At 54.3% G+C, this 54298-nt stretch carries 50 protein-coding genes and 2 pseudogenes; 33 read left to right on the top strand and 19 right to left on the bottom strand.

The features are described 5' to 3' along the window. The first annotated feature begins 354 nt into the window (after nucleotides 1-354). The 5 genes from ACODSV_RS03175 to ACODSV_RS03195 all read left to right on the top strand — a co-directional run bounded on the left by ACODSV_RS03175 (nucleotide 355) and on the right by ACODSV_RS03195 (nucleotide 6508). Nucleotides 355-1317, top strand: coding sequence for a LysR family transcriptional regulator (locus tag ACODSV_RS03175; RefSeq protein ID WP_489044892.1), 963 nt, complete (start codon nucleotides 355-357; stop codon nucleotides 1315-1317). A 401-nt stretch (nucleotides 1318-1718) separates the two neighbouring features. After that, nucleotides 1719-3344 (top strand): methyl-accepting chemotaxis protein, encoded by a 1626-nt coding sequence (locus tag ACODSV_RS03180; RefSeq protein ID WP_489044894.1) that lies wholly within the window; start codon nucleotides 1719-1721, stop codon nucleotides 3342-3344. Between the two features lie 1006 nt (nucleotides 3345-4350). Further along, the gene (locus ACODSV_RS03185) at nucleotides 4351-5133 is read left to right on the top strand and encodes a MarR family transcriptional regulator (protein ID WP_010466173.1); all 783 of its coding nucleotides are present in this window, start codon (nucleotides 4351-4353) and stop codon (nucleotides 5131-5133) included. Further along, a complete protein-coding gene (locus ACODSV_RS03190; protein ID WP_010466175.1) occupies nucleotides 5130-5834 on the top strand; it encodes a hypothetical protein in 705 nt (234 codons plus the stop codon). Before ACODSV_RS03185 ends, ACODSV_RS03190 begins: the two co-directional genes overlap by 4 nt. After that, nucleotides 5831-6508: a serine/threonine protein phosphatase gene (locus ACODSV_RS03195; RefSeq protein ID WP_137807237.1), complete on the top strand. Its 678-nt coding sequence runs from the start codon at nucleotides 5831-5833 to the stop codon at nucleotides 6506-6508. The genes ACODSV_RS03190 and ACODSV_RS03195 overlap by 4 nt, the downstream gene beginning before the upstream one ends. Before the next feature lie 377 nt (nucleotides 6509-6885). Here the strand turns inward: ACODSV_RS03195 and ACODSV_RS03200 are convergent, their stop codons facing one another. Further along, nucleotides 6886-7113 carry a hypothetical protein gene (locus ACODSV_RS03200; RefSeq protein WP_137807238.1) on the bottom strand — a complete coding sequence of 76 codons (228 nt, stop codon included), beginning with the start codon at nucleotides 7111-7113 and terminating at the stop codon, nucleotides 6886-6888. Nucleotides 7114-7584: 471 nt separating this feature from the next. After that, a complete protein-coding gene (locus tag ACODSV_RS03205; RefSeq protein WP_454838505.1) occupies nucleotides 7585-8232 on the bottom strand; it encodes a hypothetical protein in 648 nt (215 codons plus the stop codon). A 1527-nt stretch (nucleotides 8233-9759) separates the two neighbouring features. On the opposite strand from ACODSV_RS03205, the gene ACODSV_RS03210 reads away from it, so the two are divergent. Together ACODSV_RS03210 and ACODSV_RS03215 are read left to right on the top strand one after the other, a co-directional pair. Beyond that, nucleotides 9760-10662 (top strand): P-loop NTPase family protein, encoded by a 903-nt coding sequence (locus tag ACODSV_RS03210; protein WP_454838506.1) that lies wholly within the window; start codon nucleotides 9760-9762, stop codon nucleotides 10660-10662. A gap of 447 nt (nucleotides 10663-11109) precedes the next feature. After that, nucleotides 11110-11808, top strand: a complete 699-nt coding sequence (locus ACODSV_RS03215; protein ID WP_489044897.1) for a hypothetical protein — start codon at nucleotides 11110-11112, stop codon at nucleotides 11806-11808. 117 nt (nucleotides 11809-11925) lie between these two features. Here the strand turns inward: ACODSV_RS03215 and ACODSV_RS03220 are convergent, their stop codons facing one another. Further along, nucleotides 11926-12336, bottom strand: coding sequence for a hypothetical protein (locus tag ACODSV_RS03220; RefSeq protein ID WP_137807242.1), 411 nt, complete (start codon nucleotides 12334-12336; stop codon nucleotides 11926-11928). Between the two features lie 819 nt (nucleotides 12337-13155). On the opposite strand from ACODSV_RS03220, the gene ACODSV_RS03225 reads away from it, so the two are divergent. Further along, complete coding sequence (locus ACODSV_RS03225) at nucleotides 13156-13776, top strand: recombinase family protein (RefSeq protein WP_175389889.1); 621 nt, start codon at nucleotides 13156-13158, stop codon at nucleotides 13774-13776. A 600-nt stretch (nucleotides 13777-14376) separates the two neighbouring features. Then, nucleotides 14377-15921 (top strand): PucR family transcriptional regulator, encoded by a 1545-nt coding sequence (locus tag ACODSV_RS03230; protein ID WP_256669012.1) that lies wholly within the window; start codon nucleotides 14377-14379, stop codon nucleotides 15919-15921. Nucleotides 15922-15961: 40 nt separating this feature from the next. Here the strand turns inward: ACODSV_RS03230 and ACODSV_RS03235 are convergent, their stop codons facing one another. Next, the gene (locus ACODSV_RS03235) at nucleotides 15962-16306 is read right to left on the bottom strand and encodes a cupin domain-containing protein (protein WP_175389890.1); all 345 of its coding nucleotides are present in this window, start codon (nucleotides 16304-16306) and stop codon (nucleotides 15962-15964) included. A 9-nt stretch (nucleotides 16307-16315) separates the two neighbouring features. Beyond that, complete coding sequence (locus ACODSV_RS03240; protein WP_489044901.1) at nucleotides 16316-17722, bottom strand: FAD-dependent oxidoreductase; 1407 nt, start codon at nucleotides 17720-17722, stop codon at nucleotides 16316-16318. A gap of 363 nt (nucleotides 17723-18085) precedes the next feature. Here ACODSV_RS03240 and ACODSV_RS03245 point away from each other — a divergent pair, with 363 nt between their 5' ends. The 6 genes from ACODSV_RS03245 to ACODSV_RS03270 all read left to right on the top strand — a co-directional run bounded on the left by ACODSV_RS03245 (nucleotide 18086) and on the right by ACODSV_RS03270 (nucleotide 27022). Next, nucleotides 18086-20116 carry a hydantoinase/oxoprolinase family protein gene (locus tag ACODSV_RS03245; RefSeq protein ID WP_175389892.1) on the top strand — a complete coding sequence of 677 codons (2031 nt, stop codon included), beginning with the start codon at nucleotides 18086-18088 and terminating at the stop codon, nucleotides 20114-20116. Between the two features lie 12 nt (nucleotides 20117-20128). Then, entirely contained in the window at nucleotides 20129-21907 is a 1779-nt protein-coding gene (locus tag ACODSV_RS03250) for a hydantoinase B/oxoprolinase family protein (RefSeq protein WP_175389893.1), read from the top strand. A gap of 267 nt (nucleotides 21908-22174) precedes the next feature. Next, nucleotides 22175-23356 carry a porin gene (locus tag ACODSV_RS03255; protein ID WP_175389894.1) on the top strand — a complete coding sequence of 394 codons (1182 nt, stop codon included), beginning with the start codon at nucleotides 22175-22177 and terminating at the stop codon, nucleotides 23354-23356. Nucleotides 23357-23843: 487 nt separating this feature from the next. Beyond that, nucleotides 23844-24419, top strand: coding sequence for a recombinase family protein (locus ACODSV_RS03260; RefSeq protein WP_175389895.1), 576 nt, complete (start codon nucleotides 23844-23846; stop codon nucleotides 24417-24419). Nucleotides 24420-24423: 4 nt separating this feature from the next. Further along, complete coding sequence (locus tag ACODSV_RS03265) at nucleotides 24424-26061, top strand: IS481 family transposase (protein ID WP_294281967.1); 1638 nt, start codon at nucleotides 24424-24426, stop codon at nucleotides 26059-26061. Then, on the top strand, nucleotides 26051-27022 hold the full coding sequence (locus ACODSV_RS03270) for an ExeA family protein (protein ID WP_175389897.1): 972 nt from the start codon (nucleotides 26051-26053) through the stop codon (nucleotides 27020-27022). The genes ACODSV_RS03265 and ACODSV_RS03270 overlap by 11 nt, the downstream gene beginning before the upstream one ends. A gap of 169 nt (nucleotides 27023-27191) precedes the next feature. On the opposite strand, the gene ACODSV_RS03275 is transcribed toward ACODSV_RS03270, so the two are convergent. Then, nucleotides 27192-27677, bottom strand: coding sequence for a hypothetical protein (locus ACODSV_RS03275; RefSeq protein WP_489044904.1), 486 nt, complete (start codon nucleotides 27675-27677; stop codon nucleotides 27192-27194). A 24-nt stretch (nucleotides 27678-27701) separates the two neighbouring features. Further along, nucleotides 27702-28166, bottom strand: a complete 465-nt coding sequence (locus ACODSV_RS03280) for a hypothetical protein (protein WP_010466297.1) — start codon at nucleotides 28164-28166, stop codon at nucleotides 27702-27704. A gap of 393 nt (nucleotides 28167-28559) precedes the next feature. Between ACODSV_RS03280 and ACODSV_RS03285 the strand changes: the two genes are divergently transcribed. From ACODSV_RS03285 to ACODSV_RS03295, 3 genes are all read left to right on the top strand, one after another. Continuing rightward, complete coding sequence (locus ACODSV_RS03285) at nucleotides 28560-28829, top strand: hypothetical protein (protein ID WP_010466298.1); 270 nt, start codon at nucleotides 28560-28562, stop codon at nucleotides 28827-28829. Between the two features lie 44 nt (nucleotides 28830-28873). Further along, nucleotides 28874-29041 carry a hypothetical protein gene (locus ACODSV_RS03290; protein WP_158491255.1) on the top strand — a complete coding sequence of 56 codons (168 nt, stop codon included), beginning with the start codon at nucleotides 28874-28876 and terminating at the stop codon, nucleotides 29039-29041. Nucleotides 29042-29224: 183 nt separating this feature from the next. Continuing rightward, nucleotides 29225-30169: a GIY-YIG nuclease family protein gene (locus tag ACODSV_RS03295; RefSeq protein ID WP_010466300.1), complete on the top strand. Its 945-nt coding sequence runs from the start codon at nucleotides 29225-29227 to the stop codon at nucleotides 30167-30169. 50 nt (nucleotides 30170-30219) lie between these two features. On the opposite strand, the gene ACODSV_RS03300 is transcribed toward ACODSV_RS03295, so the two are convergent. The 5 genes from ACODSV_RS03300 to ACODSV_RS03320 form a co-directional block, all read right to left on the bottom strand. Then, nucleotides 30220-30783, bottom strand: coding sequence for a hypothetical protein (locus ACODSV_RS03300; RefSeq protein ID WP_080967010.1), 564 nt, complete (start codon nucleotides 30781-30783; stop codon nucleotides 30220-30222). A gap of 177 nt (nucleotides 30784-30960) precedes the next feature. Then, entirely contained in the window at nucleotides 30961-31239 is a 279-nt protein-coding gene (locus tag ACODSV_RS03305; protein ID WP_010466302.1) for a hypothetical protein, read from the bottom strand. 97 nt (nucleotides 31240-31336) lie between these two features. Next, nucleotides 31337-31843 (bottom strand): hypothetical protein, encoded by a 507-nt coding sequence (locus ACODSV_RS03310; RefSeq protein ID WP_489044908.1) that lies wholly within the window; start codon nucleotides 31841-31843, stop codon nucleotides 31337-31339. A 15-nt stretch (nucleotides 31844-31858) separates the two neighbouring features. After that, nucleotides 31859-32608, bottom strand: a complete 750-nt coding sequence (locus ACODSV_RS03315) for a GIY-YIG nuclease family protein (RefSeq protein WP_489044910.1) — start codon at nucleotides 32606-32608, stop codon at nucleotides 31859-31861. A 1160-nt stretch (nucleotides 32609-33768) separates the two neighbouring features. Further along, the gene (locus ACODSV_RS03320; RefSeq protein ID WP_489044912.1) at nucleotides 33769-34701 is read right to left on the bottom strand and encodes a restriction endonuclease; all 933 of its coding nucleotides are present in this window, start codon (nucleotides 34699-34701) and stop codon (nucleotides 33769-33771) included. Between the two features lie 627 nt (nucleotides 34702-35328). On the opposite strand from ACODSV_RS03320, the gene ACODSV_RS03325 reads away from it, so the two are divergent. The 5 genes and pseudogenes from ACODSV_RS03325 (at nucleotide 35329) to ACODSV_RS03345 (ending at nucleotide 37833) form a co-directional block, all read left to right on the top strand. Beyond that, nucleotides 35329-35589, top strand: coding sequence for a hypothetical protein (locus ACODSV_RS03325; protein ID WP_218538259.1), 261 nt, complete (start codon nucleotides 35329-35331; stop codon nucleotides 35587-35589). A gap of 17 nt (nucleotides 35590-35606) precedes the next feature. Next, a complete protein-coding gene (locus ACODSV_RS03330; protein WP_010466309.1) occupies nucleotides 35607-35927 on the top strand; it encodes a hypothetical protein in 321 nt (106 codons plus the stop codon). Nucleotides 35928-35945: 18 nt separating this feature from the next. Beyond that, entirely contained in the window at nucleotides 35946-36182 is a 237-nt protein-coding gene (locus ACODSV_RS03335) for a hypothetical protein (protein ID WP_010466311.1), read from the top strand. Nucleotides 36183-36236: 54 nt separating this feature from the next. Beyond that, nucleotides 36237-36362: pseudogene (locus ACODSV_RS03340) on the top strand (antirestriction protein ArdR); the annotation flags it as partial. 199 nt (nucleotides 36363-36561) lie between these two features. After that, nucleotides 36562-37833, top strand: a complete 1272-nt coding sequence (locus ACODSV_RS03345) for a hypothetical protein (protein ID WP_010466314.1) — start codon at nucleotides 36562-36564, stop codon at nucleotides 37831-37833. A 385-nt stretch (nucleotides 37834-38218) separates the two neighbouring features. Here ACODSV_RS03345 and ACODSV_RS03350 read toward each other — a convergent pair whose 3' ends face one another. Both ACODSV_RS03350 and ACODSV_RS03355 read right to left on the bottom strand, forming a co-directional pair. Beyond that, nucleotides 38219-38866, bottom strand: coding sequence for an SOS response-associated peptidase (locus ACODSV_RS03350; protein ID WP_010466315.1), 648 nt, complete (start codon nucleotides 38864-38866; stop codon nucleotides 38219-38221). A gap of 124 nt (nucleotides 38867-38990) precedes the next feature. Then, nucleotides 38991-39632, bottom strand: a complete 642-nt coding sequence (locus ACODSV_RS03355) for a hypothetical protein (protein WP_010466316.1) — start codon at nucleotides 39630-39632, stop codon at nucleotides 38991-38993. Nucleotides 39633-40141: 509 nt separating this feature from the next. Between ACODSV_RS03355 and ACODSV_RS03360 the strand changes: the two genes are divergently transcribed. Then, entirely contained in the window at nucleotides 40142-40420 is a 279-nt protein-coding gene (locus ACODSV_RS03360; RefSeq protein WP_042933226.1) for a hypothetical protein, read from the top strand. A gap of 346 nt (nucleotides 40421-40766) precedes the next feature. Here ACODSV_RS03360 and ACODSV_RS03365 read toward each other — a convergent pair whose 3' ends face one another. Further along, nucleotides 40767-41660 (bottom strand): eCIS core domain-containing protein, encoded by an 894-nt coding sequence (locus tag ACODSV_RS03365; RefSeq protein WP_489044917.1) that lies wholly within the window; start codon nucleotides 41658-41660, stop codon nucleotides 40767-40769. 398 nt (nucleotides 41661-42058) lie between these two features. Continuing rightward, complete coding sequence (locus ACODSV_RS03370) at nucleotides 42059-43096, bottom strand: hypothetical protein (protein ID WP_489044919.1); 1038 nt, start codon at nucleotides 43094-43096, stop codon at nucleotides 42059-42061. A 440-nt stretch (nucleotides 43097-43536) separates the two neighbouring features. Here ACODSV_RS03370 and ACODSV_RS03375 point away from each other — a divergent pair, with 440 nt between their 5' ends. From ACODSV_RS03375 to ACODSV_RS03385, 3 genes and pseudogenes are all read left to right on the top strand, one after another. Then, nucleotides 43537-43977 (top strand): LexA family protein, encoded by a 441-nt coding sequence (locus tag ACODSV_RS03375; RefSeq protein ID WP_198718861.1) that lies wholly within the window; start codon nucleotides 43537-43539, stop codon nucleotides 43975-43977. Further along, a pseudogene (locus ACODSV_RS03380) lies at nucleotides 43974-44420 on the top strand (Y-family DNA polymerase); the annotation flags it as partial. The gene ACODSV_RS03375 and the pseudogene ACODSV_RS03380, both read left to right, overlap by 4 nt. A 291-nt stretch (nucleotides 44421-44711) precedes the next feature. Then, on the top strand, nucleotides 44712-45242 hold the full coding sequence (locus ACODSV_RS03385; protein WP_238547550.1) for a DinB/UmuC family translesion DNA polymerase: 531 nt from the start codon (nucleotides 44712-44714) through the stop codon (nucleotides 45240-45242). 71 nt (nucleotides 45243-45313) lie between these two features. Here the strand turns inward: ACODSV_RS03385 and ACODSV_RS03390 are convergent, their stop codons facing one another. Together ACODSV_RS03390 and mobI are read right to left on the bottom strand one after the other, a co-directional pair. Next, nucleotides 45314-45619 carry a hypothetical protein gene (locus ACODSV_RS03390; RefSeq protein ID WP_010466333.1) on the bottom strand — a complete coding sequence of 102 codons (306 nt, stop codon included), beginning with the start codon at nucleotides 45617-45619 and terminating at the stop codon, nucleotides 45314-45316. A 58-nt stretch (nucleotides 45620-45677) separates the two neighbouring features. Further along, nucleotides 45678-46142 (bottom strand): conjugative transfer protein MobI(A/C), encoded by a 465-nt coding sequence (gene mobI / locus ACODSV_RS03395; RefSeq protein ID WP_010466334.1) that lies wholly within the window; start codon nucleotides 46140-46142, stop codon nucleotides 45678-45680. A gap of 508 nt (nucleotides 46143-46650) precedes the next feature. Between mobI and ACODSV_RS03400 the strand changes: the two genes are divergently transcribed. Further along, nucleotides 46651-47670 carry a ParM/StbA family protein gene (locus ACODSV_RS03400; protein ID WP_010466336.1) on the top strand — a complete coding sequence of 340 codons (1020 nt, stop codon included), beginning with the start codon at nucleotides 46651-46653 and terminating at the stop codon, nucleotides 47668-47670. A 583-nt stretch (nucleotides 47671-48253) separates the two neighbouring features. Here ACODSV_RS03400 and ACODSV_RS03405 read toward each other — a convergent pair. Beyond that, nucleotides 48254-48949, bottom strand: coding sequence for a LexA family transcriptional regulator (locus tag ACODSV_RS03405; RefSeq protein WP_148306051.1), 696 nt, complete (start codon nucleotides 48947-48949; stop codon nucleotides 48254-48256). Between the two features lie 453 nt (nucleotides 48950-49402). On the opposite strand from ACODSV_RS03405, the gene ACODSV_RS03410 reads away from it, so the two are divergent. From ACODSV_RS03410 to ACODSV_RS03430, 5 genes are read left to right on the top strand one after another with little or no spacing between them, the layout of a single operon-like run. Beyond that, nucleotides 49403-49963, top strand: coding sequence for a transglycosylase SLT domain-containing protein (locus ACODSV_RS03410; protein WP_010466339.1), 561 nt, complete (start codon nucleotides 49403-49405; stop codon nucleotides 49961-49963). Beyond that, nucleotides 49960-50466: a hypothetical protein gene (locus ACODSV_RS03415; RefSeq protein ID WP_010466342.1), complete on the top strand. Its 507-nt coding sequence runs from the start codon at nucleotides 49960-49962 to the stop codon at nucleotides 50464-50466. Before ACODSV_RS03410 ends, ACODSV_RS03415 begins: the two co-directional genes overlap by 4 nt. Further along, complete coding sequence (locus ACODSV_RS03420) at nucleotides 50459-50896, top strand: hypothetical protein (protein ID WP_489044924.1); 438 nt, start codon at nucleotides 50459-50461, stop codon at nucleotides 50894-50896. The genes ACODSV_RS03415 and ACODSV_RS03420 overlap by 8 nt, the downstream gene beginning before the upstream one ends. A 1-nt stretch (nucleotide 50897) precedes the next feature. Then, on the top strand, nucleotides 50898-51671 hold the full coding sequence (locus ACODSV_RS03425; RefSeq protein ID WP_489044926.1) for a FlhC family transcriptional regulator: 774 nt from the start codon (nucleotides 50898-50900) through the stop codon (nucleotides 51669-51671). A 4-nt stretch (nucleotides 51672-51675) separates the two neighbouring features. Beyond that, nucleotides 51676-53106 carry a 3'-5' exonuclease gene (locus tag ACODSV_RS03430; RefSeq protein WP_489044928.1) on the top strand — a complete coding sequence of 477 codons (1431 nt, stop codon included), beginning with the start codon at nucleotides 51676-51678 and terminating at the stop codon, nucleotides 53104-53106. The last annotated feature ends 1192 nt before the right edge of the window (nucleotides 53107-54298 follow it).

Consider the following 54298-nt stretch of genomic DNA (forward strand, 5'->3'; position numbering starts at 1 on the left):
GATAGGGTGATCACCTCAGGATATAACCGAAAAACTAACTACTTGCCCCTAACCTGCGCTAGGTAGCTCGCCCCCATAAAAGGTCCCATCTCCACCTTCTGCTGCCTGCAATGAATCTATTTCTAGGCTCTGACATAACCACTGGCTATCACCATATTTATTTTTTTGACTAGACGCTTGATGCATAGCCCCACACACTTACTAGCTGCAAGACGCAGTACTACCTTGCAAGTGCAATAGGATTTTTCGGTGCCATTCAATTTTGATGATGGAACGATGGCTGCCTGAAGCAACTACTGGCAGCGCCGGAGATTTCTTTCACACTTTCCGCCTCCTCATTGCCGAGACGAACTCATGACCCAAATCCCCGATGCCAGCGTGATCCACAGCCGTTTACGCCTGCGCCAATTGCGGTTGATGCTCGCCTTGGAGGAGTTTGGTTCTCTACGCCGTGCTGCCGAAAATATCGGCATGACCCAACCAGCAGCGACCAAAATGTTGCATGAGGCCGAGGGAGTACTCGGTATCGAACTGTTCGAGCGCTTATCTCGTGGCATGCGCCCCACACCGTTCGGAGAAACAGTTACGTACTACGCTCGTATGATTTTCGCGGAGCTCAGTGGCATGCGTGAAGAGTTGGTTGCGCTGGAGTCCGGCAATCTGGGTCGTGTCACCGTCGGGGCCATTCCAGCCTTGGCCTCGGGCTTGCTGACGCGGACTATTGCAACCTTAAAGAAAAGCCATCCACGACTGTCCATGAGCATTCAGGTCGACACCAGCGACATACTGGTGAACGCATTGCTTCAGGATCAGCTGGACCTGGTTCTAGGAAGGATTCCACCGGGAGCGCGGGCCGAAGAGTTGCTCTTCGAAAGCCTTGGCGAAGAGCAACTATGCGTCATTGCAGGCGCGCAAAACCCCTTGGCACAAGCCACTCAATTGACTTGGGGGGAACTGCAGAACATGACCTGGGTTTTGCAACAACAACCCAGCCCAATGCGCACTATTATTAACCAGGTCTTTCACAACGCGCGGGTTGATGTCCCCTGCAGCATCGTCGAAACCACGTCGATCATGACCCTACTGTCGCTGATCCAAAAGACCGACATGCTCGGCGTAACACCGCTCTCCGTGGTCGAAGACTACCCGGGGCGCCACTTGCTGGCGATACTGCCGATCAATTTCGAACCGCGCCTGCCGCCATTCGGTCTGATCACTCGTCGGCATCGAATTATGTCCTCAGCAATGCAAGCCTTCATCAACACCGTAAAAGCTGAACATCAGCTGAAAATATCCACAATCGGATCAGACACATAACCAAGCCATCACGCCATTAAAAACATCACAAAAGTCATTATAAAAAATTAAAAGCACTCCACCGCAGTACACCGTTAGTTATAGCGCACTGGAACACCCAGTAGTAACAGCTGTATTTCATACACACCAGAAAGTTAGAGAAACTCGCATGAAGCTTTTGTTTTAATAACTCTGTGGGCGTTCAACAGCAAGCCTCGATGACGGACGAGAGAGTCTAATTAACAGCGACCGCACACCTGCCAGAAACCGCCAACCTCGAAAACCTAGCAATGCAAAAAAATAACATCGATGCACCACAAATTTTTTAAACGCACACAAAAAAAATAGTCATTCGACCTGAGTAGCTTTATTCTCCGTCGATATATATTGGGCAACCAAATACCCTTAGAGTATCTCTAAACATGCGTTCTCTTAATTTAGCTTGCCGTGCATTCATCTGCTTCGGATTTCTAGCGACTATAATTATTGCACTTGGGCTTTTCTGCTTAGCTCAAAGCAAAGAACAGAAGATCAGCCATGAGCAAGTCGTCGAGCATGTCGTTCCCAGCATAAGAACTATGGGCCTCATTAGAACTGACATTGTAAATATTCGTCTCAACAACCTAGCTTTGCGCACCGCGAAATCACCTAGCGATGTGCAACAGGCGAATCTAAAGATAATCGATTCTAGAGAAAACCTTAAAAAACATGTTGACGAAATGCGTGAGTTTATCTCTGGCGAAAGTCTTACGTCGTCTTACGCAATAATCCAGTCTGACCTGAAAGAATATCTGGATGTTCATGCAGAGTTTGTTGAAGCAGTCTTGAAACAACACGATGATACCGTCACTCATCTTGCTGCACCCGGGAGCCCACTCATTGTTGCGGTAACAAAGTTCTCTAGCCAGGTAGATGATCTCAACCTGAAGATCGATCTTATGGCACAGAAGATATCCAAAGGAGGTGTTGATGCATATGTGAAAAACCGAGTCACTGCTACTGCGATAATCGCGATGGCAATTGTAGCGACGTTAATTTTAGCCTGGACATTTACCCGTAGCCTGACAAAGCCTTTGAACAAGGTCTTAGCAGTGGCGGAACGTATCGCCAACAATGATCTTCGCGAGCCTGTGATTGCCGATGGACGCGACGAACTCGGCCGCTTGCTTTCGGCAATGGCTCGCATGCAGAACAACTTGCGTATCACGCTTGGTCGCTTGTCTGAATCTTCCACTCAGCTTGCTTCGACTTCCGAACATATGAGAGTCGTTACTGAAGTATCTTTACAGGGAATCCAGCGTCAGAACGATGAAATCGAGCAAGCTGCTACGGCAGTGAATCAGATGAGTGCAGCTGTAGAGGAGGTGGCGCGGAATGCTGAACATGCGAGTGTTGCGGCAAAAGAGTCGAGTCGATCTGCCGAGCGCGGAAAGCAACGGGTCGAAGAGACCATTAGTGTCATGGGGCAGTTGCACGCTGCCGTTTCCGATACCACATCAGAAATAAATGGTTTGGCTGAGCAGGTGCAAAGCATCAGTGGTGTACTAAGCGTCATTCGTAGCATTGCCGAGCAGACAAACCTGTTAGCACTTAATGCTGCAATTGAAGCGGCCCGAGCAGGGGAAGCTGGACGCGGCTTCGCGGTTGTCGCTGATGAGGTACGCGCATTAGCACATAGGACGCAACACTCCACTAGCGAAATTGAACAGATTGTCACCGCTATCCAAATGGGTACTGGTAAGGCGGTAGCGTCTATGGATGTCAGTAATCGGTACGCACAGGATAGCCTTGAAGTCGCTACTGCCTGTGGTGGGGCCCTTTCGACGATAAGCCATTCTGTTACCCAGATTACTGAACGGAATATGAACATTTCAACGGCGACAGAAGAGCAGGCTCAGGTCGCGCGCGAGGTCGACCGAAACCTAGTTGGGATTCGTGATCTTTCTGCCAAAAATGCTGCGGCCGCTAATCAGACCGCTACAGCCACGAATGAATTGGCTCAACTCGCGGTGGACCTTAATCGAGCTGTACAACAGTTCAATCTATGAGCGGGGCAAGTCCAAATATCATCTGAGAGGACTTTGTTTCTTTCCAGGTGCAACCGTAAGCGCCCATGAAATAGGCCTTCATGTCGATCGAGGTGAAGCCAATAGGGTTTTTTCCAAATACTTGTGGATGTTGGTGCTGGTGCTGTTTTGACCCAAGTTGCTGACTTCAGCTAACCCTTAGGCGGTCTGTGAAGACATACATAAGACCATCGATTACCAAGTATTCGGGTAGGTCATTGATTTCCGGTAGCCTGGGTCAAAACTGCATCAGCGCCAACAGCTGCATCAATTTTGCTAATCACTGGCTGTCGTTCCAGTACTCAGAACGCGGCTGTGTTCGATTATGGAAACTCATATAACCCAACCTATACGGCGGAAGGTGTGACGAATCCCCTAACAGGTGCACGAGAGCCGCCTTGCTCAGAATTCTCGTCCAGTTACGCAATGAAATGCATGGAGCGATATGAGGAGGTCCATGGAAAGGCCGCTTTCGAGAAGGCTTTTGGAATACCTGAAAAGGTTAGTCAGCAAGCTGCACTGTTACGAAACCCCGCGGGCTGTGAAAAGCAATTAACGGCAGCAGAAGTGCGCTCAATAATGGTGGAGGTTATCCAGCAGTACGGAGTTCAACAGTGCGGTGCGATTCAAGTCGACAGTCGTCGTGCAGATGGTGCTCCAAGCCCTAAACCCAGTCCGACACCAGATAATTCAGGCGTAAGGCGTGCCGAAGGTCATAGGGCCGGATGGGATGCGTTACAGGGTTTTGAGACAACACCACCGAGGCCGCCGACGGATGGTGGCCGAGCAGGCGGGGGTGGCCCAGGCGAATCGCTTAGACATGACTAAGCCCTAATTATAACAAGGAGATCACAGAATACCGACGCCTGAGCCCACAAGCTAAGACCGCTGACAGGTGTGAGCCTCGCTGAGCTTTCTACCCTTTCGCGCTGGAAATAAATTTGACACCCGCAAAAACGGCGTGCGACATTTGTCCACGTTTTATGGAATGTGGACAAATAAGGGTCGGGTTATTTTGAAAGGTCAAGACATTTTACTGTTGTACAAGATGGCGAGCCTTCACGCGCAGGAAGAGGTGTCACCGACAGGTCGCCAAACTGTGGCATGGGGTGGCCTTTCCTTGATTGACCTACTGCCCGATGATTATAGCGCCGAACCGAAATTCATCACTTCCCCTTCGTCTGACGAATCCACCCTCGACATAGGAGTGGTCGTCTCGCGTTTCTTCGACGCGGATTCGTTTAAGTGGCAGGGTTGGGACGACGATGAAGACATTCGCCAAAATAGGACTTTAGCGAAATGGGACGACCGTTACACGCTAAGGGCACTCGCTGAATCCTTGGGCCTGAGCAAAAGTGAAATCTCAAATTCAATCGTCCGGTGTCGAGAGGCTGGGCTTGTAACAAACGACTATGAAACCTCCCTACCCAAGGTGAATCGCCCTGCTCTTTTGAAGATCACTGAGCACGCCCTGAAGTACTTCTTCCCAGTAAAGCCTGGCGCCCTTGTGAGGGGGATTCCAACCGGGTTCGCATCTCCTGTGCTCACCAAGCACCTTAAAAGCGCTGGAGAAATTATCCATGTCTGGCCCGACCCTCAAGGAAAGGAGCGAGGCCAAGCAATCGAGCCGATCTACAAGACCGTTCCAGAAGCTGTAAAGAACGATCGCACCCTGTACCACTACTTAGCCCTAGTAGACTCCATCAGGCTGGGCGGGCCACGCGAAACCAGCGTTGCAATTCAACTCCTAAAGAAAGGTATGGGCCTTTGAGCATCGCCTCAGATCACAACTATGAGATGTTGAGCGCCGTCGCTGAAGGATTAGGCGACGAGCTTTTGAATGAGGTCGCCTTCGTCGGCGGCTCTACAACCTGGCTTCTTTGCACTGACGACATTGTGCTGGACGACATCCGCAGCACCGATGATGTTGATCTTGTGATCGAGCTTGGTGGCATAGCTGACTGGCAAAGACTTACAGAGCGCTTGGCGACACAAGGTTTCAAGATTACCGCTGAGCACAGTGATGTGACATGCAGGTTCAAGTTCAACGACGTCATTGTCGATGTGATGCCATCAGTAAAGGAGATCCTTGGGTACGAAAACCGATGGTTTGTGGATGGTTTAGCGAACGCAGAAACCATTACGCTTCCCAGCGGGATTGCGATCAAAATTTTCAGACCAACGTATTTTGTCGCGACAAAGCTCGAAGCATTCAAAGGTCGCGGCGAAGGCGATGCCTACCATAAAGATGTCGAAGATATCGTTCTGGTGGTGGACGGTCGAGAGAGCCTGCTTGAGGAGGTTACACAGGCAGATCAGGAGTTGCGAACGTATATCGCGGCCGGTATTGCCGGACTGCTGGCGCTCAACTCTCTTCAATACGTGATTGAAAGTTCGCATTCAGTCAGCGCAAATCCTGGTCGAGGCCAGATTATTTTTCAGCGTCTAAAACAGTTGAGCAACGTCAAATGATCCGGTACTCAACAAGGACCGTTAAGGGTCAGGATCGCGACGAAAATCGGGATCGCGTCGGGGCGGCGTTTGATGGCGTTCGAGGTATTTTTGTCGTCGTCGATGGCACCTCCAAGCCCGGCAGCGGGCAATTGGCCCAGGCATTGGTCGATCAGATTTTCACAGGGTATCAGGCACGAATCGAAAATGGTGTTTCTGACTCGGGTCATGACCAGGTCGAGACACTGCTAAAGGATGTGCTCCAGGACGCACACTCCTCACTCTTCTCGGGCGGAGTCACAGGATCGGCAAGTTATCTCGTCGCAGTGGTTTCCGGTGAACTGCTTACCGTTGCATATGAAGGTGACTGTAGCGCAGGCGTAACGTCCCACACTGACCCCATCGCTTGGATCACTGCACCACACTGCCTCGCCAACTGGAGGCGTGATCGCAGTCATAGACAGCTGGCAACAGACAAAGGTCGGCACCAAATCAGCCGCAGTTTCAAAGCACGGAAAAAGCCAGATCCAGAATTCGTCACAAGAGCGGCCATCGCGGGTGAAACACTGGTGTTTGCAACTGACGGTTTCTGGGCTGATTTGAGCGATGCAGCGCAAATTCAACTGCTTGGGCTCGACGCTCCCGACCCCACCCATGTCGATGACGACGTCACCTGGATAGTGGTGCAAATATGAAATATCCGAGAACGTTGCGAGGGACAGCGAACGGCTCCGTATCGACGGAAACATTGCTTCAATATGCCAAATACTTGGCCAGTGAGATTGTAACAATATCCAATGGGAATCGAACTTATACCGCCAGCATCATCGAGAACTGGCGATATCTTGATGGAGATTTCGAATTCACTTTTACGGAAGGGGCACTTGAGTTTATTCAGGCGACAGACGACCCTCGGGGTGACATCGTCAAGGTGCTGTTCGCTGAGGTTGAATCTAAATAGCGCAACTGCCCATTCAAACTTCTAATAGTCTAAAGGTTAATTCCGCACACAAAAAAGCCCCCGAACTAAAAAAATACGGGGGCTTAGTATTATTGGTAACGCGTTAGTACCCTACTTGGAAACGACGGCCTGAATACCATCGTGACGATCTTCAGCACGTTTTGGGTTAGGCACAAGTTTGCCATCTTTCCAAACATAGCGAGCCACAGCTTCCTTGGTAGGGTGGCCGGCGTCGTTCTTTGGATTACCGCTGCCATTGCCGCCATTACCTGCATTGGCTCCGGTTGCAGCGAACAGAGCGACGATTGCGAAACCCAATACAGTTTTTTTGATACCCATCGTTACATCTCCTTGCGGCACTACGGCCAAATAATTACTTAGTTCTGCAAAGTCACATTTGCTTTGCTTACGAAACTAAATTAACCCCTAAGCGCCGACATGCAACCCCATAGAAATCGTTTTTTTTAAAAAAACCACAACTTTTTCAATGTTCTAAACGGACACTGATATTTCTTAATAATGCTTCTAAACATCGCCCACATTAGATGGACCACCAGTTCATGCCTGAACACTATAAAAGTAAGTCAGGATCTATCACCCACGTGCGACCTTTACTAATAACGGCCGGCGGTCTCTTATGAAGGGCATAGACAAAATGACGAGTCGTGATTTTCCCACTTAGATAATGTGACAGAGCGCTAATCACATAACGCATTTATCCCTCCTTTGGACCTCATTCAGCACGAGCCCACCAGGCCGGTGAGCTGGCTTGAAAAGATTCTTTTGATACGAGGAATAGGACCTCATCACCTAACCCTGACCGAGCAGATGCTGCGTCGCCCCCATCAAAAGCGAGTTGCATCGACGACCCAGCAAATCGGCAAGGATTTCAGCATCATTCGCCGCATCCACACAGTCACGATCAAGCGCGAACTTGAGTGCGCTTTTCAGCCAATCACTTACCGCCGGCGATTCAATCAATTGAGCTAAGGCTGACTCGACAAAGACAGGACCTTCAACCTTCCCTTCTACCTGCCGGAGTTGATTGTCCAAAGCGTCTTTCAAGAGAATGCAGCGCTGTTTCTGCTGCTCGCTCTCCTCCTCGGCCAGAAGTCGGAGTTCGTGAGGCGTCAGGCCAGACGTGCGCTGCAGGGTAACCACGATGTCGCCACCATCTGGATACATTGCACTATCAAAGCTGAGTTGAATGTAATTCTCAGGATTACTCTCATACAACTGCTGCCCGAGCAGTTCTGAAAGAAGGTGCGCTGCTCCGCCTGCCACCTTCGTAATCGGACTCCCGTAGGTTCGAACAAACTCAACCATCTGGCAGGCACTCACCATTTGTTGGCCAAGAAGTGTCCGAAGCTGAATGGTCTCCGCAAGCAAATCCTTGTACGAGGGCAGATCGGCGTCGCTGGCTGGAGAGACGGCCGGCATGGAGTCACTGGTAGGCATAGGGAAACCTCTTCGGGTGGAAGAATGAGGCTATCCCCTACCGCCCTCCTGCCAGTTCTGTATTAGCCCCAGAATAGGGGCATGATTTAGAAGGACCAGAATAGTTTTCCCAGAAAGGTGTAATTTATTTCCTGGTACTCGGCCTGACCCGAGCCTTCAGAAAATCAGCAAGAGAAGCCTGCACTTGGAGAGTTGGCTTGTAGTCCTGCGGGGGACTCCGGCACCCGCCCGATGGAACCCAGTCACTCCCCCATCTGAGAGTTGCATAAATCGGCTCTCGCACGCCGCAAGTCTAAATAATCCTGTATGGAAAACATCGGCGATTGCGACGACCTCACACCGTAGGCTTTGAGGATTGGGAGAACGGTATCAGGTAGCGGGAGCACACGCCGGCACTGCCCATAACGTAGACTATAAATCCTACATGGCCAGGAACGATGAATCGTTAGATCTGAGGCATCCGGATAGGGTGTGGCTGCAACCATGGTCTGCATCGGACGCCTATGCGCCTTAAACAGCGCTACGCGATTCTTCCCTTCCGTTGCTACGATCAGCGGCAATGAGCCAATCTGACATGAACGCGGTGCAAATAGGTTCCTCAGCATTTCGCGACATGCATATTCATCAGACCGGTCCATTGTCTGTTGGACGGCTATATCAGAACGCTCATCGTCTGTGTAGTAATTGAATGTTCCCGAGACAATCATCCGGCAGTCGATTGTCATTGGCTGTGCCTTGCTGGCATTAAACAGAACGTCAGAAAATGGAATCGTCAGCTCTACAAATTTGCTGGGGAATGTAGCTGTCCACCTACGCTCGGGTACTGTCCATCCCTGCACCCTACGTTTAATCCGATCGATCCATCCACCAGGAATATAGGCTCTACCCTCGACATCAAACCGATCCTTCGAAGCAACAAATTCCGCCACTGCACTACTTAAAACATCGCTCAGGACGTTCTCCTGCTCATATGGTATTCGCGCCATCGACGACCTCTCACAGTTCCCCCTCACGGCATGCACTTTGCCTGATATTGATACTGACTGGCAGCCTGGCTGGCCAAAGAAAAAGCGCCAAAGCGGCACCGTTACGTTTCACCCTTTGCCACCGCGTGAAATCTTGATTTTTTTCATTGAGCCAAGCCGAACACGCAGTGGTGGCCAAGAGTCTTGCTGCCCACCAGCGTCCCCACATTTTTGGCACATGCTTCGAGAACCACGCATTCATAGAAATCCCCCCTCTGTAACTACTGTCGCAATTCGACTGCGTGCGCATGCCAAGCGAAAGCCATGAATGCCATGTTCAACCTGAATTAAATCGTGCAAGAAGCCATTCCGCCCCTATAGAGGGAATCGCTGACCCTCACCAGGTATCGCGGGTAGGTAGAAGTACCAACGTCAGCTGGCCCAAGGCTTAGTTGCCTTAGCCAGTCATGCTGCCAGTTGCTTAATTTTATGCCTCAGGCATGATTGCCGTGAGCGTACGCCAACGCTTGCACGCCCACCTGGGCGAAGGCCGGATCAGGCCATGGCTTCAAAAACTTCCTTCGAAGCATTGCCTATCGGTAATGCGCCTTGTGGGCGTGGCGTTAAAGCCGAGCAGGAGATTGCTTTGTCCAACGAAACCCGATTCCCATCCGGCGCAACTATTGATCAAGTCAAGAAGGACGCCAAAAAGCTCGCCAAGTCTCAGGGTATTCCACTCCACCAAGCTCAGGATGCAGCAGCGCTTAAGCATGGCCTTGCCCTGCCTTGGAACCGAGTAAACGAGTGGCTAGCCGGCCAGAGTAGATCTGCTATCGCCAGCTTCACCCTGCCTCTTGATAATGGTGAAACCAAGACCGTCAACTTGACCTCCGAACAACCTCTCGTAATTGTTTGTGGGTGGGTCGGTTGCGGTAAATCGACGACGGCCCTTGTTCTCGCCGGCCAGGCCATGGCCACGACCAATGCCAGATTGTTTTTCCTCACATCAAAACCCGTTGGCTGGCCACCTGCAGTTTGGGATTCCCTTTACCGGGATTTCCCTGGTCGGTGCCTTGAAGTAGGCGATGTTCATAATTTCGATCTAGCTCAAATTAACCCCACGGCCGGTGACATCGTAATACTTGATGAGCGCTACCAAGGGGCGCGAAATCAAAGCCTTCAACGCCTAATTGAGCAGGCTAGATTTTGGAAAGTTGGCCTTTTCGTCTGCAAGCAAGGCGGACCATCAGATATGGAGTTTGAGCTCACGAAATCTCACTATCCGGATCGTGGCATTCCACTGATAGTCGAAGGTAAAGGAGGGTTCATTCGCCATGGCGAACATGCCACTTTCACGGCGACTGGATTCGAACAAGCCAAGGCTTCTGGACAACCAGACCGAACATCCTGGACTGGACAATTCACCATCACAGTGTCCAAACCCAGCGTTCTTGCAAAAACGTAAGTCCTAGGAGAATGCCTCGCATGTAACCCTATTCGGATCACTGCGATGCACCTTTGCGAATCTCATACTACTGACACTGTCATCACCGCGGCGGCAACGAGAAAAAGGTTGCCCCTACCTCCTCTCCATCCAAGTGGTGATGTCGTAGGCGAACTGCTCTCTGCGGTTGATGACGGGTGGTTCGAGTTACCTAAAGGCAGAAATCGGTGCTACACCCACAGGCAGTTTTCCCGGATATCAACTCTCGTCCAATCACTACCTGAGGTTGTCCAAGTACAGCAGAGATCCCGCACGTGGTGTGCGGCAAAACGAGTGGAACTCGGAGAGCGCTTTAGCTTTTTCTTCGGACTGCCCAACACTTTTCCCGACATCGTCCAACGAGCGGCCTCCATACCCTACGGTGGCCCCCGGCGACCTCGCGAATTCAGAGCGGGAACCTTCCAAGCTGTGAATCTTCTTCACTGCCTCCAGGATGCAATTTCAGCGGCTGCCCAACTAAACGATCTGATGGACGCACTGGATGCGCCAGATATGTTCGATCGCAATGCGAAAATAGAAAATCAGGTTGCTCGACTTCGCAAACATGGCCAGATGCATTACCTCGACAAATACGTCTATGCCCTTCGTGGTAAGTTTCTTTGGAAGGATGATCAGCAGTGGCTGCGCGATGTAAAGGAAGGTCGTATTTCAATGACTGACTTTGACGATCGCGTTGCTGCTAGGGAAGCGCGGAACGAACAAGCCAGCGTTTTGCATTGGAGGTCTGTCTACGCGTTGACACAGCAGTTGGCTGACTTCTTTGAGGGCGCAGGAACATACCACCACGGCACACTCACGAGGCGACTTAGAGAGCAATTTGGCAGACGAATAAAGCTTTTGCGCGAATCAGCATCCTGCGGCTCTGGATTTGTGCTCGAACTCGAAGACGGGCCGATAATTGGCAGCGGGAAAAAAATTGATGAAGGTTTTGTGTTTGTAAATTTTGTCATCGCCCTTGCGGGTGAGCTCGAGTCAGCTTCACCAGATGTCCACTCCTACTTCTCGGCTGTAGAGAGGGCATCGGAACGATCGACTGCGGTTGCATCGACACTGCGACGGGTTGTCCGGCGTATAGATACGCTTGAGCATCAGAGCGCTCGCTGTTAACTGAAGCGCCCACCAGGTTTCGGCAGTACTCGCGATTTGTTCATCACGCAGCCGTTGGACGCTGGGGGCGATTCAGTTAGCAGGACCCCAAGCCAGCTAAGCTTGGCTCATACGCGCTCACTTAACTTCAGTGGAAAGACGAATCCAATCTGACGCTGGGTTCTGGATTGCACAGTTTCCTGTCTCGCCTTGAAACCCCGGAAACTTAACAATTCCCAGGGAAGGATTCGTTTGGTAAAACTTGCCCAGACCGCATGGCCCGAAATCGACAGTGATGTCTTCCAGAGGCCGATCGTAGCTCATCGGCCTACTCGAGGGAGTGAGTGCGCCTTTGGCGATCTGGGCCTTGCCATTGACGTCCACACTGGCCATCTCAAAAGTCTTCTGCCCGTCCTGATCATAGATCTGAACGTAGTTGCCTTGCGTGGAGGGGAATTCAACACGACGGTGATCACTGGCTTCGCTTGCGTTGGCCAAGAGGGCGAGCGAGAGGGACAAAGACCCGAGTACGAAATGCATCTGCTTCATTGGTATTTCCTGGTGAGTGCGCTGACGACGGGATGCGAAAGCGCGTTAACTCACAAGATGGGGGCGACCTGGGAAAATATCCAGTAGTTTGGAGATGATATTTCCGGTAGCACGCCAGCCCTATCCACAACGCTTAGTAGCTTTGCACGTGCGCACACAGAGGATGGTGAGAAACGCGGCGAAGACTCAATCGCCACCAGGTGTTGCAAGCCGCCCTTTTAAATCACTATCTGTAGTGACCTGCATTTGAAAACGTCCCGACCTGCAATCATCGCGGTTTTCGACCAGGATTAACTGCGAATGACCGACCCGGCCAACCAGCATTAATTACGAATGAACCAGCATTGATCCGCGCCAACCTGCATTCCATCATCGCCAGCCAGGATTAGCTGCAAATACAGCGGGGCTTGTAGGTAGGCGATCACAGGCAGGGCGATGCGATCAATTCGCCGTCCGGCGGTGCTACCAGATGCCGCTATCTAACCGAGTCGAACTCCCCCAGCAAATTCGGCGATCTGGTACGGCGACCGAGCCAGACCACTTTGAGCGCTGATTTCAGAAGGCTCTGATCATGGAGCACAACCGCGCGAGCTTTCTCGCGCTTGCGCTTATCAGCGCCCTGAACGGCCCCCATGCTATATCGCGCAGCCAAGCATGGGCCTAAACGCCTCCACCTTAGAATTTATGTCACATTACTGGCCTGACAGACCCTTTGCATGCCTTAGATCAAATGACGAGTTAAGTGACAAATTTTGACGCCTGGGCCTTTCTCGCGCACGCTGTCACATAATCGAACGTATTTGTTACAAAGGGGAAAGTATGCTGATCGGCTACATGCGGGTATCGAAAGCGGACGGTTCTCAGGCAACCGACCTGCAACACGATGCTCTGATCGCGGCAGGAGTGTCTGCTGCACATCTGTATGAGGACATGGCCTCGGGACGGAAGGATGACCGGCCTGGGTTGGCCGCGTGCCTGAAGGCTCTGCGCGATGGCGACACGCTTGTGGTGTGGAAGCTCGACCGCCTGGGACGCGATCTCCGCCATTTGATTAACACCGTCCATGACATGACCGCCCGCGGTGTTGGCTTGAAGGTGCTCACTGGTCACGGTGCGGCCATCGATACCACCGCCGCCGCTGGGAAGCTTGTTTTCGGGATCTTCGCGGCACTGGCCGAGTTCGAGCGAGAGCTGATTTCCGAGCGGACGCTCGCTGGGTTGGCTTCGGCGCGTGCGCGTGGCCGGAAAGGTGGCCGACCGTTCAAGATGACGGCTGCCAAGCTGCGCCTGGCTATGGCGGCCATGGGGCAGCCGGAAACCAAGGTGGGTGATCTGTGTGAAGAGCTGGGCATCACCCGGCAGACACTCTACCGGCATGTTTCTCCCACGGGAGGCCTGCGGCCGGACGGCATGAAGCTGCTACCTGGCGTTAACTCATGACGGTGCTGACGTATCGACTCACCGAGTTGAAACAGAGCCACCAGGCCCTTGAGCAGCGCCATCAGCAAGGCTGAGCGATGCCTCACTGAGAGCCAGGCCACTCTGGCCGTGATCGAGCGGGAACGAAGTCTACTGGCGGAACGCTCGACCCGAACGGAACCCAATTGACTCAGTGGACCACAGAGAAGCTGGCCCTCCCGCAAGACGACGCGGTGCGTTCCAGCGAACTGGCGGAGTTCAGGACTCTGAAGGTGAGCCAGTCAACGCTACCTTGAGGTTATGGGCGTCGGTGCAGCAGTGACCCTGACTATTTCCGACTCATCAAGTCATCGGTAAGGTCTTGTTTAAATGCTAAATCATTGGTTGGCACGGGGCAGCTGTTAACGTACTAGTGGAGCACTAATGCTATGGCTCATACTGCGCTTAACCGCTAAGTCTCAAAAACCGAAAGGAGATTGGAAGTGCGCTACATCGCTGTTTGCGTATGCCCTCGCTTTTTCGTCTGCCTACATCGAGCTTGATACGGGCACTGGTGCGCTTCTTCTCTTCGGCGCTGTACAGCTAACTATGGTTCTCCATGGACTGTCCAAAGGGGAGCGCATGTCCAATACGCGACAGTGGTCCACCCTACCCTTCATGCATCCCAGCACCCCGACCACACACGAGTTCATCATGGCGTACTGCATCCAGGACATCCTCGACAACACTTCGCTACAGACACGCTTGCTGGGCGGCGCTGCTGGCGTCGGCCGGCAACTGCGCTGGGCGCATGTCTGCGAACTCATGGACCCCACCGAATGGCTCGGTGAAGGCGACCTGCTGATGACCACCGGCATCGGTATTCCGATCGAGCCGCAGGCTCAACGGCTCTACGTACGACGCCTGGCCAAGGCCCGGCTGGCCGGGCTGATGATCGGCGAGAACATGCAGGCGCCAGCGGACATCTCCGCCGTGCAGGCAGAGGCCGAGCTGCTCGGGCTTCCGCTGTTGATGACGTTCTATTCTGTACCCTTCTCGGCCGTCACCCGCGCGATTCTCGATGCCAGCAAAGAGGAAGAGTACCAGCGGCGAATGGCGGTCAGCCGGCTATACGAAAGCGCCCGCCTTGGCTTGCAGGGGCTGGGGCTGGCGGCCTTGCTCAAGCGCCTGGCCAGCGACGTTCGCTCACGGATTTACCTATTCGATGCGAGGAATCTGCAGCCGTGGCAGGATGATCTCGACACGCTCCCGACGAGCTGGCGTGACGCGCTGGGCCAGCGGGAGATTCCCGATGCCGTGACCCGTTGCAGTGACGGGTCCGAGGAAGCACTGGTCATGGCCCTGCCGTCGACCCGCCACTGCCACCTGCTCGCCACCGCCGGCGAGTTGCTGGACTATGGCCTGTTACACCATCTCGTGGGCGTTCTGGGGACCGAGCTCGTGCGCCTGCAGGCCGAACACCAGCGCCTGCTGCGCCTGGGCTCGGAACTGCTCGACGACTTGCTCCAGCAGCGCCTGACCGAGCGTTCGGCGCAGGAGCGACTGGCGCAGTTCGGCTGTATGGTGGAACAGGCTTGCCTGGTGGTCGCCAAGGCCGCGTCCACCGAGCAGGAATCTCTTAAGCAGCGCCTGGCCCGGCTGGACGCCGGCATTGCCGTACGCCTCCAGGGGGCCGAGCTGATCGCCCTGCTGACCGATCCTCGCGCGGCCGAGCGTCTGCAGCACGAGCTGGACTGCCCGTTCGGCCAGAGCAACCCGCTGGGTCATGCGCTACGGACACTTGAAGCACTGCGCGAAGCCAGGCTCGCGCTGGCACACGCCACGCCGGACCGCCCTCTGGTGGTCTATGCCGACGCCCGCGACGAACAGTCCTGGTTGCCGAGCAGCCTGGACGATGCTGCCCGCGTTCACCGTTTGGTGCTGGGCAGCCTGGCGGATTACGACGACCAACATGGCGCCCGTTTTCAGCATACGTTGCGGGTCTTCCTGGAAGACAACCGCTCCTGGCAGAAAGCCGCGCAACGCCTAAATGTGCACAAGCAGACACTGGTGTATCGCATTCGACGAATAGAAGAGATCACCGGTCGCTCACTTGAGTCGACGGAGGATGTGGCGGTGCTGTGGATCGCACTGCGCTGCGCCGATATCGCCCGGATCAGCGATTGAAGCAGCCGGCGCCGACGCGCCGGCCTGCCGAGGGCATCTGTCAGCCCAGGATCAGATAGGCCTTGCGCACGGTCTGACGGATCTCCCAGGTGCCTTGGGTATTAGCGGTGAAGTACAGCGCATCACCGGCACGGAACTCCACCGGAGCGCCATCATCCGGCGTGAAACTGCCCTCGCCGCTGATGATGTAGCTGTACTCAGCTTGCGCCACCTGGCGGCGGAAGCGGCCTTCGCTGCACTCCCAGAAACCGCTGGTCGCGCCGCCGGACACCGAGCAATGAGCCGCCAGACTCGCCTTGGCCACCGGCTCGCCCAGCGGCTGGCCGACCGCCAGCGGATCTGTGAAGCAATGTTCGCCGTCGATACGAATGAGCGTTGGGTTCATGTCATGTCCTCAAGATTTGTCTTCCAGCCCAGCGGGGGCGAAACGCGCCAGGAAGCGGTCCAGCACAGCGGGAGGCATGCCGGCCAGTTCTGCACGTTCCTTGCGGATCACGGCATTGCGAACCATCGAGCCGCCGATATAGCGCAGGGGTTCGGGCGGGAAACGGCGGCAGGCGCGTTCCACCAGCGGGTAACGGCTCCAGGGGTTGTCTACGCCCAACGCAAGGCTCGCCAGGATGCGCCCGCCCAGGCGGCTTGGCCCTACTCCGTTACCACTCCAGCCGATGCCGTAATGGATGTTCGCTTGGCCGCCCAGGCGACCGAAGATGGGCAGGCTGTCGTAGGTACGGTCGATCGGACCGGACCAGCGATGGGTTACCCCAACATCGCACAGGGCGGGGTAGGTCCGGCGCAGGTCCGCTTCGGTCAATTCCAGACTGGAGGCATCCTCGCTGAACACCGTGCCGATGCGCGAGCCGTAGGCGAGCGCGCCAGTCCCTTTGCCAAAGGCGATACGCCCATCCCGCGTGGTGCGGTAGTAGTCGACCATTAGTTGTGAGTCGGTGATGGCCTCGCCGCCCTTCCAACCGGTGGCGGCCAGGCGCTCGGGCACTGCCTCGGTGACCACGATCGAGCTGTTCACCGGTACCATCAACGCTGCCAGCTCTGGAAGCGCTGCGGCCCAAGCATTGGTAGCCAGCACTACTTGCCGAGCCTGTACCTTTCCCTGGCGGGTGTCGACCTGGACCGGTTCGCCGGGCTGGATCTCGGTCACGGCGCAATGCTCTCGGATTTCCACTCCGTTTTCCAGTGCTACCCGCCGTAGGCCGCGCGCAAGCAGCGCCGGCTGGACCGTGGCGTTGCTACGCTCGAACACCCCGGCCAGGTGAATGGCCGACCCGGTGCGCCTAGCCACCTCTTCACTGCTCAAGCGCTCGAAGGGCTGTACACCCAAGCGCTCGCAGGCCGCCAGGGTTCCGTTCCAGGCGTCCACGTGCGCCGGGGTCGTGGCCGTCCACAGCCAGCCCTTGCGCTGGTAATGGGCGTCAATCCCATGGGCCTGGCAAAAGTCGCCCAGTTCCTCGATCGCCTGCTCAGCGCTTTCACCTAGGAATTTTGCTTCACGCTCGTCGCAGAAGCTGCGCAGCGTGCCGATCTTGGGCCACCATGACATCACAAAGCCGCCATTGCGGCCTGACGCGCCACCGCCGCAGACGTCCTGCTCGATGATCATTACCCGGGCATCGGGCTCCATCTGCTTAATGGTCAGGGCCGTCCAGAGTCCAACGAAGCCTCCACCGATGATCAAAATGTCCACCGACTCCTGTGCCAGCGATTGAGGCGTGAGCGAGTCAGTGAAATCGGCAGCTTCCATCCAGTAACTGGGCTTCAATGGAGGGGTCGGGTTTAGTTTCATTGTGATTCCCCACGGTGCGGTATTTTTAGGTACTGACAGTTTCCCAGTACCTGGGGGCTCCAACAATTAAGCTACGGTAGGAAAACGGCGCGGGGGCTCGTTCGATCGTATGAGCGGGGCGTTGGCTGAAGTGCTGGCATTGCGTTTTCAGCAGTTCCGCCCTTATCGAGGGCACTCCTTATCTGTCACCGCGCGTGCTTGCTCACTGCGCAGGGCCTGTAGGTGCGGCCTTGCCCGCGATGAAATCGTACGAATGTATGAGCCACCCCGCCCATTTGTTGGTTGCGACCGATTGAGCCCGCGCGCCCCAAGTAGGAACGTAGGGACGTGCAACCAAAAACAATAAACGCGGAGAAACATCGTATGTGGAGAGTAGGCGTTGATGTGGGTGGAACCTTTACCGACCTGTTCGCCTGGGAGGAAACCTCAGGTAAGCAGGTGACGGCGAAAGTCCTCACCACCAAGCAAGACCGTTCGATTGCGGTCCTAGAAGCCATCGACAAGGCCGGTATCGCCATCGCCGATATCTCGCACCTGATGCATGGCACCACTACCGCGACCAATGCGCTGATCGAGCGCAGCTACCCTGACGCAGTCTTTATTACCACGGAGGGTTTCCGCGATACCCTCGAAATCGGTCGGCAACATCGGGAACACCTGTACGATCCGTACCAGACCAAGCCCAAGCCGATCATCAAGCGCCGCCACCGTTACACCGTGCCCGAGCGTACCAATGTCCGTGGCGAATCCGAACGCCCGCTGGATGTCGCGGCCGCTACCGAGGTCTCTCGGCGCATCCGGGATTCCGGTATCCGCTCCGTGGGAATCGGGTTCATCAACTCTTATGCCAGCGGCGATCACGAGCGGCAGATGCGTGACATCCTGCTTGAGCACTGCCCGGACGTGCACGTCGTGCTGTCCTCCGATACTCGCCCGGTCTTTCGTGAACATGGTCGTTTCACCACCACGGCGGTACGCGCAGCTTGCATGCCAGTGATGGTCAAATACATGGACGACCTGGAAGCCCGTCTGCGCCAGCGCCAATTCACCGGCAAGTTACTGATCCTCAAGAGCAGCGGCGGCGTTATGTCGGCAGAGCTCGCTCGCCAGCATCCCGAGGACATGCTCGAATCCGGTCCGGCCGGAGGCGTCGCCTATGCTGGCTATCTGTCTCAGTTGAGCGGCTTCGAACGGATCCTGCATACCGATGTCGGCGGCACTAGTTTCGATGTGTCCATCGTCGAGCACGGGAAGGGCCTGATCACTCGTGACCACGAGCTCGAATGGGAAGTGCCCATTGTGGTGCCCATGCTCGACATCCATAGCGTCGGTGCTGGCGGCGGTTCCATCGGCTGGGTCGACCAGGGTGGCTCGCTGCGCGTGGGGCCCAAGAGCGCCGGTTCCGAACCGGGGCCTGTTTGCTATGGTAAGGGCGGCACTCAGCCGACTATTACCGACGCCAACCTGCTGCTCGGGCGTCTGGAGCCAACCCTGGGTGGCAAATTCGAGCTAGATATCGCCGCCGCGGAGCAGGCAATGAACCGCTTGGCAGAACAAATCGGCCTGCCGCCGCTGGCGACCGCCGAGGGGATGATCCGCATCGGCTCTGAATACATGGCGCAGGCGGTGAAGAAGATCCTCGTCGGGCGGGGGCGAGACCCACGTGATTTCGTCTATGCCAGTTTCGGCGGGGCTGGCGCGCTGCATGCCTGCTTCGTTGCAAGGTCGATGAACATCCCGAAAGTCATCGTCCCGCCCTATGCCGGTGTCGCGTCCGCATTCGGTGCCACTGCCATGAATCTGCGTCAGGACCTGGAGCGTTTCTACTACTCGCCGGTGAAGGAAGCGAACCTGGGCAAGGTCAACGAAATGCTACTGGAGCTCGAGGAAAGCGCCAAGCAGGTACTGCGTGAGCAAGGCATTGAGCAAGACAGCGACATCGAACTGATCCGCACCGCGCAGATGCGCTATGTCGGCCAGTCGTACGAGGTGGAAACGCCCATTCCGGCGGGGCTTCTGAGCGACGCGCTGCTGCCGGGCATCGAACAGGCGTTTCACGCAGCGCACAAACAGGAGTTTGGGGTTAGCTCCGAGGACTTCGCCCCTGCGTTCGTCTCGTTCGGTGTCACCGCCATCGGCCGCATGGACTCGCCGCCGCCGATCGACCTGGTGAACACCTCAGTCGCCGACGTCGTCAAATCGGTGCGCGATGTGTACTTCGACGGCAAGTGGCTGCAGTGCAAGGTCTATGACGGTGAAGCACTCGGCACCCAGCACCAAATCGAAGGCCCGGCAATCATTGAGTACGAACATGCCTGCACGGTCATGCCGCCGCAGACGCGTGCCCACGTCAATGCCATGGGCGCCCTGATCATCGACCTCGAACAACAATAAGAGGACTCCTCCATGAGCAAGAACCTTTCGAACACCGATTTTGGCCAGGACATCGACCCGATCACCTTCGAGGTCATGCGCAGCATCTTCGAATACGCCAGCGACCGCATGGCCACGGTCCTGCAACGTTCATCGTTTTCACCAATCCTGGCGGACATGCTGGACTTTTCCAACGCGATCTATGACGCAGACCTGCAGCTGATCAGCCAGGCCGCCAACTGCCCGGTACACCTGGCTGCGATGAAGTTCAGCGCCGAAGAAGCGGTACGCAGCATCGGCAAGGACAACGTACTTGAAGGCGACGTGCTGGTGGTCAACGACCCCTACCGGGGCGGCACCCACATCAACGACATATCCTTCATCAAGCCAATTTTCTACCAGCGTGAACTCATCGGCTACGGCGTCAGCCGTGGCCACTGGATGGACCTGGGCGGCGGTGGCGCTGGCGGCCAGGCGTTCGGCACCCACATCGCCGCCGAGGGGCTGCGCCTGCCCCCACTGAAGATCTTTTCGCAAGGCAGGATCAACGAAGACCTGCTGGCGATCATTCTGAACAATTCGCGAACCCCACACTTTATCAAGGGCGACCTGCAGGCCCATCTCGGCGCGCTGCTGGCGGCCGAGCAGGAACTACAACGTGCGTGTGACCGCTACGGCGCGGCCACCGTGCAGAAAGCCATGAAGAAGATCCAGGCCTACACCGAGAAGATGATCCGTGAAAGCATCCGCAAGATCCCCAACGGCTTGTACGAAGCCGAGGATTACGCCGACACCGACGGCATTGGCAGTGAGCGTGTGAAGCTCAAGGTTAGCCTGGCGATCAGCGACACTTCGATCACCGTCGACTTCTCCGGCACCGACCCGATCTGCCAGGGCGCGATCAACTCGCCGCGGGCCAACACTATTTCGGCAGCGCTATATTCCCTGCAGTTCTTCCTGGCGCCTGATGCTCCGCAGAACCAAGGGATGTTCAACCCCATTGAGGTCGTGCTGCCAGAGGGCTGCTGGCTGAACGCGACGTGGCCAGCACCGACCATCGGCTGTACCACCCTGACGTCCTCGAAGATCACCAGTGCCATCTGGCAGGCCCTAGCCAAGGCAATCCCCGATCGCATCACCGGCTCGACCTGTTCGGAGTGCAACTGGTTCGTCGCCAGCTGTACCTCGGCTGACGGAAAAACCGACGTGTTTTCTGATCTGCCTGCAGGCGGCTGGGGCGGCACGCCGTACGCCGATGGCATGAGCGTGACCATGGATCCCCTGGGCAACTGCATGAACATGCCTGCGGAGACCGCCGAGTTGTTCTTCCCGATCGCATATGAAGCCTTCGAAATTCGCAATGACTCCGCAGGCGCTGGACGTCATCGTGGTGGGCTAGGTGCGGTGTTCAAGGTGCGCTTCTTGGGCGGAGGCGAACTTGGCATGGAAACCTCCCGTACCCTCGAAGGCAGCCCGGGTGCAGCTGGCGGCCTGCCCAGCGCGGTGCAACGCGCCAGTCACCTGCACGCCGACGGGCGCGCACAGGTAATCGGCGGCCTCGACCCCCACGGTGCGTGGACCAATCCGCTGCTGTCTTCGCATAAGTTCGGCGCAGGCGATGTGTTCATGTTCGAAAGCACCGGTGGCGGCGGCTGGGGCGATCCACGCAAGCGTACGGTTGACGAGGTGCTCGAAGACGTACTGGACGAGTACATCAGCGTCGACTCGGCCAGGGAGCACTACGGTGTAGTTATCGATCCGCGCACACTCAGGATCGATGAGGTCGCCACGATGCGACTGCGAGGGGAATAAGGCTCGGCCCCTCTATCAGGGATCATGTTTGAGTGTCGAGTCTCGGAGCGGCCGCTTTGCGGCCCTTTCGCTCGAGTGTTGTTCTGCTTCCCTTCACCACCCAGGCGTTGAAGGGCTCCTGCAGTTCTTCGCCATTCGCCCAGAACTCAAGTTAAACAAACAGGACACTAGGCATCAGTCAGTAACACCCCATACCAATAAAAGCCCGACGCGCCACCGCTTGCCTGTGGCCGAACGGGCAGCTACATCCATAAGAAAGGAGCATCAATGTACCTGTGCGCTAAACGCAAGCTGATCGGTCTGGCATTACTTCCAACACTAATGCTCATGAACTCACCCTCCTACGCTGTGGCGGTCACTGATAATCTGGACATCGGAGGAGCCATCCGCGCCCGTGGTGACTTCGACCCGGATGAAAACATTTCGGAACTCAGCTTCGACACTTTAATTCTGACGACAACCTACACTTCTGAGCGCTGGATCGGTGCTGCGAAATACCGCTTCTATGGCGGCGATTATCCTTTCAGGGGATCTACCGGTAAGGTGGGGGACATATCATTTCCGGAATACGCCTGGGTGGGCTACAAATTTGACGATGCCCATCAAATACAGGTAGGCCTCAACCAGATCCCATTCGGCCTGCAGCATTACTTTGGCAGTATATTCTTCGAAACGTTGGGCAACGTCATTGGCCTCGAAGACGTTCAGGACTTGGGTATCAAGTACATCCAGCAAAGCGGTGATTGGAATTTGCAGGCTGGCTACTACATCAGCCCAGCAGATCAAGGAAAAGGCACCAGTCGGGGCGGCAGGACTTGGTCTCCAAGCGTTGCAGCGGCAGACGTCTATGTCGTTGATGGAAGTAACAACAAAGAACGCGACATCGTGGCCGGACGCTTAGTTCGAAATTTCAAACTTGGGAATTGGCAATCCGAGATCGGCGGATCGATTTTTACATCCTCTCTGGAAAATCGGGACACCAATGATAACGGCCGACGCAATGCGGTTGCAGTCCACTACAAGGGGAAAAATGGCCCTTGGGGTGTTCAGTTGCAAGCTGCTCGTCAGGAAGTGAACCCCCAAAACCCTGGCACTGACAAGGTAGTGACATTCGGTGCACTGGACGGTACCTTCAACGTTGCCTCAAAAGGCGACTTGTATGTAGCCGACCTAAGCTACGACATTGCAGAAAAACTAGGCTGGTCCACGAACATCAAGGTGTATGGCAACTACAGCCTGTTCGACAAGGACGAAGATGCGTTCAAAGATTCACAGCGATTCATTCTGGGAACTTCGTTTTCTGTGGGCAGTACTTTCATCGCTGTCGAATGGCTCAATGGAAAAAATGATCCTTACGTAGGGGCCAGCAGCTATACGCAAAGCGCGGGAGCCGGTGGTACCAACCAGTGGGAAAATCAACTGTATACCAACATCGGCTATTACTTCTAAGTCGCTTGACCTCCACAGAGAGCCGGCGCCAGCCATGTAGGGGCCTCGCCACTGCGGGCATAGGCCGGTAGACAGAATTGGCGGTGCGGCTGGCAGAGCAATACCCCATCTTAAAAAAGTTGCCATTGGCCTGTTGAACGTCAATGCAACGATCATGATGGCCATTTGCCCAGCGTATTGTACAAGGCATCATGCACATGAAGTGTCCATTTGGCGGAATGCGATAGCCGATGCCTCAAAATACCCACATAGCATGTGCGAGTGGGGCTCGTTTGCTCCTGACCTACGAGGTCCTCCGTCGTCAGTTCATCAGCCCGCGGTAGCAAAGACTTCCTCAGTAATGCAATCGACTTCTGACCATTGGTGCAATCGACTTCTGAAAATGACACGTTCTGTGCAGCCGGCTCCTGAAATTGACATCCAACATCAGCTTCCAACTTTCAGTATCCGTCTACACTGAGCTATCACTGAATAGTTGGACAAAACCATGTTGATTGGTTACGCCCGCGTCTCGACCGACGATCAACTCCTCGATCTGCAACGCGATGCGTTGGAGAAAGCGGGCTGTGAGCACCTCTTCGAGGACACCGCTAGTGGTGCCAAGGCCGAGCGCGTGCGGCTGACCGCCTTGCTGTCCACGTTGCGACGGGGCGACACCGTGGTGATTTGGCGCCTGGATCGCCTCGGCCGCTCGCTGAAGGACCTGATCCGATTGGTCGAGCAGCTGGACGCCGCCGGCGTTGGCCTGCGCAGCTTGCAGGAGAATATCGACACCGCCTCAATTGGAGGCCGCTTGGTGTATCACCTGTTCGGCGCCTTGGCCGAGTTCGAGCGCAACCTGATCCGCGAACGCACCCAAGCCGGCTTGTCCGCCGCGCGGGCTCGCGGACGCAAGGGCGGGCGCAAGAAACGGCTCGATCCGGCCAAGCAAGAACTGGCCCTGCGCCTCTATCACGAGCGGCAACACACCGTGGCGGAAATTTGCCGGATGATGGGCATCGGTCGCTCGACGCTCTACAACTACCTGACCGAGGCCGAGCGTGATGCCCAGCGGGCGGCGTAAAATCATTCCGACCGATTCGCTGATTCAATTGCGGCAGCGGCTCGACCGCTTGCCGAAAAAAAGCCCCGAAAGGACTGCTCAGGTGGCCGCGATAGCCGAGTTGTACGGCGTGTCGCCAAGCACCGTATACCGGGCGCTGAATCTCATCCATAAACCCCATGCGGCTCATCGGGCCGATTACGGCAAGCCGCGTGTGTTGCAGCAAGCCGAGCTGGAGTGCTACTGCGAGCTGATCGCCGCGCTGAAACTGCGAACCACCAATAAGCAAGGAAGGCACCTGTCCACCCGCCGCGCCATTGAGCTGCTGGAAGACTACGGGGTGGAGAGCGAGCAAGGCTTGGTCAAGGCGCCCAAAGGGGTGCTGACCCGCAGCACGGTGAACGAATACCTCAACCGCTGGCATCTGGATCAGTCACGGTTGTTGCGGCAGCCTCCAGCCACGCGTTTTCAGGCGACGCACAGCAACGACTGTTGGCAGTTCGACCTCTCGCCCTCCGACCTCAAACACATCGACAAACCGGACTGGATCGACCCGGCCAGGGGCGAGCCGACGCTGATGCTGTTCAGCGTGGTTGACGACCGCAGTGGCGTGGCCTATCAGGAATACCACTGTGTGTATGGCGAGGATGCGGAGTCGGCGTTGCGCTTCCTGTTCAACGCCATGGCGCCGAAAGCGGACCCTACCTTTCCCTTCCAGGGCCGTCCCAAGCTGATCTACTTGGACAACGGCCCGGTGGCCAAGCGCCGCGTCTTCCAGAACGTCATGCAGGCGCTGGGCATTGACTGGCAGACGCACATACCCGCCGGAAAGGATGGCACCCGCACCACGGCCCGCTCGAAAGGCAAGGTGGAGCGACCTTTTCGCACCGTGAAGGAAGCCCACGAGACGCTGTATCACTTCCACAAGCCGGAAACTGAAGCGCAGGCCAACGAATGGTTGCTGCGTTACCTGGTGCGCACCTACAACACCCAGGATCATCGCGCCGAACCGCATTCACGGATCGATGACTGGCTCGCCAACTTGCCTGTCGAGGGCCTGCGCGAGATGTGCACCTGGGAGCAGTTCTGCCGCTTCGCCCGCGAGCCGGAGCGGCGCAAGGTCGGCGTCGATGCGCGGGTCAGCATCGACGGTACGGCCTACGAGGTGGAGCCCGACATGGCCGGCGAAACCGTGATGTTGCTCTGGGGCTTGTTCGATGACGAACTCTATGCCGAGTTCGAGGGTGAGCGCTTCGGACCTTATTACCCGGTTTCCGGCCCCATTCCGCTGCACCGTTACCGCGCCTTCAAGCGTGGCAAGGCGGATGAGCGATCGGATCGCATTCGCTCGCTGGCTGACCAGCTTGGCCTGCCCATCGCCGCCTTGGCCGGGGACGATGTGCGGCTGATGCCGCCGGCCGTTCCCGTGTCACTGCCCCGCCAACCCTTCGATGCCGAGGCACATGAATACCGGTTTCCCAGCGTCATCGCCGCCAAACTGGCCATCGCCGATGATCTGGCGCAGCCGTTGGCTAAGCTCTCAGCCGACGATCAAGCCTACATCCATCAGGTGCTGAGCGAAACCCTCATACAGTGCATCGTACTGGAGCGCGTGCGGGGCTACTTCCGCCACAAGAAAATAGGAGAAGAACATGCGGGCTGAAGTGATGCAGCACTACGGACTGACGTTGCCACTGAACCAGGCCGGGTACTTTGAAACCGCCCACCATCAACAGTTGATCAAGGACATCAAGGGGGCAATCTTCGAAGGACGGCTGATTGCCCTGTGCGGTGTCATCGGCAGCGGTAAGACCGTGATGCTGCGCCGGCTGCAACAAGCGATGGAGGAGGAAAAGAAGATCACGGTTTCGAAATCACTGGCCATCGAGAAGCACAGCATCAAGTTGGCCACCTTCATCGCCGCGCTCTTCTACGACCTTTCCACCGAGAAACAGGTACGCATCCCGACCCAGGGCGAAAAACGAGAGCGTGACCTGCGCGAGTTGGTGAGGAAGAACAAGCGCCCGGTCGCCCTGTTCGTCGATGAGGCGCATGACCTCAACGGCCACACCCTGACCGGCCTGAAGCGCTTGATGGAGCTGGTCGAGGACGGCGACGGTCGGCTGTCCATTGTATTGGCCGGGCACCCCAAGCTGCGTAACGACCTGCGCCGACCGACGATGGAGGAAATCGGCTACCGCACTGACATTTTCTCGCTCGACGGCATCACTGGTAGCCAGCGGGAATATATTCATTGGTTGCTGGATACCTGTACGGCGGGAAAGGTCGAATCCGAGTCGATCTTGACTGAAGATGCCATTGATTTGCTCGCCACCAAGCTGCGCACACCCCTGCAAATCCAACTGCATCTTAGCTTGGCCCTGGAGGCCGGCTACCTGACCGGTGAGAAGCCCGTGTCGGCAGAACTCGTGCATTCAGTTTTGTCCCGCCAACTGGATGACCTGGAGCCGACTCTCACGCGCCACGGCTACCGCCTTAAGGAACTGGTGGAGCAGTTCGACGCCAAGCCCACCGAGATCAAGGCGTTGTTCAGCAATACGCTCGACCCGGCGCGGGCCGTCGAGCTGCGCGACAAGATGCTGGCAGCGGGCTTGCCGATTTGAGCCCCATTATTTGCAGCTAATCCTGGCTGGCGATGATGGAATGCAGGTCGGCACGGATCAATGCTGGTTCATTCGCAATCAATGCTGGTTGGCCGGGTCGGTCATTCGCAGTTAATTCTGGTCGAAAACCGCGATGATTGCAGGTCGGGACGTTTTCAAATGCAGGTCGCTACACATAGGCCCGCGGCCGACGCAAAGCATACGGCGGAGACGAATACACGAGCGTTACCGGCACGTGTAACTTCTTGAAAATATCGCCCGATGGCCCCCATACCGCTATGCCCAAATCGGTACGAAATCCCAGAAGCTTTACCCCTGATTTTGCGGCATGGAGGTCGCGCTTCGCAGCCTCAGTCAGCCGCCATACACCACGTTCCCCCTTGACCCTTTCCAGAATCCCTTGTTGCTTAAGATCCTGTTGCCTGAACCGAATTGCCCGTCGCGAAATGCTGTGTTTTTCACCACTCTTGCCAACTGGCACACGCTCATCAATCACAGAAAGAGGCACGCCGGTTTTCTGCGAAACACGCTTGTAAAGCTCGGCATTACTTATAGCGGCATCCGGGGTTGCCTGGTAAATGCTGAAGATCTGGTCAATACCGAACAGATCGCCCTGGCCAGGTGACAATTGACGTTTTGCTCGAGTTGGTTTCATCGAAAAAATCTCTCAACGTCTCAGTCAGAATCGGTACGTAGGCTGCTGGGCTTGCTTGGTATTCACCTGCAGCCGACGTTCGACATTCGCCGGGACCGCCTCGACCTCGCGGGCTACAACGATCGGGGAAATTGACCTGATCTCATAAACCTTTACGTCGCCGGCGCCGGCGCCAACAACGAGCACCAAATCCTGCTCGCCGCGGAGATCATTTAAGTGTTTGGTTTCCAGATGATAAATGCCAGGTTCCAACTCAATACGCGAAATGTCTTGTGGCCTGCTGGCCGTCTCATTTTCGATCTTTGTATTTTCATTCTGCGCGAATTCGGCACTCGCTCTGTGAGTGTGCTCGTACAACTCGGATACCTCGACGCGGGCACCGACGGCGACTGACTGATTTTTCGATGCAGGTTCAGCCGACGCCCATCCACTGCCCAGGGTGAAAACAAGGAACGCTGAAACCGCAAGAGTATGGATTTGGGTGAACATATTTCGATCCTGGCTTGAGTTGGCCGCAACCGACCGGTTACGACTCAGGCTACCTGCGTTTTAAGAAGTGCAAGTGGGCTATTGGCCACTCATTCCGGGATCATTTGCCCTGAAGGCGAGAGCTGATTATGGGGTAACAAACAGACTGCAGCAGAAGATGCGATGGAGCGCATCTAGCAGGTATAGCGGCACGTCATCGCACACGTACGGCTCAACCACTGAGGCTCAATCTTCAGCAGCTCCGAACGCATATCTGATCCCTTGCAGGGGGCAGTCTTGGGTATGGGTTGAGTCTAGGGATGAGATTATTTGTCCGCGTATCAGCCAAGACTCAACCAGGACTAGCTGTTGAAGCTAGCACTCGACCGACAACGATTTGCTCCAGGAATCACCATGCAGTTACTGTCAGAAAATCTAGAGAAACGCTACAAAAACTGGCTCATGGCCTTTCGTGTAGCTCAGACGCTTCACATTACCAACACAGGTTTATTTCTCTTGAACCTGTTTACTGAATGGAAATCAGCCTACCGATTCGTCTACGGCGATACCATTTGGCCGGCAGTAGGTATCGCACTGGTGCTCACACTGCTTTTGTCTAAAGCATTTCACGCTTCGCATTTTTACTATGCGCTTCTGGCCGAGAGCGACAGCCAGCCACAGTAAATGACACTGCACCTACAAGCCCGCGTCCGTAGGGAGAAACACGAATGCAACTGCGTTTTTTTGAAGAGGTAGAGTTTCAAACCGATCTCACTTCCTATGGAGTCGGTCGGGTCATTGCCGTTTATCCAATCACTGATGAAGTTAAGGTTCTCGACGAAGACGGCGTTGAATGGACCGGGCCGACCGATCTGGTTTCACCCATCCATGAATAGATGCCTTCCGCGGAGGGGATGCAACCGCACCACCGTTTCAGTGCCTTCAGCGTCGTCTGAATGGCGTCCATGAACAGATAGGATATCGATCACTGAAGAGGGGGGGCCGCGAAGACACACACGCGCACCACCGACGGCACGCCATCTATACTATTTCTACTCTCACGTGGGACTTACAAACGAATGGCCATAGAGCCTTTTTTGACTGTAGGGAAAGCTCGAGACGGCGAGCTCGTCAGCATCGACACTCAGAACAGTGGCTTATGCGACCTCGTTTGCCCTTTCTGTTTGAGGGCACTGGTCGCCGTGCGCGGCCAAGTGAGGATCCACCATTTCCGGCATGACGGGAGTACCTGCAGAGAATCCAAACGTCCCCTGTTTTTGATACCCGGATGGGATCATTTCAATCTTTCGCTTCCGGCGAGCGTCGTTGACGAATTGTTTTACCAAACCAGCAAGTCGTATTTCCCCTCCTACTTAGATCGAAAACCTTCACTCATGATTGGGCGAATGGAGCGATATGGGCTCATCGAGCATGGGTATAGGGGAAACTGGCAGCTGACTGATACTGCTCAAGTGGTAACAGGGATGTTGTCGCTGAGTAAGTTTGATCCGTGGCTACGCAAGCGCCTTCAGGAGCGACTTTGCGAGAAACGCGGGCTGGTAGCTGCGGGGCAACTCCATCCCGCGCATTATCAGGTGGAAGCATCCAGGCAGGAGCAAATCCTATCTGCCACCCTTTACCTATTCGAGCTGGTCTCCGCAGACGGAGCCACGTTTTATAAAATCGGCCGGACACTGAGAAACGTTGAGCAAAGATTGGCTGAGGTGAGTCGAGATATGAAGCTGATGCTCCACGTCCCCATCCAAGGAAAGATCCTCAAGGCGATTGAAGGCGCCGGCCACATTGAGAAATACACCCTCTGGAAATACCGCGCTTCGCTATTAGCAATAGGACGATATCAAGAGTACCTGCAGCTGATGCCCGGAGATCTTCGCGGACTCAAGAGCGAGCTAACGCGCTTCGAGAATAGCCGCGATGCCTTCAATGAGTCAGAGGTTGTCATCGCATCGGGTAAATGGACCAATGAGGGTCGTGTGCCAGGGCCCACTCGGGACCCTGGCTAATCAATCGTGCACCGTGAAGAAGGGAATCTTATCCAACGGAGGTCAAGCTGTCAGAACGCCTGGCATACACTACGATCGGGCACGATCTCACCGATATTCTGCTTCTGTGCACATACAGCAACATCCACTCCGTATGGAAGCTGTATATGTGCGACGTCACCAAAAGCTACCTCGATCCTCTTCGTAACCTGCTGGCTGACCTGCAATGCCTGTATGTCAGCAGGTACCTCCTGCTTAATTTCCTGACCGTTTACGACGTGCGTGTAGGTGCGGCCAACCTGGTAGTTCAGGTTGATTGCCACTGTTGCTGCAGTTGGACTCGAAGAAATGATTTCAGCTGAGCCGTCGACGACTCCAAAACCCAATGAGCAGGCAGTGCGCGATTGGTTACAAGCACGCACTTCCATGGCTGGGAAACTGAGAGGGGTTGCCCCTCTGGAGGTCTCTCGGACATCCCAGCTACCCCCTGTACCGCGCGACTGCTGACCGAACAGGTCAGGCCCGTACGCGGACACAGTCACAACGGCTGACTCCTTCTCGATGGACTTTCCACCGGCACAACCAGCAACCACTACAAAAGCAAGCAAAGACGCGCATCGAACAACTGCATGCATAGAGAAAACCCCGTAAAAATTTACTGCGCTGCCCTGAATGTCCAGCGCTCTAAAACAAAATATCGGACTCAATCAGCAATTTCATTCCAACTGGGGTGCATTTCCAGCACAAAAAAACCCCGGTCTATGACCGGGTCCAGTTCGTGAAAATTGTACCTTTCATCAGCATCCTGTCGACTATGGAACAGAAGCGTCATCGTTGGCTTGCTCGGGGGTCAGCAGCAACGCTCTTTCACTCTCGATATCCAGCAACGCACGTGCACCGGCTTCGCTCATGCCACTTTCCGGAAGGTGTCCCAAGTTTAAAAGCGCAGACAGCCTGGCATCAGCATTGAGGAACTCCAAATCACAACCGCACTCCGTCACTCGCTCCTCGGGTGGAGTAGCTAGCAAATTTTTCAACGTGGCCAAATGGACGCGGGTTTCTTGAATTATCGCGTGTTCTAGTCGAGTCATCCTGGCTTCCTTATGAGGATGGAGGGTTCGCATGATCACCAAAAAGATTGTTTTAGCGCTATCAGAAATGTCTGGCGAGCGCGTCGGACATTTCGCTTTAGCGTCCAGCCATGACAGTGCGTTCAGTTGGCCGAGCCTCGACATGCATGTGTCCAAGCCATTTATCGCTGTCGTCCACACCACGCCGCCAGACTTTACGCTCGGGCCAACGCCAATAGGCTACTTCTCGAGGAGCACCCAGTTTAAGCCAACACACGCGGCTTCCAGGAGTCAAAAGCACATGTGATGCATCCTCCGGGGCAGTAGACCAATCCGCGACCGGCTTTGAAGGAAGCTGAACACTAATCGCAAATACCGCAACAGGCTCTTCTCCAAAATGCGCATGGGTAATGGTCGTCTCTCTATACCCTTGCCAGGGTAACGATAGGCGCCGCGCAAGATCCTCACGCTTGGGATACCCCTTAGTCAGCACAACGGCGTCATAGCTACGCCCTTCCAGGCGCTTACGCCAGTAAGGCGTAACGAGGCGGTACTCCTCCTGTTTCTCGCCTGCCATGATCGCGTCAAAATATTCGCCCTTTAGGGCCAGCGTAAGGGTGGACATCGGTATTCCTGTCGATCAGATTGTGTCTAGGGAGAGTGTTTGCTGGGGACTTACTCCGGTCGGTCGGACCGTGTTAAAGCCCAAGGTCACAGCGTTTTTTTCCTCAATCCAAAATCGCTCACGTTCGGTGATAAACCTGACAGCGTCCGTGCAGTTCTCTGGAAAATCGATTACTTCAATCACGGAAAAATCAAAGTCAGTGATCGGGGTGGACTTGATAATTTCGTGAAATTTACTTTCTCCAGGGTACGTCACGTGCTGCCACCAACGCAGCGTAAACGGTTGCGTGGTCTGACCTACGTACACCCTCCCGGTTGAAATTTGCCGCACCTGGTAGATGACCGCCGGCACTTTCCCATCCACGACAAGCTTGAGGTCACGAATATCACGCGCCTTTCCAGCGGTTGCGCATCTTGCTGAGCAGTAGTCAGCACCACTGTTGTCTGAGTAGGGATCGTTGTATTTGTCGATAGGTCGAAATTTAGCCCCGCACTCTTTGCACTGCGTTTCCCGGAACCGCCTGAGGATGTATTCATCACTTGGATCAATCTCCGATATCCGTAGAAGATAGTGATGCTCATCGAGGTCTTTTTTCAGGACCCGTACCGGGAACTGGCGGCCGTACTCCTCCTCAATAATTTCCTTTGCCTTTTTCCTGTCTGCGGCGGTGACAAGGCCGCTGAAGGCCGGTGGAAATGCCCATTCCGACTCACCGTCGTATTCGGACGTCTTACGTGCTTTGATCTGGTAGTAATAATCAGGCATGCGACGTTCCTCCGATGGCGCTTTGATGATGGGTACCAAGCTTTCGCAAGCAGTAGTAGCAAGTCACCTCTGCCTTGTTGAACGTCACCAACCGCATGTAGCCGCAAAGGGTCCCCCGCTCGCCACGGCTGTAGTGATTTCGCGAGATCTCAACGGGCATACCCCGCTCTGCTTTAGGACAGAAGAAATGAATCTTTCGCGGTCTCATGGTCGGGCACTCTCCTCACCCGGCCGCGTGCACGTTTTAGGGCGACGAGTTTCCTTGTCGTACAGGGTGAAAAGCGCTTCATGGCGTAGCTCGATGAAGTGAACCAATTGAATGTTGTCCGAGCAAACTATTCGGTACCGCCTGCCGAACTTGTCGAGATCATCGTTTTCTTGATCGCAATTCATCGCCAGGCCGTATTGGTCGACTACGGCTGACGTCGGTACCGATGAAATTTCGAAAAAATACCGAACACCCTTCACACAGGTCCAGCTGACGCTGTGTCTGCTGTCTGCATATGCTGTCGGGAGTTGCCGGGGCGGCAGGGGCTTGGGGGTCACTATGATGTAGACGGCGCATGCTGACCCGAGGATAACGATCAGCCACTTGAGAAGGCTCAGCGCCTGTTTGAGTTTACTGGGTGTTGTTCTAGGGGGCATTGGAGAGCTCTCTTAGGCATCAATCCTGGACGATGCCCAATTTTCTCACCCTACCCTAAAGCGCAACCCTTCAATCAACACCCAAGTAGGGGCAAACGGACAGGGAGAACCGATGCGAATACTGGCATCGATCACGCGCGTTTTACGATATCGTTGCGAGTCTCAGAAGTGGCGTGAGTTCGACCGCTTCTGTGCCAGCTCTCAGTCGTTCCGGAGCTCACGTAATAGCCAACACATTCAAAATCGTTCCGTGTCGATGCACGATCGACACCTACGCGCTCTCCGCCGCGGGTGAGATATTCCCCCGGACCATCAATGACCACTTCTAGTGAGATTAAGGGGACGAAATATGCGCTCATGATGGTATAGCTCCGCTGACTTATGGTTTGGGAAATGGCGGACACCGAATCCCAACGCGATACAGGAAGTCTCTCAGATCACCGCAAAGCGCAAGCCCCATACCCACTATGAATGGGGGCAAAAAAGATCACCGAGGATCGGCACGACGAGCAAGTTCAATCGACCAACGTCCGGGTTCCACGGCATGAAGGGAAGTTAAGGCATCCCAAGAAAACATTGTTCGAAATGCCCTGACTGTTTGATTGAGAGAACCGAGGCGTCATTCCACCGCCACAGCGTGGGCATAGCTGCTTGGCCTTTTCCATTTGCATGCATTGGTCCCCATCCAGCTCTTGATTTGCCCCTGGCGCAGCAGTGACACCAGCTGTTACGGCAGCCGACGTACCGTTCATGGACGGCGGATTCTGCTCACCTGTAGAAACTGTCCCAAACCACTCAACAAGGCGATTTCCGTCAATTAGGCGCACGCTTGTTTCCTTAGCGAATTTCCAAGCATCCTTGGTGAATACACCTGAGGTAACCACGTACCCCCCTGCCGCTCCTCGAGCAGACATTACGCCATAGAGTTCGCGCACGACCTGAACGCTCACCTTTTCCGCGCGCCATTGCTTGCATTGAACCAGGAACAACTCGCCTCCGCGGCGCAACTCAAGATCGATACCACCATCAGGTCCCTTCGCCGTTTCATTGACCGCGTATCCCTGCCTGCGGAGAGCTTCGCCTACCATCCGCTCGAATTGATCCCAAGTCAGATTGCGGATTAGAACGCCAGGTTGAGAGGACCGGGAGATGCTTCTAAATTTCCGCGCGCGGATCGTTCGTTGAATCCATCCCAAAATCCCGCCCAATAGAAAAATGGGCGGAATTACAAACTGTCCTATGAATGCGGCCAGCCGAAGAATGTAAAAGCCGATTGATTCAGCGAGATAGCCCGTTTGTACGACCCCCATTGTCGGTAACTCAGAACCACCGTAGTAACGCAGCGTCACGAATGAACCGCCTGCGATTAGTAAATTCGCCCACAGAGGCATCTTCATCGCCACTTTCAGAAGGTCATCGAGGGTCGAGGTCCTGCGCCGATAGGCCATATGGTGCTCCGCAATCAAAAAATGACATTTTGGGGGAATGAAGTATGTACGAACTGCCGATTGGCCCCTGCCCAGGTACTCATCAGTACTTTTCGTGCTGTTCAGGCAGTCATTCTGCTGGCGGTATCACTGGCGCGATAAACTGAAAACTTCTCCAATAATGGGTTCTGCATAGATTCTGGCAAGTTTCTGCATGTCTACGCTGACCAGCTGGAGGGCGAGCACGAACCCTATCGGCGCTGGCAGTCGAGGCGCTGGGGTTAACTGCTCCCATAAGGGGGGTGAACTTCGAGGTTGCGTTATTTCTTGTCGTGGGAAGATTGCGTAGGTCGATGCTGCGAATTCAACTCATGCCCAAGCAGCGACCTAATGAGGAAAAGGCAGCATGAAATATTGGATTGCAATGGGCAGTTCGTGCGGCAGCGTCAAGGTCGCTCAGAAGAGCAACCTACCAGTTGCAAAAAACAGGTCCGAACAGGTGAGCGCTCAATCGTCCGTTGCGGGAATGAACTCACTGCCCAGCAGGATGTACCCGCAAAGGGTGTGGCTGCAAAAGCAGCTCATGTGGTGTGATTGATGCGCCCCCGGCGTGTGTTTGACAGATCCATAGGCATAGGAATTTCGATCATGAAAACTTGCAAGCCCAAACAGCAGAATTTGTCATGGACCCGCAAGGTGGAACAGGTGTTGCGTAAACTCAATTACCAGAGAGCACGCAAGCATCAATGGGGTTCTTTTTGGTCCGTGGGCTTTTATGGCTTGCTGTGGAATACCTTTTGCGAAGTAAAAGCGACTCATTTTTTCGGCGATCAGGCGCAAGAATTAGAGCGCCGTATTATCAGAATTGAACACAGGTATATTCGCCGAAAAGTCGTCATGCCTGCGTGAGCAAACAAGAGAATCAGATGATGATAGTGATACTTGAGTTTTTGATTTTTCTGTTCCTGCTGCCGTACATCCTGTTTGGCGTATTGCTCGCCAAGATATGGGAATCGGTCTGCATGGTCTTTCAGCCGGTTCTTTTGCTTGTTGCGGTCTGGATTGCTTCTCTTGGGATGTTTTTCCTTCCAAGCATGGCACCCAACGATCGCCCGTGGCTGTCGCTGGTTGAATCCATCGCACAAAGCCATGTGTTTGGCGTACCAACACCATTTGCCATTTTTGGCATAGCAGCATGCGTTTTGATCGTGTCTGTAATCGCAAGACAACGGGATCCTGCTCATTGATCTGGGACAAGACCAAGAATGAATGACAACGAGGTGGAGAAGTTAAAACGGCAATTAACCGCCCATATTGAACATCAAACGCGGTGGGTGCGCAGGATTCCCACCCTGCTAGGCGTTTTGGGAATCGTGTTGGCCCTGATTGGCTACTGGCGTTCGGTTGGCCCTCTAACCGCTCTTGGCGCATGCATTAGCATCGTAGGTTTCGGCGCTCAAGCTGTTCTTTGGGTTGGACTTCACGATGAGGACAAGCGATGAAAGGATTGCCTATGGTCCCCAATGGGAGAAGCTGCACCGACCAGGACAAGCGCGAAGAATTCGTTGCGTGACGCGTCTCACGAGCGCCCTGGCGTGTATGCCATTGACGAGGCTGGCCACGTCTTCATTGCCGAAGGCGGAGACGAGTACAACGGCGCTAAATGCTGGGTCGTAGCTGACACGACCAACGATGTACCACTAGCCGAAGCCGCCAGCATTGCTGGGCAGTACGAAACGATTCGTGACCAGGTTGTCGCAGCGGAATACACAAACGATCTGAGCGATGAGGAAATTGCCGAGTTGCGGACAAAAATGGCGGAGCTTTCGAGCCAGTATTTCAATACTCACCGGCGAATCCCTGAAGTAACAAGGAAAAATCATGTCTGATGACAAAAACACAAAAGCTGAACATCCGCGGGTGTTGTTCGTCGACGAGATGAGCAGCTACATGGGCGGCCTAAACGATCGTTTGAAGGAAGACCTGCGCGAGATTGCTGGCGTGCCCAACTCCAAATACCTGGTCAGGGATGGGTTGGTTTTCGTCTTCGATAAGTTGGTTCAACTGGTGAAGGAGCGCCGGGAAGGTCAGTCAGACACGCCACTGGCCGAGCTGGCCTGCAGTATGATCGACGAGGCTACCGTTTCGGCGAAAGAGGCGGTCGAGGCCTGGGGCGTAGTACCAGTTCCCTACGAAATGAAAGCCTTGGTTGCTGGAGAATTAGCCCAGACGGAAACGCCAGCTCATAGTCTCCTAATCCGGCACCGCCCTTTCAACGCTTACCTGCCGGGGTCTTACCAGGACGAAAACGACGTAAAAGCTGTATTCGCCAATATCCTGGTAGGCGGAGTTCAGGCTGGTAGCGGTGATTTCACCTACCGTGGACAGCCAATGACGCTGTGTGAGCCCCTAGATTTGGCGCTGCTGCCGACGCGGCCTGTAACCCGTGAAGGTTTGGAGCCTGCAAGCTGGGTCTACACCGAGTTGGGTAGCATCACCTTCGAGGCCGGTTTTGAGCCCGTCCCGGAAGAGCTGTTCAATCTAGTGAAGGAATCAGAAACGAGTTGGCGTGACGATATCGCCCGCGCAGCTAAGCACGTTCAAAACCGGGCTGACGAATTGTGGGCTCAAACGGCAGATCTGCGAATCGAAACGCTGAACGACCCGTCTGATGAGGTTCCGGAGTACGGCCTGGAAGACTTTGCGGAGCTGCGATCGTATTACCCCGAGCTGTCCTTGCTGTCGGACGGCTCTCTCTACTCATTGTTCGATGTATTCCAGATGGAGTGTCGGTTCATCAATGGGTGGTCGGCGAACCGTGACAATGACTTTCTGTTTTATCTGCTTGGTAAGGTAGTTGATCGCAAGAACGATCACGAGTCGGCGAAAGATGTCGGGGAATGGGTTGCTGATGCCTTGCTGCACGGCGACACCCTGGATGCGGCTCTGGGTTTCGGTCGTGATGCCGCTCGGTACAACAAAGCGATTGGCAAGCTTGCGCACCGTGTAGCCTCAGCCATGCGGTTCCTGGCTGAGGACAAGAAGGCAACTGATCTTCGTGGCCACTCCATCACGACAATGGGGGACGCATTCCGGATCGGCAGGAAATTCAATACCACGATGATGGTGGTAGAGCAGAAGCTTCCACTCTGATCTCACCGGCGAAATACAGCTGCACCACTAGCCCTGCAATGTCGGGGCTATGTCACATCTGGGGGTACGGTTTGCGCGCCCACGTTGAGGGACGGCCGCTACACCATTAATCTGGACGCATCTTCGACCATGATGCAGTAAGCAGGACATTCCGATTATGCCGACTACCAACATCCCGCTTGTTCTGTATGTGTACCGCTGCACCGCGTGCGGCCATGCGGGCGAGTTGAAACTGCCTGAATCCTCGCCAGAGGTGACTACAGCGTGCTCCGCTTGCGGGGCCGAAGTACGGGCAGAGTGGGACGGCGGCGTAGAGTTAACCACCAACGTATCCGAGTAACAGTTAAGCCGTCCCGGTCACCCCAAGTTTGCAATTAGGAGCGTCCTAGCCGATGGTTGCTACCAATCGATCGGCCGGATACTGCCTCAGAAAACTCATAGTGCTGCTGACGGGCGCGTCCAACCACTCGTCAAACTGTGCCGGGGAAAGGATTGCCACCATCCGCTTTTCGTCGCCGGGCTTGTGGAAGTTTTCCATGAGCTGGTGCCCAGAGGCATTCACAGTCAGCATCGTGAAACTCAAGCCTTCTCCCTTCAATGGATCCTCTGGACGCCTCCACTCCCAGAGTCCAGCAATCCCCATGAGCTCTCCGTCCGCGCGGGCGATTCGCGTTGAGATAGCCTTTCCGGTACGCCAGTCAGGCTCGAAAATGCATTGTGCTGGGATGATGCACCGCTGGCCTTTTTTCCAAGCGTTTCTAAACGATGGTTTCTCCGCCGCAGTCTCACTGCGCGCGTTGTAAGTGGACCGAGCCAGTGTCGCGGACTTCGCCCAAAAAGGAAGAAGACCGAAAGTGCCTGCCGAAACGTCGTATCGAGGCACTGCATCGTCCTGCGCATCGGCATGAGGGTGACGTCGTACAAACGCGCCTGTGTAGCCAGGCCACAGATCCGTCACGTAGTCGCCCTCAGGCTGCGTACCGAATGCGATCGCCAACTGCCGTGGTTCTGGTGCGTGAAAGTGGCTGCACATGTCTAACCCCCATTCTCAATTGGGCGTCCATAACCGACTGGGGACGCATTCAGGTGTTGGAATCCATTTACGGACATTGGTTCTGCCCGCGGGACCACACGCCCCTCCTGCTCTACCCTCCCGCTTAGGCAACTCCAGGAGATGCAGCTGCAGGCGCAGAGGTGAACACCGTCGTTTTCGCATGAGCTTCGTTCACAAATGCCGTGATGTACTCAATAACCCGTGGTTTCAGTCGTGAGTAGTGCGTACCGAGATCCTCAAGAGGTTCACGCTCGATCCAGGCAGGAAAGGCCGTGGCCAATTTTATATCGACCACTGAACTGTTGTGTTTGACGCAGTTGTTAATCATCCGCAGTTCATTGGCCGCGTCATAACCAGCCAAACTCGGGCAATCGATCAACCCAGACTTGCCTGCAATCAGGTCCTGTTTTTTTGCGGGAGCTAGACCCGGAAATGTTCCTCTCAGAACCTTGCTGATCTGGATTTCTACCAAGCGGTGGAGGCCGACGATTGAAAGCTCCTCCCCGAGGCTTCTAACCTCCTGAGCCTGGTGGTAGTCATCCTCGAGAGAAGACACAAAGCCCTCGAAATCCTGCTCGTGCTCGAAATCACTAGCGGACACACCTCCAAAGGACTCCCTGAGGGTTTGCTCTTGGGCGGAAATGGAACGGTAGAAATGATCTCGGAACTCGTCGAGCACGTCTGTATTGAAGTTCAAATGCATCAACTTCATAAGGGGCCCAAGGCCTTGGTTTTTCTTGAACATGAAAATCGTCCCCGCCTCACTCTATGTGAATGCCCGGCTCATAGACCAGGCGTAACGGGGACGATCATAAACAACTTGGGGATGTGTGGCAGCTTAGGTATCTCGGACAAGCACGACTTAAGGCACCGGCAACCGATCAGCGTATTCGCCGTCGGCATTCTGCAGCTCCTCTGCCTGCGCATTCACGCTGGAGGAATCGGTACCGATCGCACTAGGGCAGCCTCAAATGCCGCCGATACAATTTGGCTCCCTTTTACAGCTTGCTGGTACCGCCCCCTCAAATGGTTACATGAAACGCAAGGTAGGCGGTCAGCTGGGCTCACCAAACTTGAGAAAATCCTCTCACCCTATTTGGGATATGCAATGGGGGGCAAACCAGCTCTGTCACAGGTGAGTAAGCACGCGGACTCCATTGCCTAGACGCACTGTACCTTTCGTTTCACTTCGGGACTTGCGAATATGCGCGCGTGATACCAAATGGAATTTCCACGCTCAACCTGGACAAGCACTTGAAACTTCAATACGAACTGCAGCTCAGCGCCTCTCGAAATGCCGTGTGGATACATGCCAGCGATGGTTCGACGGTTGGCCGCTTTGGGAGGATGGGCATCGACCTTCACAACACCGTGACCGAACAGATGGCCGGCGCCTCCGAGTGCCGCCTTTGTACCCACGGACAGCCCAGCATAGAAGATTGGGAACTGTTTCGTGCTAAGGCCCTTGAGTGGTGGGGATTATCGGTACCAGTTGATGCGTTCGATAAAAACTTTCTAAACACGTCTGCATAGTCCCGCGGTACACCAGCTAGGCCTACTCCAATTTTGGCCGTGGATCAGCTGCAATGGGACAGGCTGCAAAGCTGGCAGATGGCACCCGCCTTTCATTTCCACGATCGGCCACACAGGGTCGATCATGTATGTCCAAACGGGACGACATTCTTACCCCATATTCAGTTGATGATCGCGTATCGTCCTTAACTGACTATGAGGTAAGAACAATATGTCTGATTCCGAGCGCTACCACCCTCTTGTTCGTGAGAATTAAAGCCTTCGCTTGTGAATTAAAGCTGTCGCAGATCGCTGACAACTTGATTCGCAACATGCCTACAGCGACAGATGTATCTCTGTATTTGTGTCATTGGCAAACCCATCCGTAGGGTCTGCCACCTGCTGAGCAGAAGCCTGTGCATCCCACCGCAACGTTTGAGCCGCTCGCGCAGTTTGAGTTTGGGTTAAAGCCAGTCGTAGGGCCCCAGCAACCGCAAGGCTGGGTTACCGCGCCACTCGGCATGCCGCCTGGCATTGGCATCGGTAGAGGCGCGGGTATGGGCATCGCAACAGTGGAAACCGAGCTAGACACCTCTTGTCCTGGACGCTCCTGCTGGGCCCACGCAAAGAAGCCATTCCCTTTCTCGTAAGCTTCGTCTTCAACGCTGTTGGCGTTTCGGGAATAGTGCACGGCAAAACTGCTGACACCCCAGTTACGGTATTGATCAACATGTGTTAGCTCATGTGCCCACAACGAGGGATCAGCAGCGCCTCCTTGATCTCTGAACACTACTACGTCAATCAAGGTGACTGCATTTGCAGCCCCCCCCTGTTCAAGAAGGCGGGCCAGGTTCACAAACCCATTATCCCCGATCTTGAATCTGACCTGATTCATGGACTCCTCCGAAACGTACCCTGTGAGGTCTCGCCGGATGCTGTCCGGTATAGGAGCAGAGCCATTGATTGCCGTGTCCCGCGAAGCCCGGATGGCTTGCTCCAGGATCGGACCAGTCAATAAGTTGGCTTGTAGTTCGTTCAGAGCATTCGCGACATCCTGTACGGCCTTTTGCGCCGTAGCACCTCCCTGATCAACGATGATTTTACCTTGTTGACCCAAGTTTTCAGGGCTCATTCCGCCATGCTGCAAGTTGCAGACAACGTCCAAGACACCGCCACATGCCATGACCGGCGATGTGAGGAGAGATAAGGCTAATCCGGCCACCAGGCGCCGCAGGCGGTCATTGAGCTTGATCACACGCATAGGTATCCCCTTTTAACAATTTCATCCACGCTAAAGGGGACAGCAAAACTCCGATTAATCGCTGGACGATCCACCGTTGAGTCGGTTCATGATGAACTGCTTGCTCTACTGGTGTTAGTTCCGCATGTTCTGTTTGTCAATCTAAGGTGATCTGAAAGTGGTTGATGATCATTGGTCTAGTCGCTTGCTTCATCGTTGATTCATGGCCCGGCTACCGACCTGCCGCCGGTGCTGTTAACCCTACACCAAACCTTTGTCCTCCCTGGCTTCGACAGTCTTAATTCTCTAGCGCATCAGTCCGAACCGGCGTTTTTGTCTATTGCGACAGATTTGCGCTTCCTCCACAGGAGGCTGAAACCCGCGCATCGGCGCCGGCGACCTGACGCGCTGATTGGCTTTCAACCTTTGATTTCGTCCCGCATGTTGCGCGGCCCCACAAAACGCATCACCACCAAACTTGCAAGCATTCCAACCGCACTGCCGAGCAGCAGCCAAGCGCCAGGAGCGATTGCGGGGCTGTCCGCGAGCAGGCCCAGCCCGCCTGCAATTGCAGCGCAACCAACCGACCTGAAGAACGGCTTGGCCTTCAACTGAAGAGGAGCAAGCTCGTCGACGCGTCGCTCGACCTCCTCCGCACCTGCAGCGGTCTGTTGTCTGATCGACTCGCTGAACTTAACGAGGTCTAGCGTCCGTTCGTCTTCCGCGGTCGTATTCTGCTCTCGGTGTAAGCGCCGATCGTTAACTGCCCTCCGGACTATCGACTCGTCAGGCAGTCCTGGTACGGAATTCCAATGGCATGTTTTGACGCCATAAGCGCTGAGAAATCGAATCGAGACGTGCGGTCGTTTTAGGACCTGAAGATATCGCTGATCAAGCACAACGACCCACTCATCCCTATCATCACTCGGCGCAACTATCATCATCCGCTCCGCAGCAGGGTATTTTGCTTCACTGACCCAGGCAGCAATTGATGACTGCTCGTGCCTTCGCATCAACGCGACACGGTGCTTGCCTTCGTGTGCAAAGAAAATCCCCAGTGCGGGATACCAGATGTACAGCACATCATCAGGTGTGCAGAAGTCGCTCTTGTATTTGGTGATCCTTTTCCAGACTTCATCGTCACTGACGTCCTCAGGAAATCCCCCAATGTTGGAGCCGACGACGTAGCGAGGATCCACGTAGGCACGCAAGGCCCGCTGTTGCAGGTCCTGCTCCCAATTCAAGAAAGGTAATACCAGCCGCATAAAGTCGCTTGGCCAATATGCACACGTGTTACCGCGTGCTGAGGCCATCCAGTCATCCTGAAGAGCCTGGCTCGCTCCGCTTTTGGAAAGTCTGTCCAACGTGATTTTCAGGTCGCACAAATATCGGACTTCACGCTCAAGGGCGTCCGATACCGTCGATTGCAACAGGTTCAGTGGTTCATCATTTTTCACGCAAATGCCACCTCACATAACACTGCCGACGTTCGAGCTCGGGACACGCATTCCTTTCGGCGGATTGAAGGAGACACGCTTTCAGAACTGGTCCCTAATCCGTAATGGATTGTCATCTCGGCTCCTCGATTGGTCGTCCGATTCTGACTCTAGGTTTCGGAATTGTTGCGCCTGTTCGCGACGCTGTCGCAGGCCAGAGGCTCACTGTTCGCATAATACGGCTAGCGCCTGAAAATGGTCGTAGTTGGACTTCTCACCATACGGAATTACTCCTTAATCAGGTAGATATCCCGATTTCGAGGGATCGGCTTCGCACCGCTTCGCGGGTCGTCTCCCTTGCCATTTTTCCCTGCGCAAGCGCCTTTCGGCGCGTGGAATTTGTGGCGAGTGCCCTTCAGTGTATGCTTCGCCCATATACTGTACATTCATACAGGCACAACATGAACGATATTGCCATTCTAGGACGCGTCCGCCTCGAACTTCCCGCCGCGGCACTTCCCTTCTTCACATCGACGCTGAGTTGCGGCTTTCCGTCTCCTGCAGAAGATCTGATCGAGGAAATGAGCTCGCTGGACGAACTCGCCATCTCGAACCCACCGGCAACCTACCTGGTGCGATGCGCCGGGGACTCAATGATTGATGCGGGGATCTATGAGGGCGACGTCATTGTCGTCGACAGATCCAAGAAGGCTGTGAATCGTTCGATCATCGTTGCTGTCTTTGAGGGCGAGTTCATCTGTAAAAGATTAATTTTTAGCGCCGGTAGCGTTCTGTTATGCCCTGAAAATAATAATTATTCTCCGATTGTGATTAAAGACATCGAAAACCTAGTGGTGTGGGGCGTCTGTACCTTCAACCTCCACAAGCTATCCACGATATGACCCGCAAGGCGTTCATACTTATTGATGCCGACAATTTTTACTGCTCCTGTGAAAGAGTTTGGCGGCCTGAGCTCTGGAATAAACCGGTGGTCGTCGCTGGAAGTGGTGATGGTTGCGTTATTGCTCGTAGCCCTGAGGCAAAATCTCTCGGAATCAAGATGTCCGACCCTGTACACCTAGTCCGGGAAGAACATTGGCGCTCGGGACTTATTATCTGTTCCGCGAATTTTCCTCTCTATGGGGACTTGTCCTCAAGGATGATGCGCACCATCGCGCCCCTTGTACCCGCCTTGACGGTTTACTCAATCGATGAGGCCTTCTGTTTATGCGATGGAATGAGCGATGACCAGTTACACCAGGTGGCTGTACAGATCCGCGCAAGGGTCTTGGCATGGTGTGGGCTGGGAACTGGTGCTGGCATTGGCCCCACCCCCACCCTGGCAAAGCTCGCGTCCTACGCCGCGAAGCGTGTGACGAAAACCGGACTGGTCAACCTAATGCAACCCGAAGACCGGCTCATGATGCTCCACCTTGCGCCCGTCTCCGAGGTTTGGGGAATTGGACCTGCCGTAACTGAGAAGCTCCGGTTGATGGGGATAAACACCGCGGCGCAATTCGCTCAGCTCCCGCGACACGTTGTTGAAAGGGAGTTTCCTGTCACCGTCCTGAGAACCCAGCTAGAGCTCAATGGCGTCTGTGCCGTCCCTCTGACTGGAAACGACGGAGTACGTGACATGATCAACGTCTCCCGCAGTTTCACCGCGAGAATCGAGTCAGAGAAGGACCTGGTTGCTGCCACTGTGGATTTTGCCGCTCGGGCTTCGGCGAAACTGAGGAAGCAAGGTTCAGTGGCATCCGCCATGCGGGTATATGCGCGAACAAGCCCCTTTGACAACAAGCAGGCACCCTACGCTAAAACGGTAACCGTCCCTTTCTCTCAGCCGGTGGCTGATGCTCGGGTCTTCGCTCGTAGCGCCGCACAAGCCGCACGATCGATTTACAGGCCTGGCGTTCGTTTTTCTAAGGTGGGGATTCTGCTCATGGGGCTGCAGTCCGCAACGGAAATGCACCAGCAAGACATGTTCGGATATGACGCTGGCGCGGAGGAGAGAGTAATGGGGGCAATTGATCAGATTAATGCCAAATACGGTCGAGGTACCGTAAAGCTTGGTCGTTCGATTCTATCGGCTGAAGCAGAAGGTCGCGGTAAAAACGTCAGCCCCGCTTTCTCGTGCCGGGCGTCTGACTTGAAATTGGTTTACTGACAGGAACTACTGCGCACTACTGCAAGCAGCAAGCTGCTTGTCCCTGTCCATTTTCCCTTCGGGCTGCGACCTCAGTCCTTCTTACTGAACACCAGAGCGAGGTGGTTCCGCTGTGGTGCAGTCTTACCCCACGCCTCCTCGATACGTTGCTTCGCGTGGACTTGTGCCGGCATTAATGGCTGGTGACCGTGCTCCAGACACTCCAGGGCGGTACCCTGACCTGCCTCCTCCAGATAGCGGTACGGCGCTTCTATGAACGTCGCAAAGGGGACGCTCGTTATCCGACTTACCCTGGCTTCACAGTAAATGTCTGCCCACAGGTTTAGCTCGTTACGACCTATGGTGATTGGGGTGCCCGCATCGCCTTCGTTGGACATTTGTTTTCCTTATGGTTTGAGATGGCCAAAGCCTACAACATGTCAGCGAAATGCAACCCTAGATAGGAGGGTTGGCATTGACCCTGCGCTGCAGCTCGAGCAGTTGCTTACGCGCCTTCATGTTCATGACCAAAGCCTCCCGAAGCATTGCGAATTTTGGTTCGTATTGGTGAAACAGCTGCTGAAGCCAGTAGTCCGCTTTTCTGATGACCGCATTCGGATTGTATGTGTAGCCATCTCCTTTCCTGATCACCTCCTGCCGTTGCCTCTTACCACCACCTGGCTTGTCGGAAAAAATAATTCGCGTCCATACGATAGACACCGAGCCTTCTCTGTTTGTCTTCACTTGGACACTCCGATAGAGAAGCTTGCCCTCGTCCTTGGCATCTTGGATGAAACCATCTTTCAACCGGAGGGCTTCGGTTCTGAGTAGGTCATGGATGGCATCGCACTCCTTAATCATTGGCAGGTAACGGGCACTCAGCTCGCCGCGAATGGCAGCGCCAGTGATAGGTTCAATCATTTCACTACCCTTATAAGAGAAATCCAGCGCCCCACATTTCCCTTATTAGGGTCGACATCAATCAGCGTCGAGCAGCAAGGGAAAGGAGGTCTACACACTATTGCGATTTCTTTAGTCACATTTCCCTTATAAGGGAAATTTCAACAGACTCTAAAATCATTGTTATCAAATCGTATCTTCATTTCTTTTATAAGGGAAATACAGATCAGAGCATTGAGGTTGAACGGCCGAGACCAAACCACCCGTTTTCAGGGGTTAGCGGGGCATTTCGAATGATTTTTTGATTGCCCGGACATGGGGTCGAATTGGGGGGTTGCATATCTGAAATCGATGGCAGGATTTGAACGTAGGACGTTTGTAGACCGTTTGTTGTTTGCCGGAATGCCAACGTCGTTGCGCATACGTTTTTTGAAACCCATCGCGAGTGGTCGATCGACGAACGATTGTCGACCGATTGTCACCGCGACTTTTCAGAGCATCTAACCCAAGCAAGGCGCTAAGGAGCACCATGGCCACTAAACAGAAAGGCACCCAACCATTTGTCGTGGGATTGGATATCGGCTATTCGAACGTCAAGCGCGTTTCTGGCTATGCCGACGATAACGATCCCGAAGTCGTAGTTCGTCCAGCACAAGCGGCCCCCATGAGTAGTCTCAACGGCAATGCGACGCTTAAGGAAGGTGAGCACTACGTGCACGTCAATAACGTGCCATGGGTTGGATTTGTAAGCCCTGGTCGGGCGGGAGTGAAGCGAGAGCTTCATGCTGATTACCCTGCGACAGATCTGTACAGAGCACTGTTTAATGCGTCCATCAGCGACGCATGCAAGGATGGTCGGACTGAAATCGATCACCTCATCACTGGCCTACCTGTAAATCAATCACGCAACCCGGACCTGGTTGAGCGACTGACCAAACAGCTTTCGGGGACTCACGTGGTCGCGCCTAAACGCGAAATCACCGTGCACAAAGTCACCGTGCTGCCTCAACCGGTGGGCATTCTCAACCACATTTACGCATACCATCCTGACGCCGAAATTTTGGATGAGTCGGTCGTTCTCGTCCTCGATCCGGGCTTCTTTTCTGTAGATTGGGTAGTTTTCCGCCGTGGGGACATTGTGCGGGATTCGTCGGACTCCTCTATGGATGCGATGAGTGCACTCCTTGATGCCGTTAACGCCGAAATTGCCAAAGACTTCGGTGGTAACGGTCCAGGGCGGGACAAAATCGAGATCGCCCTGCAGAGCGGCAAGCAATACGTTTACCTGTATGGTGACGCGGTTGAACTAGCACCCTACATACAGCGAGCATCCTCAGTCGTCGCGCCGAAAGCGCTTCTCAACATGAAGCAGCAGATGCGCTTTCTCGAAGGCGAGGCCATTGACTATGTACTGTCCGGAGGGGGTGGCGGCGAGTACTACCTTGAAGCTGCAAAGGACGTATTTCCTCGCTCTAAAGTGTTATCGCCTCCTGCGCCAGTTGCCCCTGTTGCTTCTGTTGCCTATGGCTACTTCCTACAACATCAGTAAGGAGTAGGTGATGAGTGAGATGGATGATGACGAGTCGACCCTCAAAACGCTTGTGAAGCTCACTGCGGAGTCAAAGCTTCTGTACCAGGACCTTCAGACCACACCTAAAATGCGAAGGGCCCGACGCCTCATCTATCTCGCTCAGATGGGCTTGATGGCTGAAAAAAGCATGGAAGCTGGGCATTCGCCCATAGGGCAAGTCTCTTCGGTTCTTGCTGGTCCTCCAGCAATAACCCCTGAAAAGGTCGTGGTTAAAGCAGGCTGCGCGTCACTAGACGAGGGGAGGAATTCTAGCGAACGAGTCCGTAGCCTTGTCGAAAGCCCAACAGAAATCCGGGAGGAAGAACAGACTCATGCGGGCAATCTGCTGCCTCCATCCAGTGAAACCGCTGTCGCCCCTGCCCTGCCAGCCGAAAGGGTCGTACGCATTGACGTAGAGCCTTCCCGGCCAAGGGCTTCTGGACCGGCCGGAGTTGTTCGGCAAAGGCGAGCCCCCGGATGGTCGGCAGACCTAACCAAAACATCATAAAAAAAGCCCGCAAAATATTGCGGGCTTTTTTTTAAAATGTGAAATATTTGTGAATTAAAGTGCGCTTAACGAAACTTTACAAACCAATTTTCCAATAACAATTGTATCGGGACTCTTAAGATCGCCCGTTTCCGGCGTAACCGATACTGTTGTGCCCATGATATTTGGGTTGGTAGAGGTAAGTGCAAAACCTGTGATTACAGGAGAAACCTGACGAATAAGAACTGAATTACGCATCGCAATAAGGAAAACACCTTCGTCAAGTGAATTTCTTGTTATGTCTACAAGGACAATATCATTCCTGCCAACTACTCCTGCCATGGCGTCGGTATTTACCGATACCGCTCTCGTTCTATCAGGTGTCAGACCGTACTCAGACAATAATCTAAGAGGAATAGGCAACGTCTTCATCACCGGATCTACACCACCTTCAGCAGGAGCATGGGGTATGAAATTCAGCGTATAGGCCAAATTTTCCGGGGTTTGTACCAATAAAGATACGGCATCCCCGGTTTCAGGTACGTCGGATCCGGTGCTTAGATACTCGACTGTAGTTTCTAATGCTCGGGCAAGAACGATCAGTCGTTCCCTAGGGCAAGATGTTCCCTTATAGAGCATATTTTTCACCGTCGATTCCGCCTCCTCAATCAAGTGAGCCAGCTTCGTCGCTGAAAGATCCTTCCTCTTCATCAGCTCCTGCACTCGACTAACGAAAGCCTCATGAGTTACGGCTTCAGGTGAATACTGCATTTGTGAGCGGTCCTCGACTATTGCGACCCTGGTGTCACTTCCGACGATGTAAGACTTCGTAGGATTAGGTGTAGATCAGCGTACGCAAAAGGGAAATTTTCATTTATAGGTGGGTCAATTTACACCTATTCATAGGTTCAGATCAAAACAGAAATTCAAATACGTATCAGGGTAGATTTACCTGATGTCAGTGTCAGATTAAGTAATATCATTTTGACGTCACAATAGTGGCCTTTAAGGGTTATGGATCCAAAAACCTCACCTTTTTTAGGGAAAACCTTAGGAGTTCCCCAAAAATCTAAGGTTTTTCCTACCGCTCGTCCGGAAAATAGACCTCGTTTACACTAAATCGGGGTCACATCGTGATGAACCATCTTGAAACATCCTGAACCATGAGTAGAATGCGCCGCATGAACAGCGTCACATTTACACAGCGGATGGGGTCAGATTGCGATGGAATGGTTCAACAAATCGCTGGTAGCAGCAGTCCTAACCGGGATTGTTAGTCAGCACGCCGCGGCATTCAGCCTGAAAGGGACAGTGTGGGAGCAGGAGGCCAACCGCCAATGCAAGGTTGACCCAAAGCTCCTCTATGCCTTTGCAATTGTTGAATCAAAGAAATACGCAAAGCAGATGGTCACTCCGAATCCTTATGCCTTGAACATCTCAGAAAAGGCATTCCACCCAGCGACCAAAACTGAAGCTGCGACCCTTTTGACGAATGCTTTGACAAAGACTCGATCAGTTGCCGTGGGTGCTATGCAGGTCAGTCTTCGGTGGAATGGTCATCGAGTGGCAAACCCTAGTGAGCTTTTAGACCTCCGGACAAATGTTCGTGTCGGCACCGAAATTCTCTGCGAGTTCTTAAAGGGTGGACAAGGTGATTTACCACTCGTACTGGGTCGGTATCACACACCGAATAAAGACCTGGAAAGCGTAGCCCGCGAATATGGCCGCAACGTAATCGCTGTGTGGCGCAACCTGATAGTCCTGGAACAAGAAGGTGCCAAATGATGGACGCATTTGCTTTAGACCTGACTCTACGCCTTGCCAAGGAATGGGCCGTCAACAATGATCCAGCTTTTAGCCGATACTTCGATCTTTCCCCAGTGGACCGCTTGTGGATCGTTAATGCCACCGACTCAGACCTCTCTGAAGTGTCAGCGATACCCACGTCGATCTTGTTTGTTAACGTCGGAGATTTAGGGGCCCAAACTCCGGTATTCCGCACACCCTCTCCAGCTGTGACTGCGATCAGCCAAATCCTTGGTGCCGTCGCGGACGATCTAAAGACACGCGGCCGGGTTGCTCGAATCAATTGGGGAATCAACAGCGAAGAAAAAGCCGATTGGCTGACGAAAAGCACCATGAAAGACAGGATGCTGCTCGCCGATCAAGGGCGCGTTACGTTCTCGGCGAGAACCCCATTCAGCAAGATTCAAGTGGGTTTTCCGGATAGCAACGTGAGGATTGCCAATGTCATGAGGATATTGTCAGGAGGCCGCCGCAGTGAATAAAAATCACCTAGCACAACGCCTTCTCAAAGCCGGTATGAGCTCAGTATTGGTAAGTATTCAAACGGGCCTCTCTTCTGACCAGGTTTTGATGCCAGTTACGCGCAAAATACGCTCGATCCGAGATGTAAGCACAGCTAAATCACTTCCTCGCCTTGAAGAGATTCTGGAAAGTGCAACTAAGGCTTCTGATGGCGCAGCCTTGCTCCTGCTCTACACATCGAAGGCTGTCGACTGGCAAATACAGATCGACATTGATGCCCTGGTTAACGCGTATGAGGCATACCTCCGCGAGTACTTGGGCAGCGCTGGGGTTAACGCCCCCTCCCCTCTTTCACTTGATGAGGCGTGGATTCTCACTCGAGAGCTCAGGTCCACCAGCGAAGTATCTCTACATAACAAATTAATCTGCAGCATTATGAAAGGGCGTTGAAATGGACGAATCACTTGCCAAAACCCTCGTTCACGTAGGGTTTCGATCCGCAATCATCCGAATCCACACAGGCATGACTCGTAAGCAGGTCACGAGCTTGCGTAAGCGAGAAGGTATTGTTGGTCCATCCGAATCCGGCCCCCTTCCTAATGCAGAGAGTCTCCTCGCCAAAAAGGAAGCAACCCTAGAAGCAAGCCTTTTCATGCTGGCCTACTTGATCACGGCCAAATCGCCGCGAACAACGATCGACGTCGAAGCTGTTATGGCTGCTCACTCACAGTACTACGACTGCCATGCGGCACTCCGCAATGGTCAACTCGACTTAGAAAACGTTCTGGAGATCGATGACGCGTGGGTTATCGCCCGTGACTATCGCTCCAAAGAAGTAACCATGCGATCTTGCAGCACCTGCCACATTGAATTCGTGGTGAGCATAAATCGTCCTAAACATTGCTGCCCCCTATGCGATGGTGTCCAGGTCCGTGACCGCTTCCATTGCGATCACGCTGATCGAGCTGTTTCTAAGCGGTCAGTTGCAGAGTTGATCGAGCTATCCAGAAAAGTTACCCAGTGGGCGAATTGGGGTTACTCGCCTACAGAAATTCAGAAGGAATTGGGAATCTCGCAAAAGGAATTTGATGCTTGTACAAAACTCCAAGGTTTCACCGATCCGCAGCTTCAAGGTGTGCTCAACAAGTACACAAGCGGTGACTCTCTTGTTAAAGCGCTATTGAAAGATTCCCGTTCGCGGCCTGTGCATTCAAAGGTGCTGTAAATCCATGCATGCGCCGACAGAGGAGCAGGCAGCATTTAGAAGGGCCGCTGTGGAGCTCCTAGAGGCTCCACGAGGTGTTATTAAATCAACCGCTGGGGCAGGTTGCGGAAAAACCACCGCGTTAAAAGGGGCAGCTTTAGACTGCCGTAAAGCCGGCGCAAGCCGGCTTCTTGTTTTGGCATTCAGTAAAAATCTGGTTACCGACCTGCAGGCTACATTCGGTGATGTTGCGTCTGTGCGAACGTTCAATAGCCTGGCATTTGAATGGGCACGCAATAGCATCACTGGGCGTAACGTCGGTCAGATCTACGCTGCGCATGTCATTGAAGCCTTTGATTTAGATAGTAAAAAGCTACCAATTGATCACGTTCACTTTGCAAAGGTGATCATTGGTGTCCTTTCGAATTACTGTTACAGCAGCAACCGCGAGATCAGCCGCCATCACATCCCTTCCTGGGTTCAGGATCCTGTTGTAGGTGACCTTGCCGCAAAATATGCTCAGGTCCTTTTCAACGCCTTAAGGCCTGGCGCCAAAACCCGTTTAAACCTCCCCCATGACGTTTATGTTAAAGCCTGGCAACTCGACGGATGTAATGGGCTATCCGCATTCGATCAGGTCTACATGGACGAAGCAAACGACGCCACAGACGTCATGCTTTCATGTCTAGCATTCGCACGCCGTGCCTGCTACGTGGGTGACGCAGGGCAACAGATCTTTTCGTTTCGTGGATCAAAAGATGCAATGCTCAAGGTTCCTGGTCGGCAATACCCGCTAACCCTTTCATTCAGATTCGGCCCACAAATTGCGAACCTTGCAAATGAAATTCTCTCGAAAAAGTCCACCCCTCCCCCAATAACGCTTCGCGGAATGGCCGGTAAAGCCGGCCGCATCGGACCAGTGCCATCAAAGGAACCACATACTCGGTTGTTTCGCACTAATACCGGCGTTATCCGTGACGCCTTGGTCCTTGGGGATATGGCCGAGTCTTACGCAATAACAGGGGACACAAGTGACATCCGGGAGAAAATCTATTCGACGTATGCCCTGATGAGAAACTCATCAAGAGAGGCAAGGCATCCTGCATATGCCTTCTTCAAAACCCATGACGATCTAGCGCAATGGGCTGCGAGCAACCCACTTTCTGAGATTGGTCTGATTTATGACTTAGCTAGAGACTACTCGGAAAGGGAGCGCGACCTGGACAAGATACTTTCGAATCGACATCCCCCGAATAACCCTCGAATTCAGTTGATGACCTGCATTAGAGCAAAAGGTCGGGAGTTCAATAACGTCGTAGTGAGAGATGATTTCCGCACACGATCGACCAGCGGTTTCAGGCCCCCCTCCCCCACCCAGTTAGATGATGAACTTAATCTCCTTTACGTCGCGGTCACACGAGCAAGGTACTGCGTTGAGCTGCAACCCGAGTTTTAACCACGTCTAACAGAAAGCCCTCCGGGGCTTTTTTTTGTACCTGAGATTTATGATGTGTGTTCCTTCGTAATTCCCACCATGGGAATTATATGCCGACATTTGTAGATCGATTGTCGACCGAAAGTAGCTCGGTTGTTTCGGCAGCGCATCTGCACGTAATCCTTCATCGCGATTGCCGACCGCTAGTCGATCGATTGTCGCCCGTTCGTGAGCTCCCCAATCCAGCTGGCAAATTAAATCGGATCCGCCTTAATTCTTAATAGCCGCGACGAATGGTCAGGGTGATTGAGCGGTAGTGTGTCAGCGACATTCCTTTCATTACCCCATAATCAGCTGCAGCATTAGGATGGACGCCGTTCAACTGCATCCCACTCGCCCCTCGCCTTATCATTTTTATTTAGGCGCTATATCCAATTCCCACTATGGGAATTTCAACTATCCACTTTAGACTCAGACTGCCTGAGGGGCTCACCACAAGACCTGCCCTGGATAAACAACTCCAATCGGTCTGTATGAATTTTGACGTTCCCTGATTAATTTTTCCAATCGATCCACAAGTCAGACCGAGCCCCGAAAACGGCCGTCGAGCCAGACCTAAAAACACATTCCCACTATGGGAATTCTGCCGCAGTTAGGAACAAACCAGCCGGCCTGGTGGGGCCTCGACCCTTTCGATATCAAAGTGAAATCAGTCTTTTCGGCTTGGGGCTTTAAATCGGTACTTGAGTCACATCGAGCCTCAAGAACGACCGCAAAAAAACGCCGAGATCCACATTCCCAGTGGTGGACTTTGCCCACCAAGAATTGGGCCTCCAAACGACCAAGGCCAGCTTCACCACGATCGCCAAAGTGAACGAACTTTGAGACGCGGCCAAATTAGGTTGTTGATTCAATCACGTGGCATACGGAGCCGGGACGGGCCCCGCCGTGACATCCATAAATACGAATTCCCACAGTGGGACTTTCATGACTGGTGCGTCCTGCCAAGCGAACAGGACGAGCCGTACACGGTCAACGACAACGACCTCTGACGCTCTTAGCCTGGTCGACGAATCGATCACGAGACACACAAAACCGAAAGAGCACCACCGTGAAAACCATTAATACGAATTCCCACAGTGGGACTTTTCATGACTAGTGCGTCCTGCCAAGCGAACAGGACGAGCCGTACACGGTCAACGACAACGACCTC

This window comes from Pseudomonas sp. FG86, assembly GCF_057808775.1.

Excerpts from the sequence above, each read along its gene's own strand:
- ACODSV_RS03175 (WP_489044892.1), top strand. The coding sequence starts at position 355 with ATGACCCAAATCCCCGATGCCAGCGTGATCCACAGCCGTTTACGCCTG.
- ACODSV_RS03180 (WP_489044894.1), top strand. The coding sequence starts at position 1,719 with ATGCGTTCTCTTAATTTAGCTTGCCGTGCATTCATCTGCTTCGGATTT.
- ACODSV_RS03185 (WP_010466173.1), top strand. The coding sequence starts at position 4,351 with ATGTGGACAAATAAGGGTCGGGTTATTTTGAAAGGTCAAGACATTTTA.
- ACODSV_RS03195 (WP_137807237.1), top strand. The coding sequence starts at position 5,831 with ATGATCCGGTACTCAACAAGGACCGTTAAGGGTCAGGATCGCGACGAA.
- ACODSV_RS03200 (WP_137807238.1), bottom strand. The coding sequence starts at position 7,113 with ATGGGTATCAAAAAAACTGTATTGGGTTTCGCAATCGTCGCTCTGTTC.
- ACODSV_RS03205 (WP_454838505.1), bottom strand. The coding sequence starts at position 8,232 with ATGCCTACCAGTGACTCCATGCCGGCCGTCTCTCCAGCCAGCGACGCC.
- ACODSV_RS03210 (WP_454838506.1), top strand. The coding sequence starts at position 9,760 with ATGGCTTCAAAAACTTCCTTCGAAGCATTGCCTATCGGTAATGCGCCT.
- ACODSV_RS03220 (WP_137807242.1), bottom strand. The coding sequence starts at position 12,336 with ATGAAGCAGATGCATTTCGTACTCGGGTCTTTGTCCCTCTCGCTCGCC.
- ACODSV_RS03225 (WP_175389889.1), top strand. The coding sequence starts at position 13,156 with ATGCTGATCGGCTACATGCGGGTATCGAAAGCGGACGGTTCTCAGGCA.
- ACODSV_RS03230 (WP_256669012.1), top strand. The coding sequence starts at position 14,377 with ATGTCCAATACGCGACAGTGGTCCACCCTACCCTTCATGCATCCCAGC.
- ACODSV_RS03235 (WP_175389890.1), bottom strand. The coding sequence starts at position 16,306 with ATGAACCCAACGCTCATTCGTATCGACGGCGAACATTGCTTCACAGAT.
- ACODSV_RS03240 (WP_489044901.1), bottom strand. The coding sequence starts at position 17,722 with ATGAAACTAAACCCGACCCCTCCATTGAAGCCCAGTTACTGGATGGAA.
- ACODSV_RS03245 (WP_175389892.1), top strand. The coding sequence starts at position 18,086 with ATGTGGAGAGTAGGCGTTGATGTGGGTGGAACCTTTACCGACCTGTTC.
- ACODSV_RS03250 (WP_175389893.1), top strand. The coding sequence starts at position 20,129 with ATGAGCAAGAACCTTTCGAACACCGATTTTGGCCAGGACATCGACCCG.
- ACODSV_RS03255 (WP_175389894.1), top strand. The coding sequence starts at position 22,175 with ATGTACCTGTGCGCTAAACGCAAGCTGATCGGTCTGGCATTACTTCCA.
- ACODSV_RS03260 (WP_175389895.1), top strand. The coding sequence starts at position 23,844 with ATGTTGATTGGTTACGCCCGCGTCTCGACCGACGATCAACTCCTCGAT.
- ACODSV_RS03270 (WP_175389897.1), top strand. The coding sequence starts at position 26,051 with ATGCGGGCTGAAGTGATGCAGCACTACGGACTGACGTTGCCACTGAAC.
- ACODSV_RS03275 (WP_489044904.1), bottom strand. The coding sequence starts at position 27,677 with ATGAAACCAACTCGAGCAAAACGTCAATTGTCACCTGGCCAGGGCGAT.
- ACODSV_RS03280 (WP_010466297.1), bottom strand. The coding sequence starts at position 28,166 with ATGTTCACCCAAATCCATACTCTTGCGGTTTCAGCGTTCCTTGTTTTC.
- ACODSV_RS03285 (WP_010466298.1), top strand. The coding sequence starts at position 28,560 with ATGCAGTTACTGTCAGAAAATCTAGAGAAACGCTACAAAAACTGGCTC.
- ACODSV_RS03290 (WP_158491255.1), top strand. The coding sequence starts at position 28,874 with ATGCAACTGCGTTTTTTTGAAGAGGTAGAGTTTCAAACCGATCTCACT.
- ACODSV_RS03295 (WP_010466300.1), top strand. The coding sequence starts at position 29,225 with ATGGCCATAGAGCCTTTTTTGACTGTAGGGAAAGCTCGAGACGGCGAG.
- ACODSV_RS03300 (WP_080967010.1), bottom strand. The coding sequence starts at position 30,783 with ATGCATGCAGTTGTTCGATGCGCGTCTTTGCTTGCTTTTGTAGTGGTT.
- ACODSV_RS03305 (WP_010466302.1), bottom strand. The coding sequence starts at position 31,239 with ATGACTCGACTAGAACACGCGATAATTCAAGAAACCCGCGTCCATTTG.
- ACODSV_RS03310 (WP_489044908.1), bottom strand. The coding sequence starts at position 31,843 with ATGTCCACCCTTACGCTGGCCCTAAAGGGCGAATATTTTGACGCGATC.
- ACODSV_RS03315 (WP_489044910.1), bottom strand. The coding sequence starts at position 32,608 with ATGCCTGATTATTACTACCAGATCAAAGCACGTAAGACGTCCGAATAC.
- ACODSV_RS03320 (WP_489044912.1), bottom strand. The coding sequence starts at position 34,701 with ATGGCCTATCGGCGCAGGACCTCGACCCTCGATGACCTTCTGAAAGTG.
- ACODSV_RS03325 (WP_218538259.1), top strand. The coding sequence starts at position 35,329 with ATGAAAACTTGCAAGCCCAAACAGCAGAATTTGTCATGGACCCGCAAG.
- ACODSV_RS03330 (WP_010466309.1), top strand. The coding sequence starts at position 35,607 with ATGATGATAGTGATACTTGAGTTTTTGATTTTTCTGTTCCTGCTGCCG.
- ACODSV_RS03335 (WP_010466311.1), top strand. The coding sequence starts at position 35,946 with ATGAATGACAACGAGGTGGAGAAGTTAAAACGGCAATTAACCGCCCAT.
- ACODSV_RS03345 (WP_010466314.1), top strand. The coding sequence starts at position 36,562 with ATGTCTGATGACAAAAACACAAAAGCTGAACATCCGCGGGTGTTGTTC.
- ACODSV_RS03350 (WP_010466315.1), bottom strand. The coding sequence starts at position 38,866 with ATGTGCAGCCACTTTCACGCACCAGAACCACGGCAGTTGGCGATCGCA.
- ACODSV_RS03355 (WP_010466316.1), bottom strand. The coding sequence starts at position 39,632 with ATGTTCAAGAAAAACCAAGGCCTTGGGCCCCTTATGAAGTTGATGCAT.
- ACODSV_RS03365 (WP_489044917.1), bottom strand. The coding sequence starts at position 41,660 with ATGCGTGTGATCAAGCTCAATGACCGCCTGCGGCGCCTGGTGGCCGGA.
- ACODSV_RS03375 (WP_198718861.1), top strand. The coding sequence starts at position 43,537 with ATGAACGATATTGCCATTCTAGGACGCGTCCGCCTCGAACTTCCCGCC.
- ACODSV_RS03385 (WP_238547550.1), top strand. The coding sequence starts at position 44,712 with ATGATCAACGTCTCCCGCAGTTTCACCGCGAGAATCGAGTCAGAGAAG.
- ACODSV_RS03390 (WP_010466333.1), bottom strand. The coding sequence starts at position 45,619 with ATGTCCAACGAAGGCGATGCGGGCACCCCAATCACCATAGGTCGTAAC.
- mobI (WP_010466334.1), bottom strand. The coding sequence starts at position 46,142 with ATGATTGAACCTATCACTGGCGCTGCCATTCGCGGCGAGCTGAGTGCC.
- ACODSV_RS03400 (WP_010466336.1), top strand. The coding sequence starts at position 46,651 with ATGGCCACTAAACAGAAAGGCACCCAACCATTTGTCGTGGGATTGGAT.
- ACODSV_RS03405 (WP_148306051.1), bottom strand. The coding sequence starts at position 48,949 with ATGCAGTATTCACCTGAAGCCGTAACTCATGAGGCTTTCGTTAGTCGA.
- ACODSV_RS03410 (WP_010466339.1), top strand. The coding sequence starts at position 49,403 with ATGGAATGGTTCAACAAATCGCTGGTAGCAGCAGTCCTAACCGGGATT.
- ACODSV_RS03415 (WP_010466342.1), top strand. The coding sequence starts at position 49,960 with ATGATGGACGCATTTGCTTTAGACCTGACTCTACGCCTTGCCAAGGAA.
- ACODSV_RS03425 (WP_489044926.1), top strand. The coding sequence starts at position 50,898 with ATGGACGAATCACTTGCCAAAACCCTCGTTCACGTAGGGTTTCGATCC.
- ACODSV_RS03430 (WP_489044928.1), top strand. The coding sequence starts at position 51,676 with ATGCATGCGCCGACAGAGGAGCAGGCAGCATTTAGAAGGGCCGCTGTG.